The organism is Actinoplanes sp. NPDC051343, assembly GCF_044455125.1.
Classification (GTDB): domain Bacteria; phylum Actinomycetota; class Actinomycetes; order Mycobacteriales; family Micromonosporaceae; genus Actinoplanes.
In genome coordinates this window covers 282,371-340,041 of sequence record NZ_JBITEL010000005.1, presented here as the reverse complement: position 1 = coordinate 340,041, position 57,671 = coordinate 282,371, and the positions used below count along the sequence as shown (strand labels likewise).

Annotated in this window: 44 protein-coding genes (2 of these 44 running past the window's edge); 23 read left to right on the top strand and 21 right to left on the bottom strand. The window is 70.2% G+C overall.

Annotation, left to right across the window (positions count from 1 at the left end):
* A protein-coding gene (gene fxsT / locus ACIA5C_RS18990; RefSeq protein WP_396056238.1) for an FxSxx-COOH system tetratricopeptide repeat protein crosses the window boundary here: on the top strand, window positions 1-1,903 show its 3' portion. Its footprint begins 521 nt before the window's first position; only the last 1,903 of its 2,424 coding nucleotides appear in the window; its start codon lies off the left edge, out of view; the stop codon is at window positions 1,901-1,903.
* Window positions 1,904-2,001: 98 nt separating this feature from the next.
* Here the strand turns inward: fxsT and ACIA5C_RS18985 are convergent, their stop codons facing one another.
* The 3 genes from ACIA5C_RS18985 to ACIA5C_RS18975 are packed head-to-tail and all read right to left on the bottom strand — an operon-like array spanning window position 2,002 to window position 5,685.
* Window positions 2,002-3,690: a putative bifunctional diguanylate cyclase/phosphodiesterase gene (locus ACIA5C_RS18985; protein ID WP_396056236.1), complete on the bottom strand. Its 1,689-nt coding sequence runs from the start codon at window positions 3,688-3,690 to the stop codon at window positions 2,002-2,004.
* Window positions 3,691-3,746: 56 nt separating this feature from the next.
* The gene (locus ACIA5C_RS18980) at window positions 3,747-5,552 is read right to left on the bottom strand and encodes an aKG-HExxH-type peptide beta-hydroxylase (RefSeq protein WP_396056234.1); all 1,806 of its coding nucleotides are present in this window, start codon (window positions 5,550-5,552) and stop codon (window positions 3,747-3,749) included.
* A gap of 4 nt (window positions 5,553-5,556) precedes the next feature.
* Window positions 5,557-5,685: a hypothetical protein gene (locus ACIA5C_RS18975; protein ID WP_396056232.1), complete on the bottom strand. Its 129-nt coding sequence runs from the start codon at window positions 5,683-5,685 to the stop codon at window positions 5,557-5,559.
* 285 nt (window positions 5,686-5,970) lie between these two features.
* On the opposite strand from ACIA5C_RS18975, the gene ACIA5C_RS18970 reads away from it, so the two are divergent.
* Together ACIA5C_RS18970 and ACIA5C_RS18965 are read left to right on the top strand one after the other, a co-directional pair.
* The gene (locus ACIA5C_RS18970; protein ID WP_396056230.1) at window positions 5,971-6,408 is read left to right on the top strand and encodes a YbaB/EbfC family nucleoid-associated protein; all 438 of its coding nucleotides are present in this window, start codon (window positions 5,971-5,973) and stop codon (window positions 6,406-6,408) included.
* Entirely contained in the window at window positions 6,398-6,787 is a 390-nt protein-coding gene (locus ACIA5C_RS18965; protein ID WP_396056228.1) for a hypothetical protein, read from the top strand. The genes ACIA5C_RS18970 and ACIA5C_RS18965 overlap by 11 nt, the downstream gene beginning before the upstream one ends.
* A gap of 5 nt (window positions 6,788-6,792) precedes the next feature.
* Here the strand turns inward: ACIA5C_RS18965 and ACIA5C_RS18960 are convergent, their stop codons facing one another.
* Window positions 6,793-7,077, bottom strand: a complete 285-nt coding sequence (locus ACIA5C_RS18960) for a DUF427 domain-containing protein (protein ID WP_396056226.1) — start codon at window positions 7,075-7,077, stop codon at window positions 6,793-6,795.
* 153 nt (window positions 7,078-7,230) lie between these two features.
* On the opposite strand from ACIA5C_RS18960, the gene ACIA5C_RS18955 reads away from it, so the two are divergent.
* From ACIA5C_RS18955 to ACIA5C_RS18945, 3 genes are read left to right on the top strand one after another with little or no spacing between them, the layout of a single operon-like run.
* The gene (locus tag ACIA5C_RS18955; RefSeq protein ID WP_396056224.1) at window positions 7,231-7,797 is read left to right on the top strand and encodes a hypothetical protein; all 567 of its coding nucleotides are present in this window, start codon (window positions 7,231-7,233) and stop codon (window positions 7,795-7,797) included.
* Window positions 7,794-8,825: a hypothetical protein gene (locus ACIA5C_RS18950; protein WP_396056222.1), complete on the top strand. Its 1,032-nt coding sequence runs from the start codon at window positions 7,794-7,796 to the stop codon at window positions 8,823-8,825. The genes ACIA5C_RS18955 and ACIA5C_RS18950 overlap by 4 nt, the downstream gene beginning before the upstream one ends.
* Window positions 8,822-10,246, top strand: a complete 1,425-nt coding sequence (locus ACIA5C_RS18945; RefSeq protein ID WP_396056220.1) for a hypothetical protein — start codon at window positions 8,822-8,824, stop codon at window positions 10,244-10,246. Before ACIA5C_RS18950 ends, ACIA5C_RS18945 begins: the two co-directional genes overlap by 4 nt.
* Here the strand turns inward: ACIA5C_RS18945 and ACIA5C_RS18940 are convergent.
* A complete protein-coding gene (locus tag ACIA5C_RS18940) occupies window positions 10,223-12,025 on the bottom strand; it encodes a SpoIIE family protein phosphatase (protein ID WP_396056218.1) in 1,803 nt (600 codons plus the stop codon). The genes ACIA5C_RS18945 and ACIA5C_RS18940 overlap by 24 nt on opposite strands.
* A 66-nt stretch (window positions 12,026-12,091) precedes the next feature.
* Between ACIA5C_RS18940 and ACIA5C_RS18935 the strand changes: the two genes are divergently transcribed.
* Complete coding sequence (locus tag ACIA5C_RS18935; RefSeq protein ID WP_396056216.1) at window positions 12,092-12,415, top strand: antibiotic biosynthesis monooxygenase family protein; 324 nt, start codon at window positions 12,092-12,094, stop codon at window positions 12,413-12,415.
* Here the strand turns inward: ACIA5C_RS18935 and ACIA5C_RS18930 are convergent.
* A complete protein-coding gene (locus ACIA5C_RS18930; RefSeq protein WP_396056214.1) occupies window positions 12,406-13,083 on the bottom strand; it encodes an SRPBCC domain-containing protein in 678 nt (225 codons plus the stop codon). The genes ACIA5C_RS18935 and ACIA5C_RS18930 overlap by 10 nt on opposite strands.
* A 127-nt stretch (window positions 13,084-13,210) precedes the next feature.
* Between ACIA5C_RS18930 and ACIA5C_RS18925 the strand changes: the two genes are divergently transcribed.
* Complete coding sequence (locus tag ACIA5C_RS18925) at window positions 13,211-14,095, top strand: DUF3626 domain-containing protein (protein WP_396056212.1); 885 nt, start codon at window positions 13,211-13,213, stop codon at window positions 14,093-14,095.
* A 131-nt stretch (window positions 14,096-14,226) separates the two neighbouring features.
* Here the strand turns inward: ACIA5C_RS18925 and ltrA are convergent, their stop codons facing one another.
* From ltrA to ACIA5C_RS18910, 3 genes are all read right to left on the bottom strand, one after another.
* A complete protein-coding gene (gene ltrA, locus ACIA5C_RS18920; RefSeq protein ID WP_396056210.1) occupies window positions 14,227-15,981 on the bottom strand; it encodes a group II intron reverse transcriptase/maturase in 1,755 nt (584 codons plus the stop codon).
* 2,120 nt (window positions 15,982-18,101) lie between these two features.
* Complete coding sequence (locus ACIA5C_RS18915) at window positions 18,102-19,022, bottom strand: hypothetical protein (RefSeq protein ID WP_396056208.1); 921 nt, start codon at window positions 19,020-19,022, stop codon at window positions 18,102-18,104.
* Window positions 19,023-19,074: 52 nt separating this feature from the next.
* A complete protein-coding gene (locus ACIA5C_RS18910; RefSeq protein WP_396056206.1) occupies window positions 19,075-19,923 on the bottom strand; it encodes a bifunctional DNA primase/polymerase in 849 nt (282 codons plus the stop codon).
* An 87-nt stretch (window positions 19,924-20,010) separates the two neighbouring features.
* Between ACIA5C_RS18910 and ACIA5C_RS18905 the strand changes: the two genes are divergently transcribed.
* Window positions 20,011-20,811, top strand: coding sequence for an MBL fold metallo-hydrolase (locus tag ACIA5C_RS18905; protein ID WP_396056204.1), 801 nt, complete (start codon window positions 20,011-20,013; stop codon window positions 20,809-20,811).
* Here ACIA5C_RS18905 and ACIA5C_RS18900 read toward each other — a convergent pair.
* From ACIA5C_RS18900 to ACIA5C_RS18890, 3 genes are read right to left on the bottom strand one after another with little or no spacing between them, the layout of a single operon-like run.
* Window positions 20,792-21,640: a TIGR03621 family F420-dependent LLM class oxidoreductase gene (locus tag ACIA5C_RS18900; RefSeq protein ID WP_396056203.1), complete on the bottom strand. Its 849-nt coding sequence runs from the start codon at window positions 21,638-21,640 to the stop codon at window positions 20,792-20,794. The genes ACIA5C_RS18905 and ACIA5C_RS18900 overlap by 20 nt on opposite strands.
* Complete coding sequence (locus ACIA5C_RS18895) at window positions 21,637-22,671, bottom strand: beta family protein (RefSeq protein WP_396056201.1); 1,035 nt, start codon at window positions 22,669-22,671, stop codon at window positions 21,637-21,639. Before ACIA5C_RS18895 ends, ACIA5C_RS18900 begins: the two co-directional genes overlap by 4 nt.
* A gap of 37 nt (window positions 22,672-22,708) precedes the next feature.
* Window positions 22,709-24,022 carry an AAA family ATPase gene (locus ACIA5C_RS18890; protein ID WP_396056199.1) on the bottom strand — a complete coding sequence of 438 codons (1,314 nt, stop codon included), beginning with the start codon at window positions 24,020-24,022 and terminating at the stop codon, window positions 22,709-22,711.
* 200 nt (window positions 24,023-24,222) lie between these two features.
* On the opposite strand from ACIA5C_RS18890, the gene ACIA5C_RS18885 reads away from it, so the two are divergent.
* Both ACIA5C_RS18885 and ACIA5C_RS18880 read left to right on the top strand, forming a co-directional pair.
* On the top strand, window positions 24,223-24,621 hold the full coding sequence (locus tag ACIA5C_RS18885; protein WP_396056197.1) for a hypothetical protein: 399 nt from the start codon (window positions 24,223-24,225) through the stop codon (window positions 24,619-24,621).
* Window positions 24,622-25,088: 467 nt separating this feature from the next.
* Complete coding sequence (locus ACIA5C_RS18880; RefSeq protein ID WP_396056195.1) at window positions 25,089-25,757, top strand: hypothetical protein; 669 nt, start codon at window positions 25,089-25,091, stop codon at window positions 25,755-25,757.
* A gap of 57 nt (window positions 25,758-25,814) precedes the next feature.
* Here the strand turns inward: ACIA5C_RS18880 and ACIA5C_RS18875 are convergent, their stop codons facing one another.
* Window positions 25,815-26,156, bottom strand: a complete 342-nt coding sequence (locus ACIA5C_RS18875) for a hypothetical protein (protein ID WP_396056193.1) — start codon at window positions 26,154-26,156, stop codon at window positions 25,815-25,817.
* A gap of 70 nt (window positions 26,157-26,226) precedes the next feature.
* Window positions 26,227-26,835: a helix-turn-helix domain-containing protein gene (locus ACIA5C_RS18870; protein ID WP_396056191.1), complete on the bottom strand. Its 609-nt coding sequence runs from the start codon at window positions 26,833-26,835 to the stop codon at window positions 26,227-26,229.
* On the opposite strand from ACIA5C_RS18870, the gene ACIA5C_RS18865 reads away from it, so the two are divergent.
* A complete protein-coding gene (locus tag ACIA5C_RS18865; protein ID WP_396056189.1) occupies window positions 26,829-27,998 on the top strand; it encodes an MFS transporter in 1,170 nt (389 codons plus the stop codon). The genes ACIA5C_RS18870 and ACIA5C_RS18865 overlap by 7 nt on opposite strands.
* Before the next feature lie 35 nt (window positions 27,999-28,033).
* Here the strand turns inward: ACIA5C_RS18865 and ACIA5C_RS18860 are convergent, their stop codons facing one another.
* A complete protein-coding gene (locus ACIA5C_RS18860; protein ID WP_396056187.1) occupies window positions 28,034-28,555 on the bottom strand; it encodes a GNAT family N-acetyltransferase in 522 nt (173 codons plus the stop codon).
* A gap of 32 nt (window positions 28,556-28,587) precedes the next feature.
* Between ACIA5C_RS18860 and ACIA5C_RS18855 the strand changes: the two genes are divergently transcribed.
* A complete protein-coding gene (locus ACIA5C_RS18855; RefSeq protein WP_396056185.1) occupies window positions 28,588-29,250 on the top strand; it encodes a phosphotransferase family protein in 663 nt (220 codons plus the stop codon).
* A gap of 22 nt (window positions 29,251-29,272) precedes the next feature.
* On the opposite strand, the gene ACIA5C_RS18850 is transcribed toward ACIA5C_RS18855, so the two are convergent.
* Window positions 29,273-34,237 carry an arginase family protein gene (locus ACIA5C_RS18850; protein WP_396056183.1) on the bottom strand — a complete coding sequence of 1,655 codons (4,965 nt, stop codon included), beginning with the start codon at window positions 34,235-34,237 and terminating at the stop codon, window positions 29,273-29,275.
* A 24-nt stretch (window positions 34,238-34,261) separates the two neighbouring features.
* Window positions 34,262-35,881 carry a restriction endonuclease gene (locus tag ACIA5C_RS18845; protein ID WP_396056181.1) on the bottom strand — a complete coding sequence of 540 codons (1,620 nt, stop codon included), beginning with the start codon at window positions 35,879-35,881 and terminating at the stop codon, window positions 34,262-34,264.
* Window positions 35,882-36,242: 361 nt separating this feature from the next.
* Between ACIA5C_RS18845 and ACIA5C_RS18840 the strand changes: the two genes are divergently transcribed.
* The 6 genes from ACIA5C_RS18840 to ACIA5C_RS18815 all read left to right on the top strand — a co-directional run bounded on the left by ACIA5C_RS18840 (window position 36,243) and on the right by ACIA5C_RS18815 (window position 49,123).
* Window positions 36,243-37,964 (top strand): EAL domain-containing protein, encoded by a 1,722-nt coding sequence (locus tag ACIA5C_RS18840; RefSeq protein ID WP_396056179.1) that lies wholly within the window; start codon window positions 36,243-36,245, stop codon window positions 37,962-37,964.
* Window positions 37,965-38,332: 368 nt separating this feature from the next.
* A complete protein-coding gene (locus ACIA5C_RS18835; protein WP_396056177.1) occupies window positions 38,333-38,767 on the top strand; it encodes a MarR family winged helix-turn-helix transcriptional regulator in 435 nt (144 codons plus the stop codon).
* Between the two features lie 84 nt (window positions 38,768-38,851).
* Window positions 38,852-43,267: a glycoside hydrolase family 3 C-terminal domain-containing protein gene (locus ACIA5C_RS18830; RefSeq protein WP_396056175.1), complete on the top strand. Its 4,416-nt coding sequence runs from the start codon at window positions 38,852-38,854 to the stop codon at window positions 43,265-43,267.
* Between the two features lie 49 nt (window positions 43,268-43,316).
* Entirely contained in the window at window positions 43,317-47,336 is a 4,020-nt protein-coding gene (locus tag ACIA5C_RS18825) for an NACHT domain-containing protein (protein ID WP_396056173.1), read from the top strand.
* A 120-nt stretch (window positions 47,337-47,456) separates the two neighbouring features.
* Window positions 47,457-48,545, top strand: coding sequence for an S-(hydroxymethyl)mycothiol dehydrogenase (locus ACIA5C_RS18820; protein ID WP_396056171.1), 1,089 nt, complete (start codon window positions 47,457-47,459; stop codon window positions 48,543-48,545).
* Window positions 48,542-49,123: an MBL fold metallo-hydrolase gene (locus tag ACIA5C_RS18815; protein ID WP_396056169.1), complete on the top strand. Its 582-nt coding sequence runs from the start codon at window positions 48,542-48,544 to the stop codon at window positions 49,121-49,123. The genes ACIA5C_RS18820 and ACIA5C_RS18815 overlap by 4 nt, the downstream gene beginning before the upstream one ends.
* Here the strand turns inward: ACIA5C_RS18815 and ACIA5C_RS18810 are convergent.
* Window positions 49,120-50,469 carry an MGH1-like glycoside hydrolase domain-containing protein gene (locus ACIA5C_RS18810; RefSeq protein WP_396056662.1) on the bottom strand — a complete coding sequence of 450 codons (1,350 nt, stop codon included), beginning with the start codon at window positions 50,467-50,469 and terminating at the stop codon, window positions 49,120-49,122. The two genes, ACIA5C_RS18815 and ACIA5C_RS18810, sit on opposite strands and share 4 nt — an antisense overlap.
* A 108-nt stretch (window positions 50,470-50,577) precedes the next feature.
* Entirely contained in the window at window positions 50,578-51,645 is a 1,068-nt protein-coding gene (locus tag ACIA5C_RS18805; protein ID WP_396056167.1) for a DNA polymerase ligase N-terminal domain-containing protein, read from the bottom strand.
* Between the two features lie 40 nt (window positions 51,646-51,685).
* Here ACIA5C_RS18805 and ACIA5C_RS18800 point away from each other — a divergent pair, with 40 nt between their 5' ends.
* The gene (locus tag ACIA5C_RS18800; RefSeq protein WP_396056165.1) at window positions 51,686-52,363 is read left to right on the top strand and encodes a helix-turn-helix domain-containing protein; all 678 of its coding nucleotides are present in this window, start codon (window positions 51,686-51,688) and stop codon (window positions 52,361-52,363) included.
* Here the strand turns inward: ACIA5C_RS18800 and ACIA5C_RS18795 are convergent.
* Window positions 52,347-52,742: a VOC family protein gene (locus ACIA5C_RS18795; RefSeq protein ID WP_396056163.1), complete on the bottom strand. Its 396-nt coding sequence runs from the start codon at window positions 52,740-52,742 to the stop codon at window positions 52,347-52,349. The two genes, ACIA5C_RS18800 and ACIA5C_RS18795, sit on opposite strands and share 17 nt — an antisense overlap.
* A gap of 138 nt (window positions 52,743-52,880) precedes the next feature.
* Here ACIA5C_RS18795 and ACIA5C_RS18790 point away from each other — a divergent pair, with 138 nt between their 5' ends.
* The 3 genes from ACIA5C_RS18790 to ACIA5C_RS18780 all read left to right on the top strand — a co-directional run bounded on the left by ACIA5C_RS18790 (window position 52,881) and on the right by ACIA5C_RS18780 (window position 57,240).
* On the top strand, window positions 52,881-53,987 hold the full coding sequence (locus tag ACIA5C_RS18790) for an FAD-dependent monooxygenase (protein WP_396056161.1): 1,107 nt from the start codon (window positions 52,881-52,883) through the stop codon (window positions 53,985-53,987).
* A 123-nt stretch (window positions 53,988-54,110) separates the two neighbouring features.
* On the top strand, window positions 54,111-55,868 hold the full coding sequence (gene ctaD / locus ACIA5C_RS18785) for a cytochrome c oxidase subunit I (RefSeq protein ID WP_396056159.1): 1,758 nt from the start codon (window positions 54,111-54,113) through the stop codon (window positions 55,866-55,868).
* Between the two features lie 154 nt (window positions 55,869-56,022).
* Window positions 56,023-57,240 carry an MFS transporter gene (locus ACIA5C_RS18780; protein ID WP_396056157.1) on the top strand — a complete coding sequence of 406 codons (1,218 nt, stop codon included), beginning with the start codon at window positions 56,023-56,025 and terminating at the stop codon, window positions 57,238-57,240.
* Between the two features lie 168 nt (window positions 57,241-57,408).
* Here the strand turns inward: ACIA5C_RS18780 and ACIA5C_RS18775 are convergent, their stop codons facing one another.
* Window positions 57,409-57,671: the final stretch of a TetR/AcrR family transcriptional regulator gene (locus tag ACIA5C_RS18775; protein ID WP_396056155.1), read on the bottom strand. 340 nt of this gene lie beyond the right edge of the window; the window shows 263 of its 603 coding nt (coding positions 341-603); its start codon lies beyond the right edge, outside the window — the gene reads right to left on this strand; its stop codon occupies window positions 57,409-57,411.

The following is a 57,671-nucleotide window of genomic DNA, read 5'->3' as shown; positions in this document are numbered from 1 at the left end:
CGCCCCCGACCTGTCGACGGCCGACGCCGACCGGCTGGCCGAGCGGCTCGGCGACGTGCCGATGGCCCTCGACCAGGCGGCCGCGGTCCGGGCCGCCACCGGCTGGCCGGTCGACGAATACCTCGACCGCTACGCGCGCCGCGAGGCGGAACTGGCGTTCCCCACGCCCACCCGGGTGGCGTACGGTCTGGCCTCCGACGCCCTGGCGGAGGCCTCCCCCGCGGCTTTCGCCCTGCTGGAGCTCGGTGCCTTCCTGGGCGGCGCACCGATCTCGTGGCATCTGCTGTGGGGCGCCCGCACCCAGCCGCTCGACGACGAACTGGCCCGGGTGGTGCGCCTCGAACGCCGGCTCAAGGCCGCGATCCGGCTGATCGGGCAGTACGGCCTGGCCGACCTCGACCCGCCGGGCGCCTCGCTGCAGGTGCACCCGCTGGTGCGCGGCATGCTCAGCCAGGGCTTCAGCTCCGAGCGGCACGCGTCGCTGCTGTCGATCGTCCGCGGCATGCTGGCCGCCGCCGACCCGGGCGACCCCGACAACCCGGCCGGCTGGCCGCGGTACGCCGAGCTGACCCCGCACCTGATCCACTCCGACATCCTCGGCGCGGCCGGCGAAGACGTCCGCCAGCTGGTCATCAACTGCATCCGCTTCCACTTCGCCCGCGGCGATTTCGACTCCAGCCGCGACCTGGCCGCGGCGGCCGCCGCCCGCTGGCGCGAGTCGCTCGGCGAGACCGACGAGCAGACGCTGCTCGCCTCGTTCCACCTGGCCAACGCGTTGCGCGCGGTCGGGCGCAACTCCGAGGCCCGCGCCCTCAACGAGCAGACCCTGCGCATCCAGCGGGACGTCCTCGGTGCCGACGACGAGGCCACCCTGGCCACCGCCAACAGCGTCGGCGCCGACCTGCGCATCCGCGGCCACTTCGGGCAGGCCCGCCAGCTCGACGGCGACAACCTGGTGCGCTACCGCCGGCTGTTCGGCGAAAGTTTCCCGACCGCGCTGCGCTGCGCCAACAACCTCACCACCGACCTGCGGCTGCTCGGCGACTTCCGGGGCGCCCGCACCCTCGACGAGCAGATCCTGCGGCACCGGCAGGCGGTCTTCGGCGACACCCACCCGGAGACGCTGTCGTCCCGGGCCGCCGTCGCCTACGACCTGTTCGGGCTGGGCGACTACGGCGGTTCGGCCGCGCTGCTGGCCGGCGGACGGCCCGACTCGCTCGACGACGACCACCCGTTCGCGCTCTGGGCGGCCCGGATCGCCTCGATGGCCGACCGCCGTCGCGGGCTGCCCACCGGCACCGAGCAGGCCGAGTGGGCGCTCGACCGGTGCCGCCGCCGGTTCGGTGACCGGCACGCCGAGACGCTGGCCGCCGGGCTCTCGCTGGCCAACTGCGTGCGCCAGGACGGCGACCTCGACCAGGCCCACGAACTGCTCGAACGGGTCGTGCTGCGCTACCACTCGACGCTCGGCGACGAACACCCGTTCACGCTCGCCTCGTCGGCCGCGCTGGCCGGGGTGGTGCGCGGGCTGGGCCGGCACGGCGACGCCCGCCGCATCGACCAGGAGGCGCTGGGCGGCCTGCAGCGCAGCGTCGGCGCTGACCACCCGTTCACGCTCGCCTGCGCCAACGGCTTCGCCTCCGACCTGTTCGGCCTCGGCGAACGGCAGCACGGCCAGCAGGTCGCCTCCGACACCTGGCAGCGGTCCCGGCTGATCCGCGGCGCCGAACACCCCGACACCCTGACCGTGCAATGGAACGCGGTGCTGGCCGGCGGCGACGCCGAGGCGCTGCGGCAGACGGCGGAGGCCCTCGCCAAGGTCTTCGGCGAGGGCCATCCGGTGCTGTCCGACGTTTCGGCCGGGGAACGGCTCGAGGTCGACATCGACCTCTCGCCCCTGTAACTCTTCACCGCCCAGCTCTTCACCGCCCAGCTCTTCACCGCGGCCTAGCTCTTCACCGCGGCCTAGCTCTTCACCGCGGCCTAGCTCTTCACCGCGGCCTAGCTCTTCACCGCCGCCTGGCGGACCAGGAGGTCGGTCAGCTCGTCGGCCGGCATCGGCTTGGCGAAGTGGTAACCCTGCGCCTGCGCGCAGTCCAGCTCGCGCAGCCGAGACGCCTGCACCGCGTCCTCCACACCCTCGGCCACCGGGGCCAGGCCGAAGGTGCGGGCGATCTGCAGCACCGCCTCGGCCACCGACGCGCCGCCGCTCTCCCGCATCGCCGCCACGAACGACTTGTCGATCTTCACCACGTCGACCGGCAGCACACCCAGGTGGCTCAGCGACGAGAACCCGGTGCCGAAGTCGTCGAGCGCGATCCGCACGCCGAGCGCCTTCAGCGAGCCCAGGATGCGGGCCGACTCGCCGAGGTCCGTCAGCGCCACCGTCTCGGTCAGCTCCAGCACCAGCAGCTGGGCCGGCATGCCGGTGGTGGCCAGGACCTCGCGTACCTCGTCGCACAGGGCCGGGTTGCCGAGCTGGGACGCCGACAGGTTGACGTTGAGCTCGAAGCCCGGGGTGTGCTCCTGCCAGATGACCGCCTGCCGGCACGCTTCCTGAAGCACCCAGTGTCCGACCTCGGGCAGCATGCCCAGTTCCTCGGCCAGGTCGAGGAAGGCGGCCGGCGGCAGCAGGCCACGCTCGGGGTGCCGCCACCGGATCAGCGCCTCGACGCCGACCGTGTGCTCCCCGTCCAGGTCGACGATCGGCTGGTAGTGCACCTCGAACTGCCTCTCGGCGAACGCCCGCCGCAACTCGGCCTCGTCGAGCCGCCGCTTCTCGGTGCGCGCGAACAGCTCCGGGTCGAACCGCCGGGCGACACCCTTGCCCTCGGCCTTGGCCTGGTAGAGCGCCTGGTCGGCCTCCCGCAGCACCTCGTCGACGTCGTGGCCGCTGCCCCGGGTGATCGCGATGCCCGCGCTGGCCCGGATGCTGAGCATGACGTCGCCGACCACCAACGGCTGCAGCAGGTCACGCAGTATGCGGTCGGCCACGGTGTCGGCGATCGTGTCGTCGACCAGCCGGGGCAGCAGCACCACGAACTCGTCGCCGCCGAGCCGGGACACCGTGTCGTTGGCCCGCACGTTCGCGTTCAGCCGGGTCGCGGTGGTCTTGAGCAGCTCGTCGCCGGCCGCGTGGCCGTACGTGTCGTTGACGTCCTTGAACCCGTCCAGGTCGACGATGATGACCGCGGTCATCGTCTCGTCGGCGTCGCCGAGCGCGTCCTCGGCGTGGTTGATGAACATGGCCCGGTTGCCCAGCTGGGTCAGCGGGTCGCGGAACGCCTGCCGGGCCATGATGGCGCGCTGGCGGGTCAGGTCACGGATCAGCCCCTCGTTGGTGCGGGCCCCGAGGAACTGCCGCACCAGGACGATCGCCGCCACCACGATGATCAGCCAGGTCAGCTCCGGCCCGGCGCCCCCGGTCCGGGAGTGCATGACGGCGGCGATGACAACGGCCGCGAAGGCGGGCGCGTACCGGGCGAGCGGCCACCGCTCACTCACCTTCGCGACCACCGCGCCGAACACCACAACGACCCCGACCGGCCAGGCCCGGTCGAGCACGGTCGTGCCCGGCCGGCCCAGGTCATCGAAGAACACCGGCCAAGCAAGCACCAACAGCGACGCAAAAATCATGGCGTCGTCGACGACGCGACGCAGCACATCCGTGGCTTTGCCGGTCCGGCTCATGCTTCACCTCCGCGCCTTCCATCGGTTGCGCGCAGGCCCACATGAGCGATCCGGGCTCAGCTCAGCCACTCCACCAGGGCCTCGACCGCCGGCCGCGGCTCCAGAGCCGCCCACACCGCGCGAACGACCTCCGGTCTCTGCCGCAGCGCTCCCGGCCCGGAAACCAGAGCCAAACCGGCCAGGGCGGCGTCGGTCTCGCCGGCAATTTCCAGACCTCGGACGTACCCATCCCGACCGGCCCCGTATTCACCGCCCAGCCAGGCGACATCCCCGGGCCGCACGCCGCCGCCGGGCCAGGCCCTCTGGTCACCCCCGCCCCCGTCTTCGTCGTAGCCGTCGGCCGGGGTGTCTCGCACCGCATCGTGGTCGCGGTCGGCCGGGGTGTCTCGCACCGCATCGTGGTCGCGGTCGGGTGGGGTGTCTCGCGCTGCATCGTGGTCGCCGTCGGGGAGGGCGTCTCGTTCCGGCCGCGGCGCCGCACCGTCCTCGCCGTTGGGCTCAGCGTCGCGGCCTGCGGCAGTGTCGTCGCGCAGCCACCGGTGTACCAGCGCCAGCCGCCCGCTCACCTCGAGCCGGCGCGCTCCCGCGACAACCTCAGGTGCCGGCAGCTCCGGCGGCGGCCGCCCGTTCTCCCAGGCGTCGACCAGCGCCCGCGTGCTCGCCGGCGACACGCGCAAATTGCGAAGCCGCCACCGCACCCAGTGATCGACGTTGGCCCCGTGAGCCAGCCGGGCGACCTCCGCGTCCACCGGTTCGTCGAGCCACTGCCCGACCTCGTCGCGCAGCGCCCCCACGAACCGTCGCCCAGCCGGCGTGAGCACCGACTCTTCGCCGGCAGGGGACCGCGAAACTGGCCCGGCATAGGGCGCCTTGCCAGTTTTGAACCCGCTATCGACCCCTTTGCGCCGGGGGCCTCCCCCGTTTTCGATTGTCGCGAGGAATTGAAGATCGTGGGGGGCGCCTGTGGATAACTCGGTGTCGGGGCCTTCTGTCCGTTTTGCGACAAGCAGCGAGTCGGCGGCGGCTGCTACGGCGGCCCGCCAGCGGGCGAACTCGAACTCTGCCCGCCGGCCGCCGCCGAGTGTCGCTTCCGTACGCCAGAAGCGGGTCACCGCCAGGTAGGCGTAGGCGCCGTGCAGGACCCCCGAGGTCGGGCGCGGGTCGTCCCGCCACGGCGAGTAGCCCAGGGCCGTCGTCGGGCGGACCAGGTCGAACAGCAGCGTCGTCGCGTTGAGGAGGCTGTGGGCAGTCTCGTGGATGAGTCCTACGGTCAGCGACAGGGGGTCCGTTGGGGCAGACATTGCCACCGCGCCGTAGGCGTGTGCCGACGTCGCGCTGATGGCGTCGGCGGCCGGGTCGGGCTGCACCGGGATGATGACCTGCAGGACTTCGGCGAGGATTTCGGCGGCGGGGCGGTGGCGGCGGACCAGCGACTGCCAGCATTCCGACAGCATCTGCCGCCAGTGGGTCACCTCGGCGGGGGACAGGTGGCCGGTCGGGGGCAGGCCCAGGCGGTCGCGGAGCGGGTCGGCATCCTCGAGGCGGACGCGGAGCGTGAGGTTTTCGCAGGTGACGGCCACGGTGGGGGCGGTGCCGACGAGGGTCGGGCGGTCGGGCGGCCGGCCGCCGTTACGCATCGTTGAGAGCGTCGTGGCGGCGTAGAGGCCGGTGGCGGGATCGGCCAAAATGGTGCGGGACGGTGAACCCGCGTACCAGAGGGGTGTCTCGGCCTTGAGGATTTCGCTCAGCAGGAGCAGATGGCGGCTGAGCTGCGCTTTGCGCAGCTCGCCGAGGGTGCCGGGGGAGGGGCGGCCGGCGGCGAGGGCGCCCAGGTCGCGGTCGGCGAGGCGGAAGCGTCGCAAGGGCTCACATGGCCGAGTTGAAGCCGGCGATCTGCTCGGTGGCGTCGGTGAGCTCCTCGGCCACCCGGCGCAGGCTGCTGGCCAGCGGGGATTGGGGGTCGATGGGCAGGGCGCCAACCTCTTCAAGCGACATTTCAGAAATGTCGATTATGCCGGACTCCCACTGGCTGGGATCGCCCCCCGCGGTCCGGTCCACGACACCTGCCTCGCCTTATCGGTCGAAAGAACGTCCGTCAGCAACAATCAATGTATTGCCTGAAGGTTACGGTGGTCGGCCAAGGGCTGTGAGCAGGGGCCGAGATGCCGGTTGTTGCGCGACCGTGATCTCATAGAGCCGCCAACAGCACGAAAGTCGGCAACGGAGGACAAAACTGTGCCGGAGGGAATTTCCGCCTCACCGGACGCGACGTCAAGCTCGATGAGCTCGACCGTCGCCCTCGCCGACCGGGTCGCCACGTTGAGCGCGTCCGCCACCGGAGACGACGGTGCGGTGCGGGTGACGGTGGCGGGCTCCGGGTTGGTGACCGGAATAGAGCTGGACGACCGGGTGCAACGGCTACCCGGCACGATGCTCGCGGCCGAGCTGATGCGGACCATCCGCCGGGCTCAGGCCGCGATCGTCGATCAGGCCGCGACAGCGGTCGACGAGACCGTCGGGTCGGGGAGCGAGACCGGCAAGGCCGTGCTGGACAGCTTCAGCCAGCGGTTCCCCCCGGAGCCGAACAAGAGCGAGGAGCCGCCCGTGACGCCGGTGATGCCGACGCCGCCGTTCCCGACCTTCCGGAGCACGCCGACCCTGCCGCAGCAGCTGCCCGGCAACGGCTTCGAGAGCGGGCGGGACAGCCGTGCCCGGTGACCTGCCCAAGCTGCCGCGCCGGGGTCAGGCGCCGGCGGTCGACCGGATGACCAATGCCGAGCTGGCCCGCATGATCGAGGCCGAGCACCCCTACCGCGGGCGGGCACTCTTCGAGCTCTCCGACCGTGTCCCGGGCGACGACGACGCGGCGACCAAGGTCGCCATGCTGAGCCGGCTCACCTCGCTGCGTCAGGCCCGGGTCTTCGACCCGGTCTCCCTGGCCTGGACCGCGATCATCGCGCTGCTCGCCGGCGGTACGGACCACGCGCGCTCCGAGGCCTACGAGGCGTTCAGCGCGCTCGACCCGGACGAACAGGCCAAAATGCTCGAATATCTCGAGGTCAAGTCGATCGAGGAGGCCCGCCCGACGATGTCGTGAGCGGGTCAGGCCTCGACCCGGACGTCCTTCCAGAAGGCGACCCGGTCGCGCACCGCGGCAGCGTCCGGCTTGGGCGACGGGTAGTACCACACGGCGTCGGGCGTCGTGTGCCCGTCCGTCTTGAGCGTGTAGTACGACGCTTTGCCCTTCCACGGGCAGACCGTGTGGGTGTCGGACTCGACCAGCACGTCCTCCCGGAGGGAGGCTCGTGGGAAGTAGACGTTGCCCTCGAGCACCACGGTGTCGTCGCTGTCGGCGATTACCTCGTCATTCCAAATGGCCTTCGTCATATCCCGAACGTAGCGCGTGCCCGGCCGGTCGTCCGATGTGCGGACGTTAATCGCTGTCGCGGGTGAAACGTGACGACTCATCCGCCGATTGCTGTGCTCAAGTGTCAGGATCTACAGTCGATCTGCGTTGTGAGCCCCTGACGAGAGTCCCCGGTGAACCCTCTGAGCACCCTGCCGAGCACGGCTGAGCAGGCACGACACGCGCTGCTGTTGCTCGGCGCGCCCGCGCCCGCCCGGCTGCTGGTCGACGTCCACGCGGCCCTGTTCGACGGCGATCTCGACGTGCCCGCGCTGGCCGGCCTGGTGCGCCGCCGGGCGGCCGGGTTCGCCCCGGCGCTGACCGTCGAGCTGGCCCCGGCGTGGGGCGTGCTCACGCTGGCCTCCTGGCCGCTCGAGCAGCGCCTGGTCACCCCGGCTCGCCAGCGGGCCGATGCGCTGGTCATGGTGCTGCGGGTGGCCGAGTTCGTGGCCGCTCAGCGGCATGCCGGGCGGGCGGCCGACCGGCTGCTGCGCGAGCTGGCCCACGGCGTACCGCATGGGCCGGAGGCCCTCGATCTGGCCGACGCGGCGCGTGCCGCGCTGACGGATGAGCGGCTCGGCACGGCGCTCGCGACCGAGGAGCCGGTGCGCGAGGCGGCCCTGCGGCGGGCCGGCGGGCTCGACGAGTCGCAGCGGCTCTACGGCGTGCCCGCGGTGCCGCACCAGCGGGGACACGGGTGAGCCGGGTCGACGCGCTGCGCGGGCCGGTGCCGGGCAAGCGGCACAACGCGCGGACGATCGCCGCGCTGACCGGCAACCCGGGGTGCACGCGGCGGGCGGTGCTCGACGCGGCCGGGGTCGACAAGCCTCGCCTGGCCCAGCGGATCGGGTTTCCGGGCCGGTTCGGGCAGAGCCGGTTCGCGCTGGCGCGGGGCAACGCGTTCGAGGCGATGCTGAAGGCGGACGACGGGGCCCTGCTGCGGTCGGTCCTGGGGGACATCTCCGGCGACTACCTCGACGTCGGGGAAGACACCGACGACACGCTGAACGCCCGCAATGTCCGCACCGAGGAGCTGCTGGCCGACCGGGGGGCCAAGCTGCTCGACCATCCGATGCTCACGCTCGAGGTGGCCGGGCAGACGGTCTATCTGGAACCCGACCTGATCGCGTTCCAGCCGGCCGGTGGCCTGCTCCAGGTCGTCGAGATCAAGTCGTTCGCGATCGTGGACGGGCAGGCCGACGGCGCGAAGGTCTCGGCCGCGGCCGTTCAGGCGGCGGTCTACGTGCTGGCGTTGCGCCGGCTGCTCGGCGACGACCGGGTCAGCCATGAGGTCGTGCTGGTCGCGCCGGTCGATTTCTCGATGACGCCGGTTGCGGTGGTCCTCGACGTACGGAAGCAGCTGTCGACCTTGAGGCGGCAACTTTCCCGCCTGGCGTCGGTGTCGTCCTTGATCGCCGATCTGCCGGCGTGGGTGTCGTTCGATCTCGCGCAGGAGCCGGCGGCTTTGATCAACTCGGTCAATGCGCTTACTGCCCGATACGCCCCGGAGTGTCGGTCTTCTTGCGAAATGTCAGTCTATTGCCGCGACGAGGCGGCCGGCACCACGGGGGCTCTGGGCCGCCCGGTCCGGGACGCGCTCGGCGGCGTCGAGTCGATCGAGGACGTGCTCGCCCTGGCCGACGGCACCCTCGAGCCGACCGGGGAACAGACCGAGGCGGCCGCGCTGCTGCGAGCCGCCCGCCGGCTCCGGGACGAGGCGCTTTCTTGAGTACGCTCGTCGCGCTCGCCCGCGCCCAAGCGGTCGCCGAGGGCCGCGCCCAACCCATCGCCACCGTCCGCCACCTGCACATCCACGACCGACCGCTGGTGCTGATCCCGCTCGCCATGGCCGGCGAGGCCAACGCCCCGCTCGCGGCGATGCTCGGCACGTCGCCCGCCGATCGGCAGCTGCTCGTGGTCGGCCAGCCCCGCAACCGCGACGAGCGGTTCGCCTTCGTCGCCGATCTGGCCGCCCGGGTGCTGCCCTATGTGGACTCGTTCCGCGCGGCCGAGGAGCCGGTCGCGGTCGATCGGGGCCGCGACGTGCGCTACCGCTACGTCGACGCCCCGCAGATCTGGGTGCCGAACACCGGTGGCGTCGAGTTCCTCAAGCTGCTCGGCCGGTCGACCCGCTTCCGCCGGGTGGACGGCGACTACCCGGTGCATCCGTCGGTGCCGCTGCTCGGTCGCTGGCTGACGTTCTTCGCCGGGTCGGCCGAGGTTCCCGGGTCGTCGTTGCTGCTCAACGCGGTGCAGGCGTTGGGTCTGCACTGGGCGACCGGGCAGAGCGCGGCCGAGGACGCGCAGTTGGCGGTCCAGTTGGCGTGGATCACCGCCGGGGTGCGGGAAGCCCGAGATGTCGAGAATGCTGCGGTCGCCGGCCCGGACACCGACCCGGACTTCGACAACCATGTTCTGGCCCCCCTGATTGCGGACGGCTCGCCCGATCTGCCCAAGGTGCTCGAGGAGTTGCTGCTGCCCACGTGGGAGCAGATGTGGGCGGCGCTGGGTCTGCTCCGGAAGCTGCCACCGGGTGAGCGGGTCCCCATGCGCTGGGATCTGGACAAGGACGCGTATTCCGGTTTCGTGCAAGGGATCGAAGAAGGGAATCCGCCTCAGCCCCGGCGCGACGGCGCGGTCGCGGCGGCCGCCCGGCTCCAGCGCCTGGAGAACGCGGCGGCCCGCTACACGGTCCAGCGCGCCTTCGACGACCCGCTGATCATGGCCGAACACCGGCTGGCCGGCACGGCCTTCGGCGCAACGGTCACCCTCGCGAACCCCGATCGCGTCGACGACACCGGAAAACGCCCGGTGCTTCGCCCGCGGATCATGGTGGTCACCACCGAGACCGTACGCGTCGAGCCCGGCGCAAGCCTCACCTCGCCGGCCCGGCCCGGCCAGAAAGCCAAGGTCATCTCCGTCTCGGCCGGTGCGGCCGGCACCGATGTCCTCCTGGAGCTCTCCGGCGGGATGGGCCGCAAGCTGGTCGCCGAACCTTCAAGCGTGCCCGCGGTCGGCGAGAGGCTGCTGCTCACGACGTTGAGCGAGGCGTACCGCCCGGGTGGTGCCCTGCCCGAACCCGAGCAGACCCCGTGGACCCACGGCGGGCCACCGCAAGGACCGGCCCTACGCCAGCCGGACGAGGAGTAGCGCGATGTCGTCGGCCCGCCGCGGCGCCGACTCGATCAGCTGAGTGCAGAGATCGTCGCCGGTCAGCCCCGGGTTGTTCCGCAGCACCGACCGGAGCCGGGCGATGCCGTCGTCGATCAGCCGGGACGGGCTCTCGACCAGGCCGTCGGTGTAGAGCAGCAGGACCGAGCCCGGGGCCACCCGGCGCCGATGGGTGGGCCGCCCGTCGCGGGGCATCAGCCCGAGCAGCGGCTCCGGCGTCTCCCACCAGACCTCGACCTCGCCGTCCGGCCGGAGCAGTATCGGCGGCGGATGACCCGCGTTGGCGAACTGAAGTTCGTAACCATCGCCGTCGCGCCGCACCCGGGCCAGCACCGCGGTCGCCGCGGCCGGCACCCTCAGCCCGTGCAGCGCCCGGTCGAGCTGGGCGAGCAGGCGGCCGGGCGGGTCGTCCCGCCCGTACGCATCGCCGCGCACCAGATTGCGTACCTGGCCCATCGTGGCCGCCGCCTCGATGTCGTGCCCGGCGACGTCGCCGACCGCGATCATGACGCTGCCGTCGGGCTGCACGAACGCGTCGTACCAGTCGCCGCCGACCGCATCGCCGGCCTGTGCGGGCAGGTAGCGCGCGTGCAACTCGACGCCGGGGATCTCGGGCAGCTCGGTCAGCATGCTGTGCTGGAGCACCTCGGCCACGTGACGCTGCCGCCCGTACATCCGGCTGTTGTCGACCGCGAGCCCGGCCCGGCGCCCGATCTCGGCCGCCACATGCTCCTCGTCCGCCCCGAAGATGCCCCGCTCGGCGCCGTTGACCAGCATCATCGCGCCCAGGACGCGCCGCGAGACGGGAGCCGTGATCGGCACGAGCAGGTAGGAGGCGAAGCCCATCCGCTCGGCGATCTCCATGATCTCGGCACGGACCGCCGGGCGCCCGGGATCGGCCCGGTCCTCCCGGATCAGCCGGCCGGTGCGCTGCACGGACCGCAGCACGAGCCGGACCACCCTGGGTGAGGACTCCACCAGCTGCGCGAGGCGCAGCGCATCGATGGCGTACGCCGGATCGGAGTGCGCCGCCGACACGTGCCGGATCTTCGTGGTCGTCGGGTCGGTCAGCGTGACGAAGCACCAGTCGGCGAGGCGTCCGGCGACCATGCGGCCGAGGCGGCCCATGCCGGCCTCGATGTCCATGGTCGCGGTCAGCGCCTCGGTCAGCTCGCCGAGCAGCCGCAGCTGGTCGTGGGCCTCCTCGGCGCCGGCGCGGGCCTCGTCGGCGATCGCCCGGGCGATCCGCAGCCCGACCTCGGAGGAGCAGACCGCGGCCAGATCGGTGAGCAGCGTGATCTCGCTTTTCGTCCACTGGCGTGGCTCGCGGTCCATCACCGCGAGCGCACCGATGACCAGCCCGTCGGGGTCGGTGACCGGCGCCCCGGCGAACGCGGTCGTCCCCAGGTCCCGAATGGCCGGATTGCCGCGCATCTGCGAATCTTCGCGAACGTCGCCGACGACCACGAGGCGGCCGCTCTCGACGACGTGCCGGCTGAAGGAATGGGTCAACGGCATCTCGCGCGTCGTCGCCAGAGGTTGCGGCAGCCCGACCTGCCCGGGCAGGAACTGGCAGTCGGCGCCGATCACGGTGAAGACCGCCATCGGGGCGTCGATCAGTTGTTCGACCAGGCCGGCGATGCGCTCGAACGCGGCATCGGCGCGTGGGCCGACCCCGAGCCGCTCGACCGACCGCAGGCGCGCGGGATCGACGAGCACACCATGCGCCGGCTGCCCTGCCCGGTCTTCCTGCAGCATCGTCGCCCCTCGGCGGGTAAGGCATGTCAGCGTACCGGGTCGGGTTACGCGGCTAGGGTGTCGGCCATGCCGTTCGCCGAGACACCGTCCCCGCCCTACGTGGCCGTGATCTTCACGTCGACGCGCACCGAGGGCGACAACGGCTACGCCGCGATGGCCCAGGCGATGGAGGAACGCGCCCTCGACCAGCCCGGCTACCTGGGCATCGAGTCGGCCCGCGACGCCGGCCTGGGCATCACCGTGTCGTACTGGGCCGACGAACAGGCCGCCAAGGCCTGGAAGCAGGTCGCCGCGCATCTGGTCGCCCAGCGCCGGGGCCGCTCCGCCTGGTACACCGACTACCGCGTGCGGGTCGCCGTCGTGCAGCGCGACTACGGACTTCAGGGCTGATCGGGCGAGGGGTCGTTGCCCGAAGTGACGTCGGCGTCGGCGGCCAGCGGAGCCCACTTCTTCGTCCACTCCTCACGACGGGCCTCGAAGGCGTCGTCGTCGAGGCCGAAGGTCGACACGATGACCTCCATCCGACCCGCCGAATGCCCGGTCAGCGGCACCTTCCCGGCGACCACGACCAGGAAGCCGTCGGCGTCGACGGTCCACGACACCCGCCGGCCGACCGGCTGCCACTCGGTCTCGGCCAGCGACAACGCCTGCCGGCCCGTGGTCTCGCCGGTCAGATAGAGCGTGCGGCGCAGGCCCGCCGGCCGGTGCTCGAACAGGAACCGCAACTGCACCAGGAAGGTCCGCCACGCCTCCTCGATCGCGTCGTACCCGTCCGGGTCGTCGGGCACCGGCCCCTCGCGGACCGCGCGCACCACCGACCGGTCGTCGTCACCGGTGACCTCCAGATAGGACCCGTCGGCCCAGCCCATCCGCTCAGGGGCCAGCAACGTCGCCTGGTCGATGAAGATCTGCTGGATCTCGGCATCGAGCCCGTCGTAGTCCCACCCGAACCACTGCCGCAGCGCCGCCGGCTGGGTGACGGCGTCCCACACCTCGTCGCGGCCCGCGGGCAGGGCGGACTCCACGGAGTACGGCTTCAATCGGCGTTGATCGGTCATGCCTCCATCATTGGGCCAATCAGACAATCACGCCACGGGACCGCATCGTCACAAATCGATTGCAGTGCCCGGCTGTTCAGGGATGCCCCTCGAATCGGTTGGACGATATTCTCCCGCGCCGGGCAACATGACCGGCGTGGACTCGACACGGAACGACGCTGGGCCGGTCCGGACAGAGCACATGCATGCGTCCTGCCGGCGCGCTCTGGAGCACGTCGCCGCGTCGGCGGCCGGCCCGCCGATCGAGAAATCCCTCCGAATTACGCTCAACTTCCATCCCGACCGGGCCGCCACCGGAGCGCCGATTCTGCGGGACATCGCGGAGACCGGGACGTACCTGTCGCAGTTCGCCACCGGGACCAGCAACGGGGGGCTGACGGCGTATCCCGGCGGCGACCGGTGGCGCTGGGAAGAGTCGATGTTCGGTGGTGCGTACGACGGTGCTCCGGCCCACGTCCGGCCCGTCTACGGCGGCTTGAACTTTCAGCTCAAGCAAGTAGGAGCGGCGCCGCGCTTTGGATCAGCTCACCTGCGACTGACCGAGGAGACCCTCGCAAGAGCGACATTCTGTTACCCGGACAGCAATCTGGAACCGACTGCTTTCGGCGTCGCTGACCGCATGTCCCTGATCGAACTCGCCGTCAAGGACGAACAAGACGCGCTGGACGACTACATCGAAGCCCACGTCCACTGCCCTGTGCGGATAGACCGCGACGTCGAAGCTCTTGTGCTCGACCCCAGCTATCTCGACACAGACGTGGAGAGCGCCGCCCGCTGCCTGCCGTGCCCGATCGAGTGGCACCCCGGATTTCGGCTCGCGGTCACCGAGCTGCGCCGCCACCCCGACTTCCGGGGCCAACGCTATATCGACCTCGGCACGGAACTCGCCGTGAACGGCCACCTCACGCCCCGACTCATCGGCGACGCCGCCCGGAGCCACAAATACACCGAACAGGACCTCAAACGAGTCTGGCACTACCTAGCCCGATTCGGCGCTCCTTCAGATCAGTGAACGGCACCCGCGTATCGGCTGGCCGATGGACGCAGTCGGGTAGCCCCGACGCATTGCTGCGCCGGGGCCCCCTCAGAACCGTGCGTGCAACTCGTCGCGGCACACGGCTCAAGCAAGCCACTGGGGCGATTTCAGGAGTGCAGAGGTGCTGGTTCCTGCTGCCTGCCGGTGGTTCGGCGGTGGCAGGGGGAGTGAACGAGTCGGGTCACGTCCGGCAGGCTGTTCCCGTAGACGACCATGTGTTGCCTGGTGATCGCCTTGCGGGTGGTGCGATGCCATTGTTCCCACTCGCGTGGGCTTTGTGGCTCGCGGTCGGCGTGCAGCAGCAACTCACCGCAGATCGGGCAGGACCCGTGCTGCCTGCGGAGCAGGTGCAGGGTTCTGCGGTCGAGCAGCGGTCTGTTCTTGCTGCGCCGTTCGGCCCAGTAGCCGGCCTGGGCGGGGTCGTCCGGAGACGCGTCCCCGCGGACCAGGCTGTGCCGGACGATTTTCGTCCAGGCGAACTTGGGGAGGTAGGCGCCGCTGGTGCGGTCGCCGAACACCCATCGGTCCTGCCTGTCCGAGTTATACCGGCCGAAGTACCGGTTAACGATCCAGGGCTTCGGCTTGCGGGCGTGGCTGTGGCAGGCCCACTTGTAGGTGAGCCGCCACAGGTGCACGTCCAGCGCGGCGAACACGATGGACGATGCTGCCCCTCGGTAATAATTCGCCCAGCCTCGCACGATCGGATTGATCTTCGCGAGGACGGCCGCCGGGTTCGTGCCCCGCAGGGCCCGGAACTCGGCAGACAGGCGATGCCTGACTCGTTTGACGGCGGCCTTGCTGGGTTTCATCAGGAGCTTGCCGTTGCGTCGGCGGGCAGTGAACCCGAGGAAATCGAACCCCTCGTCGAGGTGGACGATTCTCGTCTTGTCCTCGTTGAAGGTCAGACCTCTCGGTGCCAGCCATGCGGCGAGCCGCGTTTTGACATCCTCGGCCTGCTGCTGGGAATAGCAGAGGGCGACCATGTCATCGGCGTACCTGATCAGCGAAGGGGAGCCACGTCTCGTCCGCTGCGGATCGCTGCGTTCGTGTCGGACTCCAGCCGCCTCTTCCAGCCCATGCAACGCAATATTCAACAGCAAGGGACTGATGACCCCACCTTGCGGCGTTCCCGCATCAGTGGGAGCGAATCCTTTGCCTTTCTCGAACACGCCCGCTTTCAACCAGCCCCGGATTTGGGTCCGGCCGGGAAAATCCCCAATCGTGGCGAGTAGACGTCCGTGGTCGATTCTGTCGAATGCTGCGGTGAGGTCCGCGTCCAGCACCCACACCCGTTTCGCTCCCGCGCCGCAGGCCGTCACGTGGATGACTTGGATCGCGTCCTGGCAGCTTCGTCCCGGCCGGAACCCGTAACTCTTGGGTTCGAACCGGGCTTCCCATTCGGGTTCCAGTGCGTTACGGTGCCGCGCCTGGTGGACGCGGTCCGAGATGACGGGAATGCCGAGCGGGCGCTGTTTCCCATTGGCTTTCGGAATGTATACCCGCTTGACGGCGAGCGGCATGAACGACTGTGCGGTGCGATGTGTCTGTTCCGCCAGGTCCATGCGTGCCGGAGAGGTCAACGCGACCTTACCGTCGATGCCCGCCGTCGCGCGTCCAGCGTTGCGCTGCGCGACCTGGCGCACGCTGACCAGCGTGTTGGACCAGCTCCGCAGCATCAATTTCTGCAAGTTCCTGACCTTCGGCCAGTCACCGTCCTTGGTCGCCTTGAAGATCCTGCCTCGTAGCCGCCGTACGTTCTCCTCGTGGCGTCGCCAGGCGACGTTGTCCCAGTTCGGAGAGTCGTCCTCCGGTCCGTTCACTCCGAGGGCCGCCCTCGCAACATCGAATGCAAAAGCCGTCATCTGTGTCTAACTTGTCCTTCGGTTCAGGTGGTTCCGGAGCTTCGTCGTCAAAGGCTCACCCGCCACACGTCAGCCTGCTTTCGCAGCCGGGCACCAGGCCCGGTATCCGGCCAGTTATACGACGACGGCCGGTCGGAGGACCGGACGTTGATGCCGCCGCTTTCCTGTCACCTTTCAGTCACCGGCATTCGCTTCTTGGGCGTCCTGTTCCCGTCACGGAGTTAAACTCTCCTCACGGTCGGCCTACCACAAAAATCCTGCGGACCGTAACGGGGTTTCCACGTTCCACACGCGTGAGACACAGCCGGGTCGGGTGCCCTCTTAACCCCGGAGGCGACGGTATCCACACGACCGTCGAACAGTCCTCGGTCGTCGTCTGCCGACTTCCAGCGGCCAGCCTCTTTGTCTCCCCGGTAGCACTGTCCGACCCGGGAAGTTGCCGTGACGAGGCATCAACGAGGGTTCACCACATTCACCCTTTCGGCCTTCCCCTCACCTGTAACACCCAGTCGGAATGGGTGCCCTTGGGCTTTTCCCTGAGCTTCGCACCCGGCAATTGCTCGCCACGCACGTCAGGGCGGGGACCGGTCTGGAGATACTGACCGGGAGCTACGTCTCGGGCATCAAACCCGACCTCCAATCGACGTACTCACTCACTTCGTGCGACCTCGTGTCGCACCCGTTCTCGGCATGAGCGTGCGTCGAGCCAGTCCGGGCCTCCGTCACAATGCGTGGTAACTCGCCGCGCACGCTCGGGGGCATGAGAGTGAGCTGACCTACTTGCGAGACCTACTAGATGACGCCCGCCATTGCAGCGCCGCGATGGACCCCGTGATTATGGAGGCGATCAAGGCAAGAAAGACGTGAATTAATGTTAGTCCGTCGCTCCAGCCGGCGGAGACAGAACAAAAAGTAGCGACGCCCGTAAGGAGCCCTACCCGCATGTGACCACCGGCGTGAGGCAAATTGGAAGGGTTTAATACCGTCAGTCGAGCGGTGTAGCCCCGGCCTCGCTCGGCAGACCCTTTTGGTCGAGGCTTCGGTGTGACGTTAGAACCGATCGGATTAGAGCTCCCATACGCAAGATGCTTGTAAATAAATCGGGCTTCTCCGTTGCGCCACCCTATGGGAGAAACCGATAGGAATGCCCGCACGGCCAGTGGCGTGCCAATTAGCACTCCGATTAGCGCCGCTGATCCCGAGCTTGTCAGAGAGGGCGCGTGTGCTAAGAGCCATTCGATTCGGCCGGATAGCCCGCCGTCCTCCGTGCTGTAACCATCGTCGGCCATAGCCGCTCTCGGCCCGGTGAGCAGACCCGCTATCCCGAGAATCCACGAGAGCTCGACCGCGATGGCGAAGAAGAGCGTGCTGAAGAGGTCAACGGCGGTCCGTTTCTTCCAAGCTCGGTTCTCTATTTTGTCCACGACGGAGCTAGAGATGTACCATAGAATGAGAAAAACGAATGGACTCGCGTATATGTACGCCCTAGGAACGCCAAAGTGCGTCGAGAAGTTAGAGCCGAAAGTGACGGCCCCTAGCAGAACATAATAGATTCCACCGAAAAACAGCACACAGAATGTGGCTATTCCGGCCAGCCAAAGCAGCAGGCTGGCCAGCCCTTTAACAACTTTGGAAAACATCCTCAGCCGACCTGTCGTCCGACGCGAGTCCGAGATCTAGCGCCTCGGGCCAGTAAGATATTCCCTCTACTGCACCGCCAGCAAGCGCATATTGCATTTGAGGCAAATTGGAGAGAAATGCATCGGCTATAACAATGTCTGGCTTCGGTGCGTCTACATTGCTACCGTCAAGGTGCTGGCGCATGAAAGCCAACGGTGGGGCCTCTCTTATTGAACTGATGGTGGCTGGCGAGGAGGATTTGTCGCTTGCCCGTTGGTCTTTGTGGCGGCGATTCCCTCTCGGTAGAGGGGGCGCCGGCAGGGCGTGTCGGTGCTTAGAACGCTAACGTGATCCAAGGTGGATGGATGGCCGCGTTTAGCTCGTGAAATATGGCGCCCAGTTGCGAGTCGCGTTCCTAATTTCCCGTGCCGCGACAATCGCCAGTATTTGTGGCTCGTTGCCATACTGGCGAGAAGACAAAGGCGAGGTCGCCGTTCGCATCAAGCCGACTTCGCCGGCAGGGTAAACTTCAATTTTCGTGGTAACTGCTTGCCATCGGGAATTCCGGAAGCCGTCACGGTTGCAGTTGTCGAACCATCCGGCTCAGCAAGACGCGCAATCTCGACGTAACCATTGCGCGTCTCATATGACATCCAGCCCACCGAGTTGTTTCGACTATGCCCAGACTCGGGTCGCTGCCCAGATGGAATCAGGCTGACGACCGCCAATGATTGATAAGCCGCGAGATCATCTCCAGTGCGCTTATCGGTCAACTGATGCACGAACATGGATAGTGCCTGCCATGCCCACGGCTGAAACACTACGGCGGACTTCCCGCCTTCGACGCAAGCAACCAAACCGTCGGTCATGGGGTCCCACTGATCGGTCGTGGAGACACCGAACAATACTGTCGGAGGGCCCGAGTGCTGCCAAAAATTGTTCCCATACCAACGCCAGGTGCCAGTGGTGCTCTCCGTGACCCGCTTCTTGATGGCGTCGCGCCAAGAAGGCCATAATTTGCTCGCTCCGCTTTTGACGGCATCGGTGACGAGACTCGCAGCGACCTGAGTACCGAGATCGGCCAACCAACTGTCGACGGCGGGGTTGAAGACGGCAGGTACTACCGGTGCGGCGGCAGCGCACGCCGCCGATGACGCGCCGGCACTTAAAGCAATCGCGGAGGCTCCGGTGGCTTTCAACAGCAGCCGCCGAGGTATTCGACTGGTCATCAGCACAACCTCCACCATGAAGCCGGACGCCTCGATCCAGGCCGCCGGCCTCGACTGATACGCGCGCTCACTCAGGCCAGATTTCCCTGACAGGCGACACTCGAGCGATCCTTTCCATCGAAGCCGAGCACTATCCGGATTGACATAGCCGTCCGGTTGAGACTCCATCCGCTCATCGGCAAAAGCGTGCACCGGACCGTGGCTTGTCAGATTCGGGTCGGCCCGTCCATTTGTGGGCGCCACTTCAGGCGGCGGGGCGACCGTGTTCGAGGCCGATCGGGGCGCGGCGGCCCGCCACCAGGCCGGAGCGGATGGTCCGCCGGATCTCGGCGCGACCGAGGCCGGCGAAGCGTGCGGCCGCATCGAGTTGGCGGACCACGTCGCCCTGGTCGAGCAGCCCGGCACCGACCAGGCGGCCCAGCGCGAAGGCGGCCCGGTTGAGAGTGTCGTTGCGGGTGCCGGCGGGGGCGCGGGCCACGCGGTCGGACTCGGCGGTCAGGGCGGCCGAGGCGTACCGGTCGGGATGGGCGATCGGACGCCGCGCGACCGGCATGACCGTCGGGCCTTCGATGAGCGCGCGAAGCGTGCTCGAGCCCTCGGCCAGCGGCTGGGCCGGCCCGCGCACCCAGTGGTAGTCGCCGCGCGGGTGCCGTGAGGGGGGCGCCACCACGTAGCCGCCGATGCCGCGCCAGTCGAGGCCGGGCAGCAGGTGCACGCGGTTGCCGAAGCCGGTCGTGCGGAACCAGAAATGCCGGCCGCCACGGCCGGTGCGGACCTGCGGACCGGCCGGAAGCTCGCCGCCCATCAGATGGCGCAGGCCGTGCCGCCCCTCTTCCGAGTCGACGTCGGCGACGTCCATCGCGATGCCGGTGCGCAGACCGATGTTTGCCCCGGGCCACCGGTGCCACCACTGCTCGATCTGCCACGGGTCGGTGCTGGCGTCGGTCAGGCCGTGGCGCAGCCGGGGATGCTTGCCCGGGCTCTCGCACCGAGCCGCCCGGTCGCACGAGCATGCACCGCCGGGCACCGGCTCGTAGACCGGCAGGACCGGAATCCCGTGCCGGGCGTAGGCAAGCGCGGCCCTCAGCAGCATTAGAACAAGTGTACGGATACTCAGGTTCCTGTGGGTAGGCTACGGTCTCCAAAACTGATTGCAGATCACAAGCGGAAGGGGTTGCCCGTGCTGAAGCAGGTCGCCGAGGGCGTACTGATTCACCAGAGCGAGTTCTGCCAGAGCAACGCCGTTGTCGTGCACGGCCGGGCCGGCGTGTTGCTCATCGATGCCGGGGTGCAGGACTTCGAGATGGTCTGCCTCGCGAACGACCTCTCCGAGGCGGCCCACACCGTCGTGGCCGGCTTCTCGACACATCCGCACTGGGACCACCTGCTCTGGCACGACCGGTTCGGCGCGGCGCCCCGTTACGGCACGGCCGGCTGCGCGGCCACGGTCCGGGACCGGCTGCCGGACGCCGGAGCGAAGGCCCGGGTCGCCGGGCTGATACCGCCGGAGATCGTCGAACACGTGCCGCTGGACCTGCTCGGCCTCATCACCGGCCTGCCCGCCGAATCCACGCACGTGCCGTGGGACGGCCCGCCGGTCCGGATCGTCGAGCATCGGGGGCACGCCCCGGGCCACGCGGCGCTGCTGATCGAGGAGCGCGGGGTTCTCGTGGCCGGCGACATGCTCTCCGACATCCTGATCCCGATGCTCGACCTGAGCAGCGCCGACCCGATCGGCGACTACCTCACCGCGCTGCGGCTGCTCGAGGACCTGGCGGCCGGCGCCGACGTCCTCGTGCCCGGCCACGGCTCCGTCGGCCGGGCGGGCCAGGTCCGCGCGCGGATCGAGCTGGACCGGGCGTACGTGCAGGCCGTGCGGGACGGCGAGGTTTCCACCGACCCGCGTATCGGCGGGTCGGCCACGTCCGGTGCGGGCGTGCACGAACGGCAACTCCAGCACCTCACCGGAGCAGCGGAATGATCCGGGCGAAGGCCGCCATGTGCGGTTCGAGTACGCCGTAGTAGGTGATGCCGAACTCTTCCCGGTAGCGCAGCAGCCGGTCGGCGATGTCGCGCTCCGGCCCGCACAGCACGGCCGGCAGTTGGAGCAGCCCGTCGTCGGGCAGGCCGGTGGCGGCCCGGGCAATGGTCAGGTCCAGCTCGGAGCGGTCGCGGCCGACCGCGCCGATGATCATATTGAGTTCGAGGCCGGCGAAGCGGTCGCCGGCCGCGGCCCGGACGTGCGCTATCCGGTCGGTCAGGGCCCGCTCCGGCGGTACGCCCGGATCGACCGCCGCCTGGATCGAGAAGCCGACGATGTCGGCCTCGCGGGCGGCCAGTTCGAGCAGCCGCCGCCCGGCGCCCGCCAGCAGGACGGGCGGGTCCGGCCGGTCCGGTTCGGCGGCCAGCCGTTCGCGCACCTCGCGCAGCGTGTCGGCGAGACGGCGCAGCCGGGTCGCGCCGGAGCCGAACGGCACGCCCGCCGCGGCGAACTCGTGCTCCAGGTATCCGGTGCCGAGGCCCAGCTCGAAGCGGCCGTCGGTGAGCCGGTGCGTGTCGGCGACGTCGCGGGCCAGCACCCACGGGTGGTAGAGCGCGGTGTTGAGCACGAAGGTGCCGACCCGCATCGTGCCGGCCGCCTCGGCCGCGGCCACCAGGGCCGGGAACGGCGCGGCCAGGCCCAGGTGGTCGGGCACGTGCAGGACGTCGTAGCCGAGGTCGGCCGCGGCGCGGACCTTGGCGAGCCACGCGGCGCGGGACCCGACCGCGACCAGCGCGACACCGAAACGGAACGGGCGAATCACGTTCATCGATGGAGTGTATTCAGTACGTGGGCGATGTGGTGCGACGTGCTGAACGCCATCCACGTGCCCGGGCTGCCGCCGCCCGGGGCGGTGCGCGCCCGCCGGGCGATCTCGGCGTCGCCCCACGAGAAGCGGGCGCCCGAGGACGGCCAGTACGGCGACGTGACCAGCGTGCGGCACAGGTCGTGGCAGCGGTCGTCGCTGCGTCCGCCCCGGCGGGCCCATCGGTAGATCCACCAGTGGTGTTCGGCCGTGTAGCGCAGCGTCGGCAACTGCCGGTGCCGCTGCACGCCGAGCCGCCGGACCGGTGAGGTCACGCCGTAGTCGGCGTAGCCGATGCCCGGCTCACCCAGCCGCTGCCAGGCCCGGGCGTCGAGGCGACCGACCGCTACCGGGACGTCGGGCGGCAGGTCGTCGAGGTTGGGCGGCATCGCGCCGGAGGCCACGCTGACCGAGCGCCAGGGCAGCGTGCGCGCCCACCGCACGACCCGGCGGGCCTGTTCCTCGACGTGGTCGGCGTGGGCCGCGCAGGCCGTCTCGGCGAGGTCGATCAGGAGGTCGACCTCTTCCGGCTCGAGCCCGGCGCTCCGCAGGAGGCGCACGGTGACCTGGCCGGCCTCCGCCGGATTCCCGGCGTCGGCGTGCGGCCTCAGCCGCAGCACGGCCCGGCGCAGATGCATCCGGGCGGCGAGGCCGTGCGCCACCAGGCGCCGGGTGCTTTCGTACGCGCGGAGCACCGGCAACATGGCCACCCCGAGATCGGCCAGTTGTTCGGCCAGGTCGAGCGGCGGCGATATGAGCGGGTCGTCGGGGTCGGGTAGCCGGCCGAAGTCGACCGCGATCACCCCGGTGCGCGGCGGCAGCCGGCGGATCAGCGGCATGATGCTCGGACCCGGTTCGAGCTCGAGGATCGGCAGCACACGGTGCGCGTCGGCCGGTGCCAGGTGGCTGAGCGCGGTCAGCTCGCCTCGCCGCGGCCGAAGGATCGGCCGGTAGCAACCGTCCTGCCTGGACCCTGCCGTGGTGAAGACCGCCATCTACTCACCGTAGCGACCCCTGTCGGATGCGCGACAATCAGCCGTGCAAATGCGCGAGGATCGCCTGATTTGCCTCCCACCCGTCGGGGAATTTGACCGGCACATTGAGGTGCACCGGCTCGGTCGAGGGGTGCGCGTCGAGCAGGTCGGCGATGCCGTCGCGGGCCACCACCACGCACGCGTGCCGGTGCCGCGAGGTGAGCACGCACAAGCGCCCCGACTCGAGGTGGAAGGCGGTCGCGTCGCGCCGCCCGGAGAGCGGGTGGAGCACGACGGTCAGGTCGTATTCGCGGCCCTGCAGACGGTTGGCCGTGTCGACGGTGACGCCCGCGGCCTCGGGCGGGAGCAGGGAGCGGATCGCCGCCACCTGGTCGCGGTGGGCGGCGCCGATGGCGATCCGGTCGGCGGTCAGCCGGCCCTCGCCCGACTCGGACAGCGTGGCGCCCTCCCGCCGCAAGGCCCGCGCGGCCAGGCCGGCGCACGCGGCGGCCGCCTCGGCGTCGGTGCGGATCGTGAAGCGGGCGGGCAACTCGTGCAGCCCCCAGCCGGTCGCCGCGGCGCGGTCGAGCGCCTCGTCGAGCGCCGCGTCGGCCCCGGGCGAGGCGGGCCGGCCGAAGGTCAGCACCCGGTCGCCCGGCCCGGTGCCCGACCGGAACCCGGTGAACGGATAGAACGCCTCGGCGACGACCGGGGCGGCCGAGTGGGGCAGCCGCCACGAGACCGGCAACCGGTGCACCGGCAGGTCGGGGTTGTGCCGCAGGAGGACGGCGACCGCGCTCTGCATCGGATCCCACGACAGACCGATCCAGCGGTCGACGTCGACCGTCGAGAACGGGTCGAGCTGGCCCGGGTCGCCCACGAACAGCGCGCGCTCGAAGCGGGGCGCGACGCGCAGCAGGGCGTCGGACCGCATCTGGTAGGCCTCGTCGACGATCGCCCACGGCCAGGTGCCGTCGGTGACGGTCGCCCATTTGGCGGCCGTGCCGATGGTGACCGCGGGCGTCCGCAGGTCGGCGACCTTGGCCGCCACCCGGCAGGCCGGGTGGGCGCGCACCCGCTCGGACGGCTCGTAGTCGACCGCTGACAGGCGGCCCACCGCGATCTGCGGCGAGCGGGCGCCGAGCCGCTCGATGAGGTCGTCGACCTGCTCGTTGGTCTGGGCGACGATCATCATCGGCTCACCCGCCGCGGCCAGGACGCCGGCCGCCCGCACCACCAGCGTCGACTTGCCGGCACCGGGTGGCGAGTCGACCACCACCCCGCGGTGGTCGCCGATGCGCAGGTCGCGCAGCACGGCGTCGACGACCCGCGCGGCCTCGGTGGACGGGCTGACGACCTGGTTCGCGATCACCGGGGCACCGTAGCGCGGAGATCCGGCCGAACCGGGGGACAGGTCCCGTTTCGTGGGTGAGTTCGCGCGTGGTGACGGCGTACACCGGAAAGCTGGATCGCCCTGGCTGACCGGCGGATTGTTATCCGGTGCCGGAGGCGCCGGTCCTGATTGGTCGGAGGTAATCGACTCGAGCGAGGAGCGTGGCGACGATGCCAGGGGTGATCTCGCTAGGTGGCAACGAGCGATGGTTGGCGACCGGGTGGCTGTTCTGCTGGGTGGTCGGCTTTCTCGCGATGAACGTGGAACAGCAGCAGTTGGCGGCCGACATCGATCACGTGCGGGCGGGCGACTCGGGTCTGCTCGAACTGGGGGTGTTCGGTCCGGAGGCCGATCGGGAGATGCGCGCGTTGCTCCGCAACCGCCTCGTCCCGGCGGCCGAGCAACGCTTCCCGGCGTCCATGCGCGGTCGCGCGACGGCGTTGAAATTGCTTCGAGAGTTGGCCCGGCTGGCCACAAAGTCTCATGTAGATGGACGATCGGCCGACGGGAAGGCCCGAACGGCCCCGGTGACAAGCCGGGCAAAACACCCCACCCGGACGGCCGCGGTGAGGTTGTGACGGAAATCCGACATGTGTCTGGTCAGCTGTCGTCTAGCGGGTCCGGGTGGTGCGCAATCCGGCTAGGGCGGCCGGCGCCGCGATACCTCCAAAGACGATCTTTGGGGCTGGTTCGGGCGGGGCTCGGCGGAACTCCTTTTCGTGCAGGTGAGGGGATAGTTGATCGTCACTGTGAGTCGATGTTTGCGCCTTGGACATCACTCCGAAATATCCCCCTGATTGACTATGGCCTTAGGCCGAATAGCGAAGCCGACATGCAACTTGCACGTGCGGTTCGCCGTGCAAGTTGCATGTTTCGCAGCCTCGCGACCTGCTGCTCCATCGTCGTGGCAACGTTTCGGACGTCGCGCAAGATTTCATTCATCGGCGTTTCTGGGATGGCCGAAGTCAACTCTTCCAGTCGATCACCGGAAGTGGAACTCTTCTAGCCAGCAGTAGCGCCAGCGACACGGACGGTGGTGGTATGTATGCGCCCAGACGTTCTGGTCGGTCCTAGCGAATGGGTGGTCGAGCAATTCGGCGAGAAGATCGCCGGTGAGCTCTGGACCCGGGTCCCCGAAGCGTTGAGCACCGCGATAGACCGTGAGGTCAACGCGCACCCCGCAATGACGCAGACCATGGAACGAGTACTCGCGAATCCGCGATGGTCGCTTCCTTATGAGGAGCTGGTGCTGTTCCTGGGCACCCTTCCCGGTGCCGAAATCATTACTGTGCCGAAGTCCGTCTACCAGCTCGTCGTCATCAACGGGCACGTCGTCGTCCCGTGGTGCTACGGCCAGACCGCGCGTGTGTCCATGCGCGACGTCGAGGTCGGCCGCTCGTTCGGCCGGCTCGCCCGCGAACTCCTGCGCCGCTTCGGCCCTCCATGGCGCCGGTCGCAGGCCGAATCCCCCCTGCCGCTCGACGCCGTCGACGAGCGTGAGGTCGCCAAGATCTGCGCGGCCATCGCCAAGATCGAGCCCAAGCCCGAGGTGGTCATCGCCGGCTTTGCGGGCGCGCCCAACCTGGGCCTCCTGCGAGCCTGCCTGGGCGAGATCAAGTCCACCGACAACGGTGCCCTCAACTGGAGCCACCTCGACGACCTTCCCCTGCCGCCCCCGGTCATCCCGCGGCCGCGGCGCATGCAGTTCCCCTGACCGCCCGCCGACGCTCAGCCACCCCGCGTCCGTTCAACCGAACGGCCGCGGGGTGGATCATGTTCGTGTGAAGGACGCGAAGGCCTGGGTCGACGGCGACGGAACAGGCCCACGGCCGCCACCAGCCGCAACCACGGCCAGGCGACCGCGGTGGCGGCGAAGTGGATCCGCGCGTCCACGCCGGTCCCGGCGGCGGATCGCCGCGATCCCGGAGCCGGCCAGGCCGCCGACGCTCCAGAAGCCGTGAAAGCGGGACATCACCGAGCGGCCGTACCGCTCCTCGACGGGCACCGGGTGGGCGTTCATGGCGGTATCGGCGACGCCGGCCGCGCCGCCGTAGAGGTGGGCGGCGCGGACCAGCGCGCGGAGGTCGTACCGATGCACCAGCCGGCCGGGCACGGCGAAAGGAGTCGGCCACGACGGGCACCGTAGCCGCGCGTTGCCCTGTCGTCGGCCTGGTGCCCACCGGCTATGCGACGTAGCGGGGATCGCGATCGCCGGAATAGACCACCGTGATGGTCAGACGGGCCGGCTCGGTGCCGGGGTTCGCGTACCCATGGGGTCGATCTCCCCGCATCCGCAGCGCATCGTCCGCGCCCAGCTCGAACCGGCTCCCGCCGACGTCGACCACCAGCCGCCCGGCGTGCAGCAACAACAGTTCGCGCGTCCCGGTCGGGTGCCCGTCCGAGCGGATGTCGTCGCCGGCCGCGATGGTGAAGTCCCACAGCTCGATGAACGGGGCCTGCCCGTCGTTGACGAGCAGCCGCGCGTCGCTCGCCCGGCCGGCTCGCCGCACCGGCACCGCCGACCCGCGGACGACCTCGCCGAGATCGGGGGCCGGGGAGACCAGTTCGCCGATCGGCACGCCGAGCGTCGCCGAGATCCGGGCCAGCGTGGCGATGCTGGGGTTGGTCCGGCCTGTCTCGATCTGCTGCAGCATGTTGCGGCTGACGCGGGACCGTTCGGCGACGTCCTCCAGGCGCCAGGCGCGCGCGAGCCGGGCCGCTCGGAGGTTCGCGGCCAGCGTCCGGCCGACCGCTTCGGCGGGATCGGAACCATCATACTGTGTGAGTGGCACAACATAGTGTACGTCGGCTTGTCGTCGCAGGGTTCGTCGACTATCTCGGCGGGGGCCTGTTTCTGGCCTTTTCGGCCGTCTATTTCACCGGTGTCGTCGGGCTCTCCACCGCGCTGGTCGGCGTCGGCCTCGGCGTGGCGGGCCTCGCCGCGATGGTCGCGGCCGTACCGATCGGGACGGCCGCGGACCGGATCGGGGTCCGGCGCACCCTGGTCGTCCTGCACCTCGGCCGGGCCGCCGGAACCGTCGGGTACGCGCTGGTCACCGGCTGGTGGGGCGCTCTCGGCGCGATGATCGTGGTGACCGTCGCCGACCAGGGTGTGGCCGCGCTGACCCAGGCGTTCGTGGCCGAGCTGACCGGCGGCGTACGCCGGGTCCGGGTGCTGGCGGCCTATCGGACGGCGGTCAACCTCGCGATCAGCATCGGCAGCCCGCTGGGCGGTCTCGCCGTCGGCCTGCACAGCGCCCGCGCGTTCCGCGGCGTGCTGCTGATCGCAGCCGCCGCGTACGTGCTGGTAGCGATTCTGATCGCCCGCATCCCGCGGGAGCGGCATCCGCCGGTCGCGCGTCGCCGGATCACCGCGTTCCGGGACCGGCGGCTGCTCCGGCTGGCCTCGATCGACACGGTGCTGCAGCTCTGGACGCCGGTGCTCAACCTGGGCTTCCCGCTTTGGCTAGACACCCACACCGACGCCGGCCGCGGCTGGATCGGCGTGCTCTACGCGATCGCCACCGCGCTGTGCGTCGTCCTGCAGATGCCGGTCACCCGCCTGACCGTCACTGTGCGCACCGCCCGGTCCGGCCAGATGGTCGCAGGCGCTCTGCTGGCGCTCGCGTGCGCGGCCTTCGCGGCGACCGCGCATACTCACGGCGGCCTGACGATCACGGTGCTCGCGCTGGCCGTTGTGCTGCTCACCGGCGGCGAACTGATCGCGATCGCCGCCGCCTGGACGCTGTCCTACTCGATCGCCCCGGCCGAACACCGCGCCGAATACCTGTCGGCCTTCGCGATGGGCCGGTCGGTGGCCCGCTACGTGCTCGGCCCGATCCTGGTGACCGGCCTGCTCGCGACGGCGGGCGCCGGGATGTGGGCGGTGCTGGCCGGGCTGTTCGCGCTCGCTGCGGTCCTCACCCCATTCGCCATCAGGCCCGCTCAGCAGTAAGTTGTGCCGCATGAGCTGACGGTGGCGGACTGTGCTCAGCCGTCGCGCAGGTCGAGGGCATAGAACAGCTTGTCGTAGCGGCGGCTGCCCACGGCGACGAAGCGCGGCAGCCGGCCGTAACGGCGGAAGCCGAGCGACTCGTAGAGCGCGACCGCCCGGGTGTTGTCGGCGCGCAGGTCGAGGGTCAGCACCTCGACGTCGGCGGCCCGGGCGGCGGCGATCAGCACGGTCATCAGGCGGCGACCCAGGCCTCGCCCCTGTGCGGACGCGGCCACGGCCACCTTCTCCACGTCGGCGTGCGGCCGGTGCGTCGGGCGGGCGTAGCGGAGCCAGTAGGCGAGACCGCACAGACGGCCGTCGTCGGTGGCCACGGCCAGGGCCGAGTCGCCGGGCGGGGCGGTCCACACCGTACGGAGCAGCGCGGTCACCTCGGCCGCGGCGGGCGGGTCGACCCAGCCCAGCGCGGCGCCCGCGGTGACCAGGTCGGCCAGGAGGGTGGCGGCGTCGGCGAGTTCCGGGGCGGTCAGACCCTCCGGGCCGACCGGATGAACGTGCACCCGGGCGAGCGTAGACGGCACAATGCCAGCCGATGGAACCCATGCGGCACGGCTACAGCCACGACACCCGCGGCGACGGCGTGACGGTGGTGAAGCGGTACGCCGGGCCGGACGCCGACCTGCGCCGCCGGACCGAGCGGGCGGCGCTGAGCGCCCTGGTGGAGTTGCTGCCGGTGCCCCGCGTGCGAGGCGCTACTGCGCCGGCAGGCGACCTGATGATGGGGCACGTGGCCGGGGCGCACGGGCAGGATCTGATCGACGAGGGGCACGCGGCCGAGGTGCTGTGGTCGTGCGGGGTGATGCTGCGCCGGATCCAAGGGGTCGATCCGGCGGTCGTCTTTCCCGGTGCGGGGCCCGGGCTCGTTCTGGTGCACGGGGACTACGGGCCCAACAACATGCTGTTCGACCCCCGGACGTTCGCGGTCACGGCGGTGCTCGACTGGGAATGGGCGCACGCCGGGGATCCGGTGGACGATCTGGCCTGGTGCGAATGGATCGTGCGGATGCATCACCCGGGCGCAACGTGGGCCGTCGGGCGGCTCTTCGAGGGCTATGGGCGGCGGCCCGCGTGGGAGGAGCGGCAGCGGCGGTGGGTCGCGCGGTGCCGAGGGCTGATCCGGACGGTCCGGGACGACCGGGCGGCGGTCGAGCTCTGGACAGAGCGGCTGGCGCTGACCGAGTCGTGGCGGGAGTGAGCGTCACCGCCGGAGTGGGGCGTCACCGCTGGGCGGCCGGGGCGAGCAGGGCCTCGACCAGGGCGCGGAGGGTGTCGCGGTCGCCGTCGGCGGTCGGCTCGTATTCGGTGAGGCCCAGGCCGGCCAGGGTGAAGCGGTCGGTGAGGGAGCGTACGGCCGTGGCCAGCGCGGCCGGGGAGACGCCGCCCGGCTCGGGGCAGCCGACCGAGGAGAAGGCCGACGGGTCGAGGACGTCCAGGTCGATGTGGATGTAGACGGCCCGCGCGCCCGACGCCGCGACCACCGAGGGCAGGTCCGCCAGTTCGTCCGGCGGGACCAGGGCGATGTCGTGTTCGGCGACGTACTGCTTCTCGGGCGGGTCGAGCGCCCGGACCCCGGCCAGCACCACCTGCGACGGCCGCAACGTGGCCCGCGGGGTGAGCGGGCCCTCGCCGCCGAGCAGGGTGCGCAGCACCATGCCGTGGAAGGCGCCGGACGCCGACGACGAGGAGGTGTTGAGGTCGCCGTGGGCGTCGAACCAGACCACGGCCAGGCCGTCGCCGTGCGCGGCCAGCGCCGCCTCGATCGGGCCCAGTTCGACGCCGCAGTCGCCGCCGACGGTGACCGTGCGGTCGTCGAAGCCGGCGGCCCGGACGGCTTCCAGGTTGGCCGCCAGGTCGTCGGTGATCGGCACGCGGACGCGGCGGTCGCCCGGGATCATCGCGGCGAGGTCGGCCGCGCCGGCCGCGAGCCGGCGGCTGGTCGGTGAGCCCGAGCCCTGCCACTGGCCGACCTCGAGGACCGTGCGCCGCGGCGGCGCCACGATGCCCAGCTCCTCGATGCGCTGCCAGACCGGGCGCATCGCCGCCGAGGGCTCACGCGCGAAGATGCTGCCCCGGATGCGTACGAACACGCAGTTGCCGACCCGCTCGAGTACGGCCTGCCGGCGCATGTCGCTCTCCCACCGCTCCGGGCCGTGGTAGGAGTCGCCGTCGCACTCGATGGCCAGCCGGCGGCCGTCGGGGGCGTTGAGCACGAAGTCGATGCGGTAGGCGCCGATCCGGAATTGGGGGATCGGCCGGTAGCCCCGCGCGGTGAGCCGCCGCAGCACGTCCCGCTCGAAGTCGGACTCGCACCTGGCCGACAGGTCGGAGATGTCCGGGTCGGCGACGGTGTAGTTGGCCAGGTAGCTCAGCAGCAGGGACCGCGCGTCGTCGACCGGCAGGGACCGGGCGCGCACCGAGTGGAAGACCCAGAGCTGGTCGCGGGCGCGGGAGGCGGCCACGTTGATGCGCCGGTGGTATTCGCGGCGGGTGAAGGCGGCGACCTTCGGGTCGTTGTCGGAGACGACCATCGACACGAGTACGACGTCGCGTTCGTCGCCCTGGAAAGTGTAGGCGTCGCCGACCCGCAGGCGCCTTGCCTGGATCTCGTCCTCGCCGATCTCCTCGCGCAGCCGCGACAGCAGGTAACCGGCCTGGCCGCTGGTGCTGAGCAGGCTGATCACGCCCAGGGTCTTGCCGCGGTAGGACGGGTCGGCGACGATCCGGACCACCTGGTCGACGAGCGCCGAGGCCTCGGCCAGGTTCACGTCGCCGAAGCCGGCCAGCGGCTGCCGCACGCCGTCGGCCAGGAAGACCGTGCGCAGCGGCGGCACCGACGGCCGGTCGGCCCGCAGCGGCATGATCTTGCCGTCGTAGTAGTGGCGGGACGAGAACTCGATGATCGGCGGTACGCAGCGGAAGTGCTCGGTGAGCAGGATGCGTTCCGGCGACCTCCGCACGGCGTGGTCGTAGAGCGACGACTCGGGGTCGAAGTGCTCGGCCGACGGCACGTCGTCGAGGTGACTGTGGATGAGGCCGCTGACCGTGCCGACGAAGCCCAGCTGGGGGCCGATCTGCTGGTCGTCGCCGACCACGACGGCGCGTTCGGCGAGTGAGAGCACGGGCAGGGCGAACAGGTCGGCCTGCGACGCCTCGTCGACGATCACCACGTCGAAGCGGGCGCCCCCGGCGAACTGCTCGATCGCCCGGTCGACCGACATGACCCAGACCGGCACGGCCTCGACCGCCGACTCCATGGCCCGCTGGGCGTGCGCCTGCCAGGCCGCCGCGTTGCGACCGGTGCCCTTGCCGATCTTGCGAAGTGCGGTCGTCCAGTCGGCCAGCGCGGCGCGCCGGCGGTCGTCGAGGGCGCGCGAGACCTCGAGCCAGGCCGAGGCGACGACCAGTTCGCCGGTGCGGCGCCGGATCTTGTCGCGGGCCGACTCGACGCGCTTGGACAGCACGGCCGGGTCGACGCGGCCGATCACGTCGTCGAACCAGGTCTGGGCGCGCCGCCACGTCCACGCGTCGAGGCAGGCGCGGCCGGAGACCTCCGGGACCCGCCCGGCGTCGATCATCTCGGCCCAGGCCGGTGCGGCCGCGGCCACTCTCGCCCGAAGCTCCTCGCAACGGTCGGCTTGCGGTCGGAGCGCGGCCAACCCGCGTACATCCGCAAGCGTCTCGTCCCACCCGGCGAGAGAAAGCCATGCCTGCCCGAGCCGCGGCCACGCGGCGAGGCGTTTCCTCCCCGCCCGCTCCGCGGCGGCCAGCTCATCGAGATCAAAGATCGCGGGCGCCGCGGCGAGCAGGTCGGCGACGCGGCTCAGGGCCGCCGGGTCAAGATCAAGATCAAATTGCGGTACGCACGAAGCCAGCCTCGCGGCGAGCAGCGGCCAATGCCGTACGTCCCAGTCGAGCGACTGCCTCGCGTCGGCGAGAAGCGCGCCGGCCCAGATCTCCGGATCTTGAGTCTCCGGGGCCGGCACCTGCAACCGGGTGATCCACTCCGACCAGTGGGCGCCCAGGCGTCGCCGGGTCTGCCGGCGGCGCAGCCAGGCGATGACCACGTCGACGTCCTCGGCGGTGCGCAGCGGCTCGCCGTCCACGTTGATCTCGTCGGCCAGCCGGAACAGGGCCGCCTGCAGCAGGCGGCTCAGCCCACGGCCGGCCGCGAAGCGCTGCCGCACCTCGGCCAGCTGACCGAGCAGGCGTTTCGGTTCGGCGGCGAGGGCCGGCGGGACGTCGACCCGGTGGCCGGCCAGGGTGCGGGTGAGGGCGGCCAGCTCGGCCAGGAGCGACTCGGTGGCCGTGACGTGATCGGCCCAGACCGCGGCCCAGTGCGGATCGGTGAGCAGGCGGCCGAGCCGGTCGGTCCACGAGCCCTCGCGGCGACGCAACCAGCCCAGGGCGTCGCCGAGATCGGTCCGCAGCTGGGTCAGGCCGTCGGGCCCGGCCGCCCGGACGGCGTCGGAGTCGAGGCCCTCCCGGTTGAGCCGCTCCTGTTCGCGGGCCAGTTCGGCCCGGCGTTCGCGGTCGGCGGTGATCGTCGCCGCGTCCGGCAGGCCGGCAATGTCGGGAAGGACGGCCCGGGCCCTCGCCCGGGACGCGGGCGGAACGGTTGCGGCGAGGTGGAGAAGCTCCGCGAACTCGGCCTCGTCGAGGGGTGGCGGCACGACGATCGGGTCGGGGATGCCGCCGTGCGCGGCCGCACGCTCCCGCAGCCAGACCCCGACCTCGACCGGGGTCAGGTCGGCGCCGTCGAGCCGGTAGGTGACCGCCTCGCTCTCGGCGATCGCCCGCAGGCCGCCGATCGAGGCCGCCAGCTCGCGCTCGGCCTCCTCGAGCAGCCCGGTCAGGCGCTCGACCCGGCGGCCCTCGGCGTCGCGGTCGAGGGTGGCGGCCCGGTCGGACAGCTCCCGGGCGGCCAGCTGCAACTGCACCAGCTGATCGGTGGTGCGGCCGAGCACGGCCAGGCACAGCGGCTGGATCTCTTCCGGCAGGCCGTCGCGCAGCACCCGCAGCGGGTCTTCCTTCTGTGCCACGACCAGCACCCGCTTGCCGTTGGCCATCAGGTGACAGATCAGGTTGCGGATGGTGTGGGTCTTGCCGGTGCCGGGCGGGCCCTGAACGGCCACGTTGCGGTGGTGGGCCAGGCGCCGGGCGATCGACTCCTGGGCCTCGTTGGTCGGCAGCGGCATGAGCAGCCGCTCGCCGACCCGCGTCCACTCCTCCGGGCGGTCGTCGGGCATGTGCAGCTTGCTCGGTTCGTGGGCGACGATCGCACTCAGGGCGCCGACGCTCGACGTGTCGCCGGCCAGCAGGCGGTCGCGCAGGCTCTCCAGGAAGCCGCGCAGCAGCCGCTGCTTGGGCCGGGCGAACAGCACCCCGGTGTCCTTGATGTGCGGCGTGGTCAGCTCGGCATCGGCGCCGGCGACGATGCGGTCGTAACCGAGGCGGCCGAGCGCCCGCTCGAACAGCTCCCGGCGGTCGAGGTCGTTGAAGAGGTCGACCTCGAGCGTGCCGGCCGGACCGGCCAGCGCCAGGAGCTGGGTGAGGTAACGCTCGTCGAGCCCGTTGAGCGCGTCGGTCTGCAGCCGGGACGGCCCGGCCGGCGAGACGGTGACGAGCGAGCGGTCCGGTTCGTACTCGATCAGGACCGGGGTCGCGACCAGCGGGTAACGCACGCGCTGCCCGTTGATCGTCGTCTCGAGGATGCCGTGGCCCCAGACCAGCTCGGTGGTCGCGGTGGCCATGTCGAGCTGGTGCATCAGGTCGAACAGCTGCCGGTGCAGCGTGCGCGTCTTCTCGGCCTCGGCGGTCGCCAGCGCCCACGGCCGCCACGCCTGCTCCCGCCAGACCGCGAAGTCGTCCGGCGCCGGCTCGGTGTCTTCGGTGGCCTCGGGTTCGCGGCTCGCCGTCACGCCCTCGCGGAGGCGGCGGCGCAGCTCGGCCGGCACCGGCACCGGCGGCGGCCGGTCGGGCAGGCCGACCCGCAGCCAGGACGTCCCGTCGGTGCCCGGCCCGGCCTGGCAGTCGGGGTGGTCGGGCAGGTCGGCGAGCCAGTGCGCGTCGGCCGGGACGGTCCGCGCGGGCCGCTCCATCTGCGCGCGCACCGCGAGCAGGTAGTCGGCCACCGCGACGGCCCGGTCCCGGATCGTCGTGGGTGACTCCAGCTGCTCGGACATCCTCCGAATTCTAGGACACCCGTACTACGCTTCCGCGTGTTCGGGGTGTTCGATGCGGGCCTTCAAGCCGCAATACTTCGCCAGCAGGGTGACCAGGGCCGGCCCGTCGATCAGCTCGAGCGGGCGACCGGCGACCGCCTCGTAGGCCTGAGGGTCGACGCCGCCGAGCGCTACCAGGATGCCTTTCGTCGCGCCGGCCGCGACCACCGCGCCGGCCAGCGAGTGGGCCGCCGCCGCGCCCGCCGAGTCGCCGCGGGTGGCATAGACCACGACCGGGCCGCCGAAGACCGGCCGCGGGTCGGTGGCCAGCCAGCGGGCGCCCTGCCCGGTGCGGGTGGGGGCGCCGATCTGCAGGCCCATCACGCTGAAGAGTTCGGCCAGGGTCTGCTCCCAGGCGTCCTCGCCCATGGTGACCAGGTTGGGGCGCTCGTCGATCTCGGCCAGGACGTTGAACTCCTCGGTGCCACCTCCCTCGAGATCAGCCCGGTCGGCGGCACGGTCGAAATCGATCACCGGCTGCACCCCGTTCAGTTCGTCCGGCGTGGCCGAGAGCACGCCCTGGAGATAGGTGAGGCAGGCCACCGGGTCGACCCGGCGCAGCTTGATCGCGGCGAACGTGTCCCGGTCGGTCTTCAGCGAGACCAGGCAGGGGCGCACGAACCGGCCCGTCCGCCGGTCGATGGTGTCGACGATGCCGTTGAACGAGATCTGGTGAACGAGGGCGCCCCGGTCCGCCTCGACGATCTCGTGGACCGTGCGCAGGGTCACCTGGGCGATGATCTCGACGTACCGGCGGCGGATCTCGGCCTGGTCGCGGGGGATCGCCGCCAGGTCGTCGCGGACCCGGTCGTAGCGGTATTCCTTCACCACCGGGATCACCTCGATCGGCGGCAGGTGGTACTCGATCAGCAGATGCCGCTGTTTCGGCAGGTAAGCCAGGCGGAAGTGCTGCGGGAAGTTGTCGGGGTAGACCGAGTTGCCGAGCACCATCGCGAAGTATTCGACCACCGACGCCGGGTCGGCGCTCGCCACCGCCGAGGCGAAACGGTCCACCTCGGCGTTGTAGGCCACGAGCTTCGCCTCGTACTTGCGCTTGCTCTCGTCGTACGCCCGGCGCCGGGCCGCCAATCGGCGGCGGCGCGTCTGTTCGCCCTCGGACCACCGGGCCCGCGCGTCCTCGTAGTTGCGCCGGGCCCCGGCCGTCTGCTGCTGGTAGAGGCGGTCGCCGAGGATCTTGCCGACGCCGCGCGGCTGCGGCGGCAGGTAGCGGTCCCACACCGGCTCGGGCACGGGCCGGCCCAGCGGCCCCGGGTCGAACGGCGGCACCGCGATCGGCTTCTTCAGCGTCTGCAGGTCGATGTGGTCGTCGACGTCCAGCGTGGAGAGCAGCAGCGTGTCGAGGTCGGCGAGCCGGGCCCGCACGTCGGCGTTGGCCGCCGCCGCGTCGGCCGTGCGCGCCTCGCTGTAGAGCCGGCGCTGCTCACGCTGCCGTTCGGCGTCTGAGGCGGCCTGCTGCGCGGCGGCGATGGCCAGGTCGGCGTTGCGCCGGATCAGGTCGCGCTGCTGTGCGGCGGCCGTGTTGGCCCGCTGCGCCTCGGCCGTCTGGGTGGCGTGCACGCGCTGCATGTCTCGGATGATGCCCATGGACCAGTCCTCGCGTCGGGGTCTCTTCGCCACGATAGCCAGCGCTACGCATGGTCCTTTCGCGACCGCGCAGTGTGCATGTCGAACGTGCTAACGGGGTAGGAGTCGCACTAGGTTCCACGTTCAATACTGGCAGTAACTGTCCGTCATGGATAAGACGGTAGTAGGAAGTGAGATATACGGAGCGCAGTGGTCATCCGATCGGTTGATTCCCTACTCTGATCGGGCGAGAAGCTGCAGTTCCGGGGTTTGTGGGGCGCGCCGCCAAAACATTGACGCGGACGTGCACTGTTATCGCGGCCTTGTGACGGGTCGTAATAGTTCAGGAACTAACGCGGGTCGAGGAGAGAAGGCGAACCTGATGGCGGCACCGGAGGAGCGGCACCCCGTGCCGCCCACACTTCCGGAGCCCCGTAGTCCGATAGAGGACAGGACCCCGATCGAGGATCGCGGTCCGGCCTGGTTCTCCTACACCGCGACCGGTGATCACATCGTGTGGTCGGCGCCGCTGCGCGCGATGCTCGGTCAGCCGCCCGTCCAGCACGAGGTCAGCCGGCAGGTCCTCGCCCGCTACGTGCACCGCGACGACCACGCGCGGGCGCTCGGCGCGATCACCCGCACGTGGACCAGTCGCGGCCCGGTGCGGGTCACCGTGCGGTTGCTGCGCACCGACGGCAGCTGGTTCGACGTCGACTGCCGGCTCGAACCGGTCAAGAGCCCGGACGGCACGGTCCGCGGCATCCGTGGCACCGTCGCCGACGTCTCGGCCCGCGAGCGTGCCCGCCGCGAGGTCGCCCGGCTGGCCCGCCGAGGGGAAACCGTGCAGTCGTCCATCGTCGACCCGGACCCGGCGACCGGCCTGCTCACCCGCGCCCGCTTCGCGGACGAGGTCGATCGGGCCCTGCGGCTCGGCGGCGGCGCGGTGCTGGTCATCCGCATCCAGCCGGACCGCGTCGCGGAGGACGGCGAGGGCGTACGCCCGGAGCTGAACGCCGACCTGCTGCACCGGGCCGCCCGGGTCCTCGAGGGCCTGGCCCAGGCCGACGCGCTGCTCGGCCGGGTCGGCCCCAACGAGATCGCGCTGCTGCTGGCCGGCGACTCCTGGACGATGGCCCGCCGGCAGGCCGAACTGCTGGTCGAGGCGCTGCGCTCGCAGACGTTCGTGCTGCCCGAGACGTGGCTGCGGGCCCGGGCCTGGGGCGGGCTGGTGCGCTTCCGGGCCGACGCCGAGGCGACCAGCCACGACCTGCTGATCGACGCCGAGCAGGCGTGGCGGCAGTCCCGCGAGGCCGACCGGGCGCTCACGACGGTGGCCCATCCGATCGCGGTGCGTGACCGGCAGGGCCGCTACCGCAGCCGGGTCGCCGACGCGCTCGGCACCGACCGGTTCACGCTCTACGCCCAGCCGATCCTCGAGCTGCAGTCCAACCGGGTGACCCGGCACGAGTTACTGCTGCGCGTGCTCGACGAGGCGGACGGGCCGCAGTCGCCGATCCAGGTGCTCGACATCGCGGAGCGGCTCGACGCGGTCTTCGACATCGACCTGTGGGTGGTCGAGCGGGCCATGCAACTGGCCGCCGACGACCCCGAGAGCAACCTGCAGATCAACCTGTCCGGCCGCTCGGTCGGCGACCCGAGGCTCACCGGCGAGGTCGAGCGGCTGATCAAGCAGTACACGGTGACACCGGAACGGCTGACTTTCGAGATCACCGAGACCGCCCTGATCGGCAACCTGAGCGAGGCGCGGCGCTTCGCCGACCGCATCCGCGACCTGGGATGTGAGCTGGCGCTCGACGACTTCGGGTCGGGCTACGCGTCGTTCCGCTACCTGCGTCTGTTCCCGATCGACCTGGTCAAGATCGACGGCGAATACATAGTCGACCTGGTAGACAACCCCCAGGACCAGGTCCTGGTCCGCGCCATGGTCCAGGTCTGCCAGGCCTACGGCATCCACACGGTAGCCGAGTTCGTCCAGGACGAGCCCACCCTCCGCCTACTGCGCGAACTAGGCGTCGACTACGTCCAGGGCTACTTAATAGGCCGCCCTTCCCCCCTAGAGCCCCGACGCCTGAGCACGCCGTAACGCCGTCGCCTTTGACTTTGTGATCGCCCCGCTTGTGTCATCGCAGCTGGTTTTCTGACGCCCGTGCTCTTTGCGGGCGTCAGAAAACCATCTCCGATGACACAAGCCCCAAAGGGGCGATCATCCGCGAAGCGAAGCGAAGCCAGCTAGTAGAGCCAGCTGGCCCAGCGCCGGGCCCGGCCGAGGCCCCCCAGCCGTCCGGTCCCGACGCCGAACCGGCCGAAGCGTACTCTCGCCGTGCTCCCTCGTCGATCGACGGACCCCGTTGCATTCTGCGTCCTGGCCAGAGGATGGCCTCTTCGTGGCCACCCCAGCCTCGCGAAACCTTCCGGCGCCACTAACCTTCCTTCATGGACGAGCCTCGGTGGTTGACCGACGAGCAGCAGCAGATGTGGCGGCGTTTCGTCGAGGTTCTCATCCGGGTGCCGGCGGCGTTGGAGACTCAGTTGCAGCGCGACGCGGGCCTGACCCACATGGGTTATGTCGTGCTGTTGACGCTTTCCGAGGAGCCGGGCCGGCGGATGCCGATGAGTCGTCTGGCGCGCAGTGTCAGTTCCTCGTTGTCCCGGCTCTCGCACGTGGTGGCCCGGCTCGAGGGGCAGGGCTGGGTGCGGCGGGAGCGTAATCAGGAGGATGGCCGGGTGCAGATCGCCGTGCTGACCGATGAGGGGTACGCGAAGGTTGTCGAGACCGCTCCGGGGCATGTCGAGGCCGTCCAGCACCTGATTTTCGACCGGTTGACGCCGAGCCAGGTGAAGCAGATCGCGAAGGCGGCGGAGTCGATTCTCGACGGCCCGCTCTGAAAGTTTGCTACAAGGCCGTGAAAAACCCCGGCAACGCATCTACAGTCATGAATGCCGTGACTGTCTGCGTTCCCGGAGGCACCTGTGGTCGGCAAATTCCTCGCCCTCCTGCTCGCCGCGTCCCCCGTCTTCGTCCCGTCGCCGGCGGCGGCGCCCGCGAAAGCCACCCCGGTCTACCTCGACACCCATTACTCGTTCGAGGAACGGGCGGCCGACCTGGTGTCCCGGATGACGCTTCCGGAGAAGGTCCTCCAGCTGCACACCAACGACGCGCCGGCCATACCCCGGCTCGGCGTGCAGCGGCACACCTACTGGAACGAGGGCCAGCACGGCATCAACCGGCTCGGGGCGAACACCAACCCGGGGGACGTCACCGGCGGGGTGCACGCGACCAGCTTTCCGACCAACTTCGCCGCCACGATGTCCTGGGACCCGGCGCTGATCCAGCGTGAGACCACGGCGATCTCGGACGAGATCCGCGGGGAACTCGACCGGTCGCTGTGGGGGGTCGGGCAGAACAATCTCGGGCCGTCCCCCGACGACTACGGGTCACTGACCTACTGGGCGCCGACGGTCAACCTCGACCGGGACCCGCGGTGGGGGCGCACCGACGAGGCGTTCGGGGAAGACCCCTATCTGGTCGGGCGGATGGCCGGGGCGTTCGTCGAGGGCTACCAGGGGCGGGACCCTCGGTATCTGAAGGTGGCCGCGACCGCCAAGCACTTCGCGCTCAACAACGTCGAGGACACCCGCAACCGGACGTCGTCCGACACCACCGACGCGAACCTGCGCGACTACTACCTCAAGCAGTTCCAGAGCCTGATCGAGGACTCGCACGTCGCCGGGCTGATGACGTCGTACAACGCGATCAACGGGACGCCGTCGCCGGCCGACACGTACACGACCGACGCGATCGCCCGGCGGTCCTACGGGTTCGACGGCTACGTCACCTCGGACTGCGGGGCGGTCAGCGACGTCTGGAACCCGGGTAGTCACGAGTGGGCGCCGCCGGGGTGGACGACGTCGAATTCCGGCGGACGGACGGTCTGGACCCAGACGGCCACGGGCAAGCAGGTGCCGGGCGCGGCCGGCGGGCAGGCGTACGCGCTGAGGGCCGGAACCGACGTCAACTGCACCGGCGACGACGCGACGCTGAGCAATGTCCGGGCCGCGATCGAGGCCGGTGTGCTGAGCGAGGGGATCGTCGACCAGGCGCTCGTGCACCTCTTCACCGTTCGCATGCGGACCGGCGAGTTCGATCCCGCTTCCAAGGTCTCCTACACGAAGATCGGCAAAGACCAGATCGAAAGCCCGGCCCATCAGGCGCTGGCCCGGACCGTGGCCGACAACTCGATCGTGCTGCTGAAGAACGACGGTGCGTTGCTGCCCGTGGACCCGGCGAAAACGCACTCCGTGGTCGTCGTCGGCGATCTGGCCGGCGCAGTGACGCTCGGCGGTTACTCGGGCGACCCCATCCATCGGACCAGCCCGGTGCAGGGCATCACCGCGGCGCTTCCAGGCGCGGCCGTCACCTTCGACGCCTGCGGCACGTCGACGGTCGCGACCGGGGCGGCCTCCTGCTCGGCGGCGACCCAGGCGGCGATCAGGGCGGCCGACCTGGTCGTCGTGTTCGTCGGCACCGACGACCGGACCGCGGGGGAGGGCAACGACCGCGACAACCTGGCCATCCCCGGGAACTACCGCTCGCTGATCGACCAGGTGCACGCGCTGGGCAACCCGCGGACGGCGCTGGCCATGCAGACCGACGGGCCGATCGCCGTTGCGGACGTGCAGAACGATTTCCCGGCGATCGTCTTCAGCTCGTACAACGGCCAGGAGCAAGGCAATGCCCTGGCCGACGTGCTCCTCGGCCGGCAGAACCCGAGCGGGCATCTCGATTTCACCTGGTACCAGGACGACTCGCAGCTGCCCGCGATCGACAACTACGGTCTCAGCCCGGCCGACACCGGCGGCCTCGGGCGCACCTACCAATATTTCACCGGCTCGCCGACCTATCCCTTCGGCTACGGGCTCAGCTACACGTCGTTCCGTTTCTCCGCGCTCGCTGCGCCCTCCCGGGCGAGTGCCGACGGGACCGTCGACCTGGGCGTATCGGCGACCAACACGGGCAAGGTGGCGGGCGCGACAGTGGCCCAGGTCTATGTCAGTTCGCCGTCCGTCGCCGGTCGGCAACTGCCGATCAAACGGCTGGCCGGCTTTGCCAAGACCGCGGTGCTGCGGCCGGGACAGACCCAACGGCTCACCATTCCGGTCAAGGTCGGTGATCTGTCGTTCTGGGATGCCGCGCACCATCGCGATGTCGTCTACAACGGCGATTATCAATTCCAGGTCGGACCGGACTCCGCGCACATCGCCGCGCGTTCCTCCGTACGCATGACCGGAACCCTCACTCCCCGGGTGACCGATGTGACTGTGCAGCCGGGGCAGGTCGTCTATGCGCCCGGCGACCGGCTCGACCTGACCGGGGTCAACCCGTGGATCGGCGACGACACCGCTCAGGCCTCCTCGCACCAGGCCGCCGACCATGTGGTCGAGGCGGCCTTGTCGGATCACTCGTTCCTCGACCTTCGCCGCGCCCGGGTCACCTACCGCAGCAGCGACAACCGGGTGGCCACGGTCAGTACGGCCGGCGTCGCCACCGCTCGCAGCAACGGCATCGCCACGATCAGCGCCACCGTGAACGGCGTGACCGGCCGCGCCCCGATCGTCGTCCGATCCCCGTTCACCGTGTCGGCGCCGGCGCTCGTCGAGCCCGGCCACAGCTTCACGGTGACCACGTCGTTGCCGAACCCTCGCGGGGCGGCGACCTTGCGCGACGTCGTGTTCTCCCTGCCCTCGCCGGCCGGGTGGAGCGTGGTCGCCGCCTCGCCGGTTTCCTTCCCGACGGTCCGTCCCGGGCAGAACGTCTCGGCGACCTGGACGGTCACCGCTCCCACCGACGCACCGCCGGCCGAGGTCGACCTGGCCGCCTCGGTGACCTTCACCGACGACACCGGAAAGCACACGGTGAGCGGGAGCAGCCGGGTCTCGCTGCCCTACCCCGCACTGGCCGCGGCCTACAACAACGTCGGGATCAGCGACGACAGCAACCCGGCGGCGGGCAGCCTGGACGGCGGGGCGCTCAGCTACTCGGCCCAGGCGCTCGCGGCGGCCGGCCTCACCCCGGGAGCGCCGGTCACCCACGACGGAACCACGTTCACCTGGCCCTCGGTGGCCGCCGGCCAGCCCGACAACGTCGTCGCGAGCGGGCAGACGGTGGCGATCTCGGGGACCGGGCCGACGCTCGGCATCGTCGGGGCGGCCAACAACGGCACCGCGTCCGGCACCGGCACGATCACGTACGCCGACGGCAGCACCCAGCCGTTCGACCTCAGCTTCAGCGACTGGTGGGCCAACTCGGCGGCAGCGGGCAGCGACGTGCTGGCCTCGACGCCGTACCTGAACAGCGTCGGCGGCCGGAACGACCAGCAGGTCAGCATGTACTACGCGGCGATACCGCTCGACCAGACCAGGGCGGTCAAGTACGTCACGCTGCCCGATGTCAGCCGCGGGCCGGTCAGCGGGCTGGCCATGCACATCTTCGCGCTGGCGGTCAACCGGCCGCTGACCCTCACCGCTCCGCCTCTGGCGGCACCGGGCGACACGCTCACGGTGACGACCTCCCTGCCGAACGGGGCCGGGTCGCCGGCGCTGTCCGACGTGGCGGTCACGCTGCAGGCACCCCCGGGGTGGGCCGCGACGGCAAACACACCGTCGACCTTCCCCTCCCTGCCCGGCGGAACTCCGGCGACGACCACCTGGAAGGTTTCGGTGCCCTCCGACGCCGCACCCGGTGGCTACGCGCTGACCGCCGCCGCCGTCTTCACCGACGCCGGCGTCACCACACGGAGCACCGCCACCGGCCGGGTGTCGCTGCCGCACTCGTCGCTGGTGGCGGCCTTCGACAACACCGGGATCAGCGACGACAGCGACCAGGCCGCGGGGAGCCTGGACGGCGGCGGCTACAGCCTGTCGGCCCAGGCGCTGGCCGCGGCCGGGCTGACACCAGGCGCGGCATTCACCCATGACGGCATCGACTTCGTCTGGCCGTCCGGCCATCCGGACAACATCGTCGCCAACGGCCAGACCGTGCCGGTGTCCGGCTCCGGCACGCGGCTGGGCATCGTCGGCACCAGCACCTACGGCGACGCGGCCGGCACCGCCGTGATCACCTACACCGACGGGAGCACGCAGAAGTTCACCCTCGACCTGAACGACTGGTGGAACAACAACCCGACCGCAGGCGGCGACATCCTGGCGACGCTCCTGCAGGTCAACACGGCCAACGGCAGCATCGTCCAGAACGCAAGCATCTACGCCATGACCGTCCCCTTGACCACCGGCAAGACCGTCCGCTACCTGACCTTGCCGGCGATTTCCGACGGCGCGCACTCCGGCCGGTCAGCGCTGCACGTCTTCGCGGTACGCGTCGGGACCTGACCCCAGCCGGTCGCTCGTGGCTTCGCCGCTCTGGTTCTAAGCTCACGCCGTGAACCGGGCGCCGACAAACCTGACGAGATACTGGGCGGACCGCAGCAAGGACATCCGCGATGTCGAATCGGTCCGCCCCGAGGACTATGGACCGGCGAGGCTTGCCGAGGCGGTTGCCGGCCGCTGCACCGTGCTGCTGGCGCCGCCTGGGGCGGGCAAGACCACAGACTTGACGAACCTCGTCCGAGAGCTTGGCGAGAAGGCACGATTCGTCTCCCTGGGGACGCACGGAGATCTCGCCAGGAAGATCACCCACACGGCCGACGAACTAGGTGCGAGTGGTGGAGAGGGGCTGTTGCTCGCGCTCGACAGCGTCGACGAGTCCCAGTTACCGACCACGCAGCTGGTCAGCCTGATCGAGGAGGTGGCGGAAGGCCTTCCGGACGGCGTCCGATTGGTTCTCGCATGCCGGACAGCGGCTTGGCTGCCCGGTCTCGATCAGGTGTTGCGGTCCGCCTTTCCGGGCGAGGTAGCCGTCCTTGACCTGCTTCCGCTGACCGACCGCGATGTGATCACCTTTGCCGAAGCGTCCGGAGTGAACGGAAGCTCCTTCCTCGACGCCGTCCGCGCTGCACACGCGACCCCGCTCGTTCGCTATCCAAACGAGCTGCGGTTCCTTCTCGATCTGTATCGAGCGCAGGACGGGGCGGCGCTTCCTCATACTCAGCTTGACCTCTATGACAGCGCAGTCGGCCGATTGTGCAGCGAGCCGAACGTTTTCCGGCAGGACGCGACCGGAGCAGGCCAAAGTGCCGTCCGGTCCGGTGCGGGCCGCCTGGCAGTATTGAGCCTGTTCACGGCACGGAGCAACTTTCTCCTGCGGGGCATTGCGGACGGACGGTCGCTGGGGGAGGAGGATTACGCCAACCTTCTGCCTGAGGAAACGCCGGTGCGGGCGGCCTACGCCGACGTTCTCGGTTGCGCCCTTTTCGAGGGCGTCGAGGACGGCACGCTCAAATTCGTTCATCAGACGGTGGCCGAATACCTGGCGGCGCGTCACCTCTCGGATCTCGACCTCACGCAGGCGCAGCTGGACGCGATGCTCCGCGTTCCCGGCGGGCGGCTCGCACCGCAGATGCAAGCTGTGGCGTCCTGGCTCATCGCCCTCAACCCCGGCCGCTTCGCGACCCTTCTCGACGACGATCCCGTGGCGTTCATCCGCAGTCACGTCGAACTGCCGGATGCCGGGTTCCGCCAGGCGCTGACGCGCCGCCTGCTGGTGCTCGCCGACGAATACTCTCTGGACGAGCCGCATCATTTGGATCTGTCCGGTCTCGGCTACGCAGGAATTGAAGACGATTTGCATCCCTATCTGACCGGCCGAGACCACTCCATCGACGCTCGATATCTTGCTTTGCGGGTGGTGTCGGACAACCGGTTGGCAAAGCTGAACGATGTACTCGTCGACATCGCGTTGGATGACAGCGAGATGATCACCCTGCGAAACGCGGCGGGGCGCCGGAGCCTCGAGCTTGTGCCGACGGCACACGACAATCCGCTCCAGGCGTTGGCCGAGCTTGCTGACCCTTCTCTGGACGAAGACGATGAGCTGCTTGGAGTCGGGCTTCGTGCGCGGCTGAGAGCCGGTACCTCGCCATCGGCGATACTCCGCAACCTCAAGCGGCCGAAGAACCCTGATCTTTTCGGAAGTTACTGGTCCTTCGTCGCCATGGAGCTGCCCGAAGCCTTCTCCGCGTCGTCGTTGACGGACGACGAGGTCCGGGAGTCGGTGCAATGGGTGGCCGGGCTCGAGCCGGGAGAGCGGTCCGCGATGCCTCGGCTCGGCGGGCGGCCCGTGTGCTCCGACGGCCTGCAGGACGCCATTCTCCGCGCCGGATTTGCTCGTATAGACGACCCGGTGATGCGTGGCGATGTCGCTCGCTTGGTGCGACTGTGCCTGACCGAGGCCGACCAGAAGCTGTTCCGCGAAAGGGAGGCGTCGCCGCTGGACCTCTCCGACCGAGCGCGCCGGTCGCTGTTGGTCGAGGTGATCGCGAACGATGACGATGTAGTCCTCGCGTGGGGGATGGCGGACTCCGGTCTGCTCCGGGCTGGCGACCTCGAATGGGTCGTGGAGCTGGCGGATGCTCGCCACACGAGTCAGCCTCACACCATGCGGGCGTGGGTGTTGTCCTGCTTCGACCGCAACCGGCCTGATCATCAGGAGATCGTCCAGCGCCGCCAGGAATCCTCTCCCGTTCGTCGCTGGCTGAGCTCAGCGTCGGAAAACCCCGTACCGGCCCGACGCGGACAGCCAGAGGCGGGCCCTACCACTGCCGATTTGCATCTGCGGCTGGCCCAGGCTCTTGCGGCGGACCCGGTGGAGGCCTTCGCTCAGTTCTGTTGGTGGGCCGCCGTGAAACCTGGTCAGGCGAATTTTTTTGACGACCTCGAGATTGACGCTCGAGAGATGCCGGGCTGGGCATCTCTGGAGCCTGAGGAACGCCGTCGAGCGGTACATGTCGCCGGCCGGTACCTACGCGAAGGATTGATCAACGACCGGGACAATCTGGGAACAGACCGGTTCAACACCGCTGCTCTCGCTGGACTTCGAGCAATGGCCCTCGTCTCCGCCGAGTACGGCACGGTCGACTTGCCCGCGGAGCGATGGGCGTTCTGGGCGCCGGCCCTTGTTCACACACCCTTCAACAGCCGAGGCCACGGCAACCCGCTCGTCGAACCACTCCGCCTTGCCTACGAAGCGGCGAGCGAGGCCTTGCTCGATGCGGCAAAGCAGGACATGTCAGGCGACCACAAGTCCGCTCAGTCGCCGTTGGAGCGATTGTCGCCGGTCCTCGGAACCGACGCCGTGGCATGGCTGTCCTCGCTGATCGACGATCCGGCGTACGACGACACGCTTGCCGTCGTCGCCTACTCCCGGCTCCTCACGCTCGACCGCGCCGCGGCTTTCCGCAAGATCGCCGAGGACGCCGACCCGACCCCTCGGTCGCGCGCCTTCGCCGTCACTGCTCTCCAGGTGATCGGAAGCCCGGCCTGGAGCGTACTGAGCGGCCGGTTGCAGCGCGGAGACTTCGCGAAAGGGGTTCTTGGCGATCTGACCGGGAGCCATGTCTTCGATCCGGTCCGCTTCACCGAGACGGACCTGGCCGGCATATGGGAGTTGATTCTTGAGCTGTTTCCGCCCCAGGAGGACCCGGTCGTCCACGGTGTGCACTCGGTCGGGTCGCGAGAGACGATCGGCCACGAGCGTGACCGCATGCTGCCCGCGCTCGCAGACCGAGGCACTGCCGAAGCCGTACGGGTCCTGACCGACCTTGCGGAGCGACACCCGAAGATGCCGTATCTGCGGCGACTCGTCGCTCGCGCTCGCTCGGCCATGGCACGCGCCGATTGGGTTCCGCTGAGTCCGAACGAGGTCCGCCTGGCGCTCTCCCGCTCGCGCCGGCTCCTGCGTAACGAGGCCCACCTGCTCGAAATGGTGATCGAGGCGTTGGGGTACACGCAGGACCGGGTCCTTCAAGGTGTGTCGCCGCTCGCCACTCTGCTGTGGGATCACCACCGGTGTGGAAGGAACGATTCGGGGTGCCGCCCAAAATCGGAGGACGAGGTGAGCGACTTCCTCGACCATCAAATACGCGCCTACCTGCCGGGCGTGATGGTCAACCGTGAGGTGCAAGTCAAACGCTTGAGGCCGTCCGGCATCGGGGAGCGCAGCGATCTTCTCGTACAGGTTCCGGCCACGGGATCCGGTGAGCGGATCCTGCGAGTGGTGATCGAGGCGAAGGGATGCTGGAACGACGAGGTGGCCGATGCGCTCGAGAAGCAGCTTGTGGAGCGCTACCTGGAACCGATGCCCGACGCCGCCGGACTTTTCCTGGTCGCATGGTTCGATCCGAGGCACGGCGCCCGCGAAGGAACATGGAGGAACGACGAGATCCGCGGTGATCACGACCGGCTCTGGACCAATCTTGCCGAGCGCGCGGGCGCGGCGACGGAGAAGAGTGGCCGCCCGGTCCGGGCGGTGATCGTCGATTGCTCTATGCCCGTCCGGGCGTAACCGGCGGACGCCGTGTGGTAGTGCGGAGGCGTCGACGGGCTGGCCGGGTTGCGCTTTGCCGGCGGTGTCCGCCCCAATACGCTGGGCGCCGAGGTCAAAGACGACGAAGGGCTGTGGCAGATGAGTCAGCGGGTGCAGGGGGTCATCTCGAGGGCCAAGGGGGCGCCGGTCGAGGTGGTGACGGTGGTCGTGCCTGACCCCGGGCCCGGTGAGGCCGTCGTGAAGATCCAGACGTGCGGGGTGTGCCACACCGACCTGCACTACCGCGAGGGCGGCATCAACGACGACTTCCCGTTCCTGCTCGGCCACGAGGCGGCGGGGGTCGTCGAGTCGGTCGGCGCCGGGGTCACCGACGTCCAGCCGGGTGACTTCGTGGTGCTCAACTGGCGGGCGGTCTGCGGCGACTGCCGGGCCTGCCGCAAGGGCAAGCCGTGGTACTGCTTCAACACGTTCAACGCGTCCCAGCGGATGACCCTGGAGGACGGCACCGAGCTGTCCCCGGCCCTCGGCGTCGGCGCCTTCGTCGAAAAGACGCTGGTCCACGCCGGGCAGTGCACCAAGGTCGACCCGCGGGCGCGTCCGGCGGCGGTCGGCCTGCTCGGCTGCGGCGTGATGGCCGGCATCGGCGCGGCGATCAACACCGGTGGCGTGACCCGGGGTGATTCGGTGGCCGTGATCGGCTGCGGTGGCGTCGGCGACGGCGCGGTGGCCGGGGCGGCGCTGGCCGGCGCGACCACGATCATCGCGATCGACACCGACGACCAGAAGCTGGAGTGGGCCAAGGGGTTCGGTGCCACGCACACGATCAACGCCCGGGGCGTCGACGTGGTGGCCAAGGTGCAGGAACTGACCGGCGGCTTCGGCGCCGACGTGGTCATCGAGGCGGTCGGCCGGCCCGAGACGTACGAGCAGGCGTTCTACGCCCGTGACCTGGCCGGCACCGTGGTGCTGGTCGGCGTGCCGACCCCCGAGATGAAGATCGAGCTGCCGCTGCTCGACGTGTTCGGGCGGGGTGGCGCGCTGAAGTCCAGTTGGTACGGCGACTGCCTGCCGAGCCGCGACTTCCCGATGCTGACCGAGCTTTACCTGCAGGGCCGGCTCGACCTCGACGCGTTCGTCACCGAGGAGATCCGGCTCGACCAGGTCGAGGAGGCGTTCGACAAGATGCACACCGGCGGGGTGCTGCGTTCGGTGGTCGTTTTCCCATGAGAATCGACCATGCTGTCATCTCGGGGACGTTCTCGCTCGACGGCCAGACCTTCGACGTCGACAACAACCTGTGGGTGATCGGCGACGACGACTCGTGCGTGATCGTCGACGCGCCTCATTCCGTACCGGAAATCCTGAAGGTGGTCGACGGCCGCACGGTGACCGCCGTGCTGTTGACGCACGCCCATGATGATCACGTGAGGGTGGCGCCGGAGGTCGCCGCGGCGACCGGCGCCCCGATGTTCCTGCACCCGGCCGAGGAGCCGCTGTGGCGGCTGGTCCACCCGGACGCGCCGATGCCGCGGCCGCTGAGCGACGGCCAGACGATCAACGGCCTGACCGTGATCCACACGCCCGGGCACAGCCCGGGAGCGGTCTGTTTCGCGGCGCCCTCGCTGGGCTGCGTCTTCACCGGCGACACGCTGTTCCAGGGCGGCCCGGGGGCGACCGGCCGGTCCTACAGCGACCGGCCGACGATCGAGCGGTCGATTCGGGAGAAGCTGTTCACGTTGCCGCCGGAGACGGTGGTCCACACCGGTCACGGCCCGGACACGACGATCGGCGCGGAACGAAACTAAACCCTGGCGTAGGCCGGCATCGACCGGTCGGCCAGCAGGTCGAGGGAGAGGGCCGCGGTCCAGCCGAACCTCGGCGCGCCGAGGCCCTCCCCGGTCCTCGGGTCGAAGTATTCGAAGTGGCCGTTGCCGTGCACCAGCCGCAGCATCGAGCGGCGCAGGTCCTCGGCGTCGTCGCGGTAGCCGTGCACCAGCATGCCCCGGCGCAGAAGCCAGTTCATGTTGATCCAGATCGGGCCGCGCCAGTAGCGCTGGGTGTCGAAGTCGGGCGCCGTGCGGTCATAGCTCGGCACCGGCAGCAGGGTCTGCTCCGGCAGGCCGAAGCGGGCCGAGCGGGCCTCCGTCATGATCGCCTCGGTCTGGTCGGGGGCCAGGTCGGGCAGCATCAGCGGCATCAGCCCGCTCACGCAGTGCGCCGGGCTGAGCCGGCCGGTGCGCACGTCGCGGGCGTGGAAGGTGCGGGTTTGCGGGTCCCAGAGCCGGGAGGCGATCGCCATGGTGATCCGCTGGGCCTGGTCGCGGTGCCGGCGCGCCTCGTCGCCGAGGCCGAGGACGCCGGCGATCTGGGCCAGCGACAGCTCGGCGGCGCCGAGGATCGAGTTGAACGAGGGGCACTCGACCACGAAGCCGTGCCGCTGGGCGAGGTCGTTGTCGGAGTAGTTGCCGTCGCGGTAGTTGAGGACCAGCCCGACGTAGCGGGCGTAGTCCCGGTCGGTCGGCCGCTGGGCGCCGTCGGCGACCGCGAGGTCGCGCCGGCGGTAGGTCTCGAGCAGCGACAGGTCGGCGGGCACGCCGGCCAGCGCCGGGTCCCAGGACGGGCTGTTGTCGAGGCCCGACTCCCACGGGTGCACGATCGCGGCCAGACCGGCCGCGCCCGCGTTGCGCCGGCCGAGCAGATAGTCCTGCTGGGCGACCAGGCGGGGATAGAGCCATGCCAGCTCGGTGTGTGCCTGCAGCGCGCACGCCGCGCCGTGCCCCGACGCGTGCCGATAAACCTCCCAGGCGGCGATCGCGTGCATGGGCGGCTGGACGATGCCGGTGCTGCCCCGGGCGGCCCGCCGGCCGTAGGCGGGGACGTTCCAGAAGGCGGGGCCGGGGAAGTAGTCGCCCTCGGCGGTCGCCGGGTCGAAGACGATGTGCGGCACGCGGCCGTCCGGCCACTGGGCCTCGAAGAGGCTGCGCAGGTCGCGCCAGGCGCGGGACGGGTTGACGTAACCCAGCCCGATCGCGATGAACGCGGCGTCCCAGCTCCACTGGTGCGGATAGAGCTTGCGGGACGGGACCATGTGGTCGCCGGCCCAGTTGTCCTCGAGGACGCGGGCGGCGGAGTTCCACAACTCGGCCGACATCTCGGTCGCGGTCACGTTCTTACCCTCTCCGCTGCGGTCGCTGGTAAACCCCCTTCATCGTCAGAACGAGGGGTCCGCTGAAGAGAAACCATGTGCAACTCCCGCCCACTACACGTTGATCTCCAGCCAGAGCCGGGTGCGGCGGCCCGGAAGGTACGGCGAGTCGAGCCGCTTGGCGATCACGCCGGGCAGCCCCTGCTCGCGGGCGGCTTCCAGGGCGTAGCGCCCGCCACCAGGGAAATAGGGTGGGGTCTGCCAGTGGTCACCGGTCACCGCGAGGCCCTCGAGCAGTTCCCGGCGTTCGGCATAGCGCACGGCTTCCAGCGTTGCATGACCCTCCAGCCACAGAAGGTCGAATGACAAGAATTGGACAGGCGTGTGCTCGGCGGCGCGACGGGCTGCGGCGGCATCCTTCGGCGCCTGGCGGCGCTCCAGCCGGGCCGGTGCGGGGTGCGGGCCGTCGAAGGTGACGATCTCGCCGTCGAGGACGGCCTCGGTCGGCGCGAGCGCCGGACCGAGACCCCGGATCTCCGGGAACCACGACGTCACGTCGGCGCCGTCGGCTCCGGTGAGCCGCACCCTTCCCCCCGAGACGTACGCGGTGACGCGCAGCCCTCCCCACGCCATCTCATATCCCCAGTCGGCGTCGTCGACCGGCAGCGACCGGGCCCGGGTCGCCAGCATCGGCGTGACCTGGTCGGGCATCGGTTCCCAGCCCGGCTCGGGCGGGTCCATCCGGCGCACCATCCAGTCGGCGCCCTCGGTCTGGAAGAAGATGTAGCGCCCGCTCGTGCGCTCGCCGTGGAAGGTCACGCCGATCTCGTCGTCGCGCCACTTGTCGGTGTCGTACGTGCCCTGGTCGAAGATCGTCATGCGGCCGCCGCCGTACTCGCCGGCCGGGATCTCGCCGTGGAACGTGAGGTATTCCAGCGGGTGGTCCTCGGTGTGCTTGGCCAGGTGGTTGCGCTCGCGGTCGCGGGGCAGCCCGCGCGGCACGGCGAACGAGACGAGCACGCCGTCGCGTTCCAGGCGCACGTCCCAGTGCAGGCTGCGGGCGTGGTGCTGCTGGATGACGAACCGGCCGCGCCCGGTCTCGGCCGGATGCCGGCCGGGTATGGGTTCCGGGGTGCGCTCAGCCGTGCGCTTGCGGCGGTAGTCGTCGAGCCGGTCGGTCACCCATCCAATTCTGTCGTACCCCCGTGGCAGGGTTGCAGCCATGTACCGCGAACGAGCGTCGATGTTGCCGCACGTGGTCGCGTGGCGTTCCGAGGTCGAGCCGGGCGACGCGCCGAAACGCGTGCTGCCCGACGGCTGCCTCGACATCATCTGGCAGTCGGGGCGGGTCTTCGTGGCCGGCCCCGACACCGTCGCCCAGTCCCCGGGCCGGGCTCCCGTGGGCACCCGGTTCTTCGCGCTGCGATTCGGCTCCGGCACCGGTCCCGGTGTGCTCGGGCTGCCCGCTTCCGAGCTGACCGACCGTCAGGTGCCCCTCGATGCGTTGTGGCCCGCCCCCGACGTACGGAGATTGGCCGAGGCGGCAGAGCCGCTCGCCGCGCTCGAAGCGGTCGCCGCGGCGCGCTGGCGTTCGCCCGACCGGGCGATGGTGGCCCTTGCCGAGGCGGCCCGGGCCGGTGAGGCGGTCGGTGCCTTCGCCGACCGGGCCGGGCTGAGTGCGCGGCATCTTCAGCGCCGCAGCATTGCCACCTTCGGCTACCCGCCGAAGACCCTGCACCGGATTTTCCGCTTGCAGAGGGCGGTGGCCCTGGCGCGCGACGGCGAATCGTTCGGGCGGGTCGCCGCCGACGCGGGCTACGCCGACCAGGCGCACCTCTCCCGCGAGGTGCGCGCGCTGACCGGCGTCCCGCTCAGTTCGCTGGTCATTCCGCCGGTTTGACCCAGGCGAAGAGCTCGACCTGATAGCCGTCGGGGTCGTGCAGAATCGCGTACCGCTGTCCCCAGGGCGCGTCCCAGGGTGACTTGACGTTGTGAGCTCCGGCCCGCACCAGTTCGTCGTGCACGCGATCGACCTCGGCCGCGTCCGCACAGAGGAAGGCGAGGCTCGGGCCGCCGGTCGACACGGTCCAGTCCGGATCGAGGCTCTGCAGCGAGGCGTGCGTGTCCCACATGAGACGGATGCCGCCGGGCAGCACCGCTTCGGCGTGCGGTTCCCGGTCGGCCTCGGCGGGGATGTCGAGGCCGAGCCTGCGATAGAAGGTGAGGGAGGTTGCCATGTCGGCCGCCGCGAGTCCGATGCCGTTGAGTGTCGTAGCCATGAAGCCGACGCTAGGCCGGGACAGGCCGGTCGTCTTGAAGGAATCGGACCCCACGTTGATCGCGGGTTTCGTCGATCCGTGGCTGGGGGTAGTGTCTTGGCTCCAAGGCGTATCCGACGGGCGGGAGGCGGTGCGGCGATGACGTTGCGCATCCTCGTGGTGGGCGCCGGCATCGCAGGACTGGCCACCGCTCGTGCCCTGCGTCTGGCCGGGTTCCGGCCCGACGTGGTCGAGGAGCTTCCGGCCACCATGTCGCCCCGGGCCGGCATCTATCTCCCCGGCAACGCCTCCCGCGCGCTGCGCCAGCTCGGCCTCGACGCCCCGCTGCGCCCGCTCGGTGACCTCATCTTCCGGCAGGTCTTCCTCGACGCGCGCGGCCGCTCGCTGTTCGAGATGGACGTCGCCGCGCTCTGGGCCGGTGTCGGCGAGTCCCGCGCCCTGTCCCGGGCCGACCTCCAGCAGGTGCTGCTCACCGGGGTCGGCGGCGAGGTCCGCTACGACACCGCGGTCAAGGAACTGGAGATCTTCGACCGCACCGCCAAGGTCGAGTTCGGCGACGGCACCGTCTCGGAATACGACCTGGTCATCGGGGCCGACGGACGCCGTTCGACGATCCGGGCCCAGGCCGGGCTGGGCGGCCCGGCCGTCCCGACCGGCCAGATCGTCTATCGGGCGGTGGTCGGCGGCGGTCCGCCGCTCAGCGACTGGACGACACTGCTCGGACGCCGGACCTCGTTCGTCGCGATGCCGATGGGCGGCCGCAAGATCTACTGCTACGCCGACGAGACCGCACCCGAGTCGCCCGACCCGGACGACCCGGTCGCTCACCTGCGCGAGCTGTTCGCCGGGTTCGGCGGCCCGGTGCCGGCGATTCTCGCCGCGCTCGAGAAGGTGCAGGTCGCCCGCACCGACGAGGTGGTCATCGACGCCTGGTCGCGCGGGCCGGTGCTGCTGGTCGGCGACGCCGCGCACGCCACCGCGCCGACCCTGGCCCAGGGCGCGGCGATGTCCTTCGAGGATGCGGTGGTGCTGGGCGACGAACTGCGGGCCCGTCCCGACGACGTTCCGGCCGCGCTGCGGGCCTATGAGGAACGTCGCCGGCCACGCTGCTCGGCGGTGCGCGACCGCACTCGGGAACGCGACCGCACCCGCGACGTGCCGCCCGCTCTGCGTGACCCCATGCTGCGCAGACGTGGCCTGCGGATCTTCACGGAGCAGTACCGGGCTCTCGTCCCGCCCCTCTGACGACGATCACCTCTTTGGTCACCCCGCGCCCGGCGGGGGTGGGTGGGGGACTATTCTGCCTGCGAGGTACGCCTTTCCCTACGGACGTACTGAGCGGGACAAACGAGACAACGGAGGCTATTCGTGACGACCGTTGCGCCTAAGCCGATCGTGACCCGGCCGTACCCGGTCCGACGGCAGGTCAAGGGTTCGGCGATCGCCCGGATCCTGCGCACGACGGACGCGAAGCAGATCGGGATCATGTACATGATCACGGCTTTCGTGTTCTTCCTGCTCGGTGGCCTGATGGCGCTGCTGATGCGAGCGGAGCTGGCCCGTCCGGGCATGCAGTTCCTGTCGCCTGAGCAGTACAACCAGCTGTTCACGATGCACGGCACGATCATGCTGCTGTTCTTCGCGACGCCGATCGTGTTCGCCTTCGCGAACTTCGTGGTGCCGATCCAGATCGGCGCGCCCGACGTGTCGTTCCCGCGGCTCAACTCGTTCGCCTACTGGCTTTACCTGTTCGGCGGCACGATCGCGATCGGCGGCTTCCTGACCCCGGGTGGCGCGGCCGACTTCGGCTGGTTCGCCTACACGCCGCTGAGCGACTCGCTGCACTCGCCGGGCGTCGGCGGCAACATGTGGGTGGTCGGCCTGGCCCTGTCCGGCCTCGGCACCATCCTCGGTGGTGTCAACATGATCACCACCATCCTGACCCTGCGCGCGCCCGGCATGACCATGTTCCGCATGCCGATCATGACGTGGAACATCCTGGTCACCAGCCTCCTGGTGATCATGGTCTTCCCGTTCCTGGCCGCCGCGCTGTTCGCTCTCGCCGCCGACCGCATCCTGGGCGCCCACGTCTTCGACGTGAATACCGGCGGCCCGATGCTCTGGCAGCACCTGTTCTGGTTCTTCGGCCATCCCGAGGTCTACATCGTCGCCCTGCCGTTCTTCGGCATCATCACCGAGGTCATCCCGGTGTTCAGCCGCAAGCCGGTCTTCGGCTACAAGGGCCTGGTCGCCGCGACCCTGCTGATCGCCGCCCTGTCGATGTCGGTGTGGGCGCACCACATGTTCGTCACCGGCCAGGTGCTGCTGCCCTTCTTCAGCTTCCTGAGCTTCCTGATCGCGGTGCCGACCGGCATGAAGTTCTTCGTGTGGATCGGCACGATGTGGCGCGGCCAGATCAGTTTCGAGACACCGATGATGTTCGCGATCGGCTTCCTCGTGACGTTCCTCTTCGGTGGTCTGTCCGGCGTGCTGCTCGCCTCGCCGCCGATCGACTTCCACGTCTCCGACTCCTACTTCGTGATCGCGCACTTCCACTACGTGCTCTTCGGAACCATCGTGTTCGCGGTGTTCGCGGGCATCTACTTCTGGTTCCCGAAGATGTTCGGGCGGATGCTCGACGACCGGCTCGGCAAGGTCCACTTCTGGCTGACCTTCCTCGGCTTCCACGCCACGTTCCTGGTGCAGCACTGGCTGGGCACCAAGGGCATGCCCCGGCGCTACGCCGACTACCTGCCGTCGGACGGCTTCACATTCCTCAACACGTTCTCGACGCTCGGCTCGTTCGTGCTCGGCCTGTCGACGCTGCCGTTCATCTACAACGTGTGGAAGTCCTACAAGGTCGGCCAGCTGGTCACGGTCGACGACCCGTGGGGCCACGGCAACTCGCTCGAGTGGGCCACCTCGTCCCCGCCGCCGCTGCGTAACTTCGACCGCATGCCGCGCATCCGCTCCGAGCGCCCGGCGTTCGACGCGAAGTTCCCCGAGCTGGCGGCCGGCGAGCAGTCGCTCGCGGGCCCGCCCGAGGGTGGTGCCCGGCCGCTGACCAGCGAGTCCCGCGGCGGTGCGACCTACACGGAAGACATCGGCACCGAACGCGACCACTGAGGTCTGTTCTACCTCGAACGCCCGCTCCTGGAAGGGAGCGGGCGTTCTTTTTTGTCGCCCGAAAATCGTTTGACGGCGCCGATAATCTGATCCTCCGTGCCTGCTGGGGCTCGTTGGGGGGCTTCTTGCCTCTTCGAACCCCAGGAGTTCCACGATGCGCCGCGCGCCGGCCCTCTCGTTCCTGCTCGCCACCGTCTTCATCGACATGCTCGGCCTCGGCCTGATCGTGCCGATCGTCCCCGCCCTGATGGGCGCGGTCACCCACGATCCGGCGCACGCCGCCCTGTGGGCCGGGCCGATCGACTCGAGCTACGGCATCCTGCAGTTCCTCACCGCGCCGCTGCTGGGCCGGCTCGCCGACCGGTACGGCCGCCGGCCTGTCCTGCTCGCCTCGCTGGGCTTCCTCGGCGTCGACTATCTCGCACACGCACTTTCACCCACGGTCCTGTCGCTGATGCTGTTCCACGGGCTGGCCGGGGCGTTCGCGGGAACGGGGACGGTGGTCAACGCCTACGTCGCCGACGTCACGCCGCCTTCGGGGCGCGCCCGCGCGTACGGCCTGATCGGGGCCGTCTTCGGCCTCGGCTTCGTCGCCGGCCCGGCCCTCGGAGGTCTTCTCGGCGCCGTGGACATCCGGCTGCCGTTCGTGGTGGCGGCCTTGCTGGCCTTCACGAACGTCGCCTACGGCCTGCTGATCCTCCCGGAGTCCCGGCCCGGTGACGGCGTCACCCCACTGACCTTGACCAGCCCGTTCGGCGCACTGTCGGCCGTGCTGCGGCGGCCGGTCCTGGGACGGCTCGCGACGGCCCGCTTCTGCTCGGACATTGCCCGCAACGTGCAGCAGGCCCTGTGGACGTTCCTCGTCACCTTCCAACTGGGCTGGGGAACCGCGCGCACCGGCCTGGTCATGGCGGCGGGCGCTCTGGCCGGCGCGCTGTTCTCGGCCCGCGCGATCGGCCCGGTGGTCCGCGTCCTCGGCGACAAACGGGCCGCGGTCCTGGGCGCGGCGCTCAGCACCGTGACCTTCGCCGAGATCGCCTTCGCGTCATCGGCGATCCACATCTACGTGCTCCAGGGGGTCGGCGTCCTCGCGGGCATCGGCGGGGCGTCGGCGCAGTCCTGGATCTCCCGGGTGACCGGGGCGGCCGAACAGGGCACCGTCCAAGGGGCGTTGACGTCGGGGTCGGCCCTGGCCGAGGCCGTGATCCCGGCGGTGGCGAGCGCGTTGTTCGCGTGGTCGCTGCCTCGCGGATTCCCGGGTCTGCCGTTCCTGGCCGCGGGGGTGTTCGCGGCCGCGGGCGCGATCGTGCTGGCCCTGACGCGGCCTCCCGTCGACGCGGGCCCGCTGAGCGTGGAGGCCCGTTCGTCGTAGGAGTGCGCCGGGTGATCGCTGGTGTGCTCCTTTTCGGCCGAGGCTGGTGTGGCGTCAGGCCCAGTCCCGGCTGGTGTGGCGCCCCGCTTTGCTCTGGCTGGTGTGGCGCCGCCCCGACCCCACCCGGCCGCGCTCGACCCCGCCTCGCCCTGTCTGGGTGGGGGCCAGTCAATCAGCCGGGTCTGACATTTTTGCCGGGTTGTCCACCGGGATCAGGGCGCGGAGCGCCGCCGTCAACGGTGCCGGGTCGAGCGGAGTGGCGGTGACCAGGGCATGCAGCATGACGCCGTCGAGGAGGGCGACGATCATGCGGGCCTTGGCACGGCCCACGTGTGGTTCAAGGAGTTCGGCCATGCCGGTCAGCCAGGTCTCGGCCAGCGGGCGGAGGGCGGGGTCGCGGGCGGCCGCGACGAAAAGCTCGTACTCGATCT

What these genes read in the sequence shown, in the direction of transcription:
- ACIA5C_RS18790 (WP_396056161.1), top strand. Translation starts at nt 52,881, where the DNA reads ATGACGTTGCGCATCCTCGTGGTGGGCGCCGGCATCGCAGGACTGGCC.
- ACIA5C_RS18970 (WP_396056230.1), top strand. Translation starts at nt 5,971, where the DNA reads ATGAGCTCGACCGTCGCCCTCGCCGACCGGGTCGCCACGTTGAGCGCG.
- ACIA5C_RS18985 (WP_396056236.1), bottom strand. Translation starts at nt 3,690, where the DNA reads ATGAGCCGGACCGGCAAAGCCACGGATGTGCTGCGTCGCGTCGTCGAC.
- ACIA5C_RS18780 (WP_396056157.1), top strand. Translation starts at nt 56,023, where the DNA reads ATGCGCCGCGCGCCGGCCCTCTCGTTCCTGCTCGCCACCGTCTTCATC.
- ACIA5C_RS18910 (WP_396056206.1), bottom strand. Translation starts at nt 19,923, where the DNA reads ATGCTGCTGAGGGCCGCGCTTGCCTACGCCCGGCACGGGATTCCGGTC.
- ACIA5C_RS18810 (WP_396056662.1), bottom strand. Translation starts at nt 50,469, where the DNA reads ATGTCGGCCGAGTTGTGGAACTCCGCCGCCCGCGTCCTCGAGGACAAC.
- ACIA5C_RS18850 (WP_396056183.1), bottom strand. Translation starts at nt 34,237, where the DNA reads ATGTCCGAGCAGCTGGAGTCACCCACGACGATCCGGGACCGGGCCGTC.
- ACIA5C_RS18895 (WP_396056201.1), bottom strand. Translation starts at nt 22,671, where the DNA reads ATGGCGGTCTTCACCACGGCAGGGTCCAGGCAGGACGGTTGCTACCGG.
- ACIA5C_RS18930 (WP_396056214.1), bottom strand. Translation starts at nt 13,083, where the DNA reads ATGACCGATCAACGCCGATTGAAGCCGTACTCCGTGGAGTCCGCCCTG.
- ACIA5C_RS18855 (WP_396056185.1), top strand. Translation starts at nt 28,588, where the DNA reads ATGGAACCCATGCGGCACGGCTACAGCCACGACACCCGCGGCGACGGC.
- ACIA5C_RS18880 (WP_396056195.1), top strand. Translation starts at nt 25,089, where the DNA reads ATGCGCCCAGACGTTCTGGTCGGTCCTAGCGAATGGGTGGTCGAGCAA.
- ACIA5C_RS18940 (WP_396056218.1), bottom strand. Translation starts at nt 12,025, where the DNA reads ATGCTGCAGGAAGACCGGGCAGGGCAGCCGGCGCATGGTGTGCTCGTC.
- ACIA5C_RS18925 (WP_396056212.1), top strand. Translation starts at nt 13,211, where the DNA reads ATGACCGGCGTGGACTCGACACGGAACGACGCTGGGCCGGTCCGGACA.
- ACIA5C_RS18960 (WP_396056226.1), bottom strand. Translation starts at nt 7,077, where the DNA reads ATGACGAAGGCCATTTGGAATGACGAGGTAATCGCCGACAGCGACGAC.
- ACIA5C_RS18975 (WP_396056232.1), bottom strand. Translation starts at nt 5,685, where the DNA reads ATGTCGCTTGAAGAGGTTGGCGCCCTGCCCATCGACCCCCAATCCCCG.
- ACIA5C_RS18840 (WP_396056179.1), top strand. Translation starts at nt 36,243, where the DNA reads ATGGCGGCACCGGAGGAGCGGCACCCCGTGCCGCCCACACTTCCGGAG.
- ltrA (WP_396056210.1), bottom strand. Translation starts at nt 15,981, where the DNA reads ATGACGGCTTTTGCATTCGATGTTGCGAGGGCGGCCCTCGGAGTGAAC.
- ACIA5C_RS18795 (WP_396056163.1), bottom strand. Translation starts at nt 52,742, where the DNA reads ATGGCTACGACACTCAACGGCATCGGACTCGCGGCGGCCGACATGGCA.
- ACIA5C_RS18820 (WP_396056171.1), top strand. Translation starts at nt 47,457, where the DNA reads ATGAGTCAGCGGGTGCAGGGGGTCATCTCGAGGGCCAAGGGGGCGCCG.
- ACIA5C_RS18845 (WP_396056181.1), bottom strand. Translation starts at nt 35,881, where the DNA reads ATGGGCATCATCCGAGACATGCAGCGCGTGCACGCCACCCAGACGGCC.
- ACIA5C_RS18900 (WP_396056203.1), bottom strand. Translation starts at nt 21,640, where the DNA reads ATGAACGTGATTCGCCCGTTCCGTTTCGGTGTCGCGCTGGTCGCGGTC.
- ACIA5C_RS18815 (WP_396056169.1), top strand. Translation starts at nt 48,542, where the DNA reads ATGAGAATCGACCATGCTGTCATCTCGGGGACGTTCTCGCTCGACGGC.
- ACIA5C_RS18800 (WP_396056165.1), top strand. Translation starts at nt 51,686, where the DNA reads ATGTACCGCGAACGAGCGTCGATGTTGCCGCACGTGGTCGCGTGGCGT.
- ACIA5C_RS18935 (WP_396056216.1), top strand. Translation starts at nt 12,092, where the DNA reads ATGCCGTTCGCCGAGACACCGTCCCCGCCCTACGTGGCCGTGATCTTC.